Origin of the sequence: Streptomyces sp. A0642 (assembly GCF_004795105.1) — a bacterium.
GTDB lineage: Bacteria > Actinomycetota > Actinomycetes > Streptomycetales > Streptomycetaceae > Streptomyces.
Window position 1 is genome coordinate 113,130 of sequence record NZ_SSBL01000002.1, and the last position, 55,432, is coordinate 168,561.

General features: G+C 72.0%; 57 protein-coding genes, 1 tRNA gene, 2 pseudogenes and 1 riboswitch (2 of these 61 only partly in view). Of the genes and pseudogenes, 31 read left to right on the forward strand and 29 right to left on the reverse strand.

What is annotated here, in order from left to right; translation table 11 throughout:
• A protein-coding gene (locus E6R60_RS04040) for a hypothetical protein (RefSeq protein ID WP_136325011.1) crosses the window boundary here: on the reverse strand, positions 1–807 show its 5' portion. Its footprint begins 33 nt before the window's first position; only the first 807 of its 840 coding nucleotides appear in the window; it begins with the start codon at positions 805–807; the stop codon falls past the left edge of the window.
• A 206-nt stretch (positions 808–1,013) separates the two neighbouring features.
• Positions 1,014–1,117: riboswitch (cobalamin riboswitch) on the forward strand.
• A 128-nt stretch (positions 1,118–1,245) separates the two neighbouring features.
• Here E6R60_RS04040 and E6R60_RS04045 point away from each other — a divergent pair.
• The 7 genes from E6R60_RS04045 to E6R60_RS04075 all read left to right on the forward strand — a co-directional run bounded on the left by E6R60_RS04045 (position 1,246) and on the right by E6R60_RS04075 (position 11,045).
• A complete protein-coding gene (locus tag E6R60_RS04045) occupies positions 1,246–2,505 on the forward strand; it encodes a prenyltransferase/squalene oxidase repeat-containing protein (protein ID WP_136325012.1) in 1,260 nt (419 codons plus the stop codon).
• A 47-nt stretch (positions 2,506–2,552) separates the two neighbouring features.
• The gene (locus tag E6R60_RS04050; RefSeq protein WP_136325534.1) at positions 2,553–3,242 is read left to right on the forward strand and encodes an SCO2322 family protein; all 690 of its coding nucleotides are present in this window, start codon (positions 2,553–2,555) and stop codon (positions 3,240–3,242) included.
• Positions 3,239–4,426 (forward strand): energy-coupling factor transporter transmembrane protein EcfT, encoded by a 1,188-nt coding sequence (locus E6R60_RS04055; RefSeq protein ID WP_136325013.1) that lies wholly within the window; start codon positions 3,239–3,241, stop codon positions 4,424–4,426. Before E6R60_RS04050 ends, E6R60_RS04055 begins: the two co-directional genes overlap by 4 nt.
• Positions 4,423–6,141, forward strand: a complete 1,719-nt coding sequence (locus E6R60_RS04060; RefSeq protein WP_136325014.1) for an ABC transporter ATP-binding protein — start codon at positions 4,423–4,425, stop codon at positions 6,139–6,141. Before E6R60_RS04055 ends, E6R60_RS04060 begins: the two co-directional genes overlap by 4 nt.
• The gene (locus tag E6R60_RS04065; RefSeq protein WP_136325015.1) at positions 6,138–6,965 is read left to right on the forward strand and encodes an ECF transporter S component; all 828 of its coding nucleotides are present in this window, start codon (positions 6,138–6,140) and stop codon (positions 6,963–6,965) included. The genes E6R60_RS04060 and E6R60_RS04065 overlap by 4 nt, the downstream gene beginning before the upstream one ends.
• Before the next feature lie 303 nt (positions 6,966–7,268).
• Positions 7,269–7,694, forward strand: a complete 426-nt coding sequence (locus E6R60_RS04070; protein WP_136325016.1) for a transglycosylase SLT domain-containing protein — start codon at positions 7,269–7,271, stop codon at positions 7,692–7,694.
• Positions 7,695–7,931: 237 nt separating this feature from the next.
• Positions 7,932–11,045, forward strand: coding sequence for an alpha-N-acetylglucosaminidase (locus tag E6R60_RS04075; protein ID WP_136325017.1), 3,114 nt, complete (start codon positions 7,932–7,934; stop codon positions 11,043–11,045).
• Between the two features lie 45 nt (positions 11,046–11,090).
• Here E6R60_RS04075 and E6R60_RS04080 read toward each other — a convergent pair whose 3' ends face one another.
• A complete protein-coding gene (locus E6R60_RS04080; protein WP_136325018.1) occupies positions 11,091–12,260 on the reverse strand; it encodes a steroid 3-ketoacyl-CoA thiolase in 1,170 nt (389 codons plus the stop codon).
• A 327-nt stretch (positions 12,261–12,587) separates the two neighbouring features.
• Between E6R60_RS04080 and E6R60_RS04085 the strand changes: the two genes are divergently transcribed.
• Positions 12,588–13,838 (forward strand): cytochrome P450, encoded by a 1,251-nt coding sequence (locus E6R60_RS04085; protein ID WP_136325019.1) that lies wholly within the window; start codon positions 12,588–12,590, stop codon positions 13,836–13,838.
• A 49-nt stretch (positions 13,839–13,887) separates the two neighbouring features.
• On the forward strand, positions 13,888–14,868 hold the full coding sequence (locus E6R60_RS04090) for an AEC family transporter (protein WP_136325020.1): 981 nt from the start codon (positions 13,888–13,890) through the stop codon (positions 14,866–14,868).
• 128 nt (positions 14,869–14,996) lie between these two features.
• On the opposite strand, the gene E6R60_RS04095 is transcribed toward E6R60_RS04090, so the two are convergent.
• The gene (locus E6R60_RS04095; protein WP_240802383.1) at positions 14,997–17,006 is read right to left on the reverse strand and encodes a bifunctional glycosyltransferase 87/phosphatase PAP2 family protein; all 2,010 of its coding nucleotides are present in this window, start codon (positions 17,004–17,006) and stop codon (positions 14,997–14,999) included.
• 281 nt (positions 17,007–17,287) lie between these two features.
• On the opposite strand from E6R60_RS04095, the gene E6R60_RS04100 reads away from it, so the two are divergent.
• Positions 17,288–18,433, forward strand: a complete 1,146-nt coding sequence (locus E6R60_RS04100; RefSeq protein ID WP_240802384.1) for a DUF2330 domain-containing protein — start codon at positions 17,288–17,290, stop codon at positions 18,431–18,433.
• A 133-nt stretch (positions 18,434–18,566) separates the two neighbouring features.
• Positions 18,567–19,043: a GNAT family N-acetyltransferase gene (locus E6R60_RS04105; protein WP_136325021.1), complete on the forward strand. Its 477-nt coding sequence runs from the start codon at positions 18,567–18,569 to the stop codon at positions 19,041–19,043.
• Positions 19,044–19,077: 34 nt separating this feature from the next.
• Here the strand turns inward: E6R60_RS04105 and E6R60_RS04110 are convergent, their stop codons facing one another.
• On the reverse strand, positions 19,078–21,150 hold the full coding sequence (locus E6R60_RS04110; protein WP_136325022.1) for an MDR family MFS transporter: 2,073 nt from the start codon (positions 21,148–21,150) through the stop codon (positions 19,078–19,080).
• 135 nt (positions 21,151–21,285) lie between these two features.
• Here E6R60_RS04110 and E6R60_RS04115 point away from each other — a divergent pair, with 135 nt between their 5' ends.
• Together E6R60_RS04115 and E6R60_RS04120 are read left to right on the forward strand one after the other, a co-directional pair.
• Positions 21,286–22,443, forward strand: a complete 1,158-nt coding sequence (locus E6R60_RS04115) for a peptidoglycan-binding domain-containing protein (RefSeq protein WP_136325023.1) — start codon at positions 21,286–21,288, stop codon at positions 22,441–22,443.
• A gap of 297 nt (positions 22,444–22,740) precedes the next feature.
• Positions 22,741–23,403, forward strand: a complete 663-nt coding sequence (locus E6R60_RS04120) for an HAD-IA family hydrolase (RefSeq protein ID WP_136325024.1) — start codon at positions 22,741–22,743, stop codon at positions 23,401–23,403.
• Positions 23,404–23,558: 155 nt separating this feature from the next.
• Here E6R60_RS04120 and E6R60_RS04125 read toward each other — a convergent pair whose 3' ends face one another.
• The gene (locus E6R60_RS04125; protein WP_136325025.1) at positions 23,559–24,344 is read right to left on the reverse strand and encodes an ABC transporter permease; all 786 of its coding nucleotides are present in this window, start codon (positions 24,342–24,344) and stop codon (positions 23,559–23,561) included.
• Between the two features lie 305 nt (positions 24,345–24,649).
• Here E6R60_RS04125 and E6R60_RS04130 point away from each other — a divergent pair, with 305 nt between their 5' ends.
• The 5 genes from E6R60_RS04130 to E6R60_RS04150 all read left to right on the forward strand — a co-directional run bounded on the left by E6R60_RS04130 (position 24,650) and on the right by E6R60_RS04150 (position 29,072).
• A complete protein-coding gene (locus E6R60_RS04130; RefSeq protein WP_136325026.1) occupies positions 24,650–25,294 on the forward strand; it encodes an HNH endonuclease family protein in 645 nt (214 codons plus the stop codon).
• 135 nt (positions 25,295–25,429) lie between these two features.
• Positions 25,430–25,660 (forward strand): hypothetical protein, encoded by a 231-nt coding sequence (locus tag E6R60_RS04135; protein WP_240802385.1) that lies wholly within the window; start codon positions 25,430–25,432, stop codon positions 25,658–25,660.
• A 168-nt stretch (positions 25,661–25,828) separates the two neighbouring features.
• The gene (locus E6R60_RS04140) at positions 25,829–27,577 is read left to right on the forward strand and encodes an alkaline phosphatase D family protein (protein WP_136325027.1); all 1,749 of its coding nucleotides are present in this window, start codon (positions 25,829–25,831) and stop codon (positions 27,575–27,577) included.
• Between the two features lie 83 nt (positions 27,578–27,660).
• Positions 27,661–28,119, forward strand: a complete 459-nt coding sequence (locus tag E6R60_RS04145) for a DoxX family protein (protein WP_136325028.1) — start codon at positions 27,661–27,663, stop codon at positions 28,117–28,119.
• A 284-nt stretch (positions 28,120–28,403) separates the two neighbouring features.
• Positions 28,404–29,072 (forward strand): VTT domain-containing protein, encoded by a 669-nt coding sequence (locus tag E6R60_RS04150; protein WP_136325029.1) that lies wholly within the window; start codon positions 28,404–28,406, stop codon positions 29,070–29,072.
• Here E6R60_RS04150 and E6R60_RS04155 read toward each other — a convergent pair.
• From E6R60_RS04155 to E6R60_RS04180, 6 genes and pseudogenes are all read right to left on the reverse strand, one after another.
• Positions 29,059–29,283 (reverse strand): DUF2277 domain-containing protein, encoded by a 225-nt coding sequence (locus E6R60_RS04155; RefSeq protein ID WP_136325030.1) that lies wholly within the window; start codon positions 29,281–29,283, stop codon positions 29,059–29,061. The two genes, E6R60_RS04150 and E6R60_RS04155, sit on opposite strands and share 14 nt — an antisense overlap.
• A 93-nt stretch (positions 29,284–29,376) precedes the next feature.
• Complete coding sequence (locus tag E6R60_RS04160) at positions 29,377–30,741, reverse strand: DUF1254 domain-containing protein (RefSeq protein ID WP_240802386.1); 1,365 nt, start codon at positions 30,739–30,741, stop codon at positions 29,377–29,379.
• Between the two features lie 141 nt (positions 30,742–30,882).
• Complete coding sequence (locus tag E6R60_RS04165; protein ID WP_136325031.1) at positions 30,883–31,323, reverse strand: hypothetical protein; 441 nt, start codon at positions 31,321–31,323, stop codon at positions 30,883–30,885.
• A 152-nt stretch (positions 31,324–31,475) separates the two neighbouring features.
• The gene (locus tag E6R60_RS04170) at positions 31,476–31,664 is read right to left on the reverse strand and encodes a hypothetical protein (protein WP_136325032.1); all 189 of its coding nucleotides are present in this window, start codon (positions 31,662–31,664) and stop codon (positions 31,476–31,478) included.
• A gap of 157 nt (positions 31,665–31,821) precedes the next feature.
• A pseudogene (locus tag E6R60_RS37170) lies at positions 31,822–32,061 on the reverse strand (leucine zipper domain-containing protein); the annotation flags it as partial.
• Positions 32,062–32,066: 5 nt separating this feature from the next.
• Positions 32,067–32,882 (reverse strand): NAD(P)H-binding protein, encoded by an 816-nt coding sequence (locus E6R60_RS04180; protein ID WP_136325033.1) that lies wholly within the window; start codon positions 32,880–32,882, stop codon positions 32,067–32,069.
• An 85-nt stretch (positions 32,883–32,967) separates the two neighbouring features.
• On the opposite strand from E6R60_RS04180, the gene E6R60_RS04185 reads away from it, so the two are divergent.
• Both E6R60_RS04185 and E6R60_RS04190 read left to right on the forward strand, forming a co-directional pair.
• Complete coding sequence (locus E6R60_RS04185) at positions 32,968–33,390, forward strand: helix-turn-helix domain-containing protein (RefSeq protein WP_136325034.1); 423 nt, start codon at positions 32,968–32,970, stop codon at positions 33,388–33,390.
• A 333-nt stretch (positions 33,391–33,723) separates the two neighbouring features.
• Positions 33,724–35,058: an MFS transporter gene (locus E6R60_RS04190; RefSeq protein ID WP_136325035.1), complete on the forward strand. Its 1,335-nt coding sequence runs from the start codon at positions 33,724–33,726 to the stop codon at positions 35,056–35,058.
• 38 nt (positions 35,059–35,096) lie between these two features.
• Here the strand turns inward: E6R60_RS04190 and E6R60_RS04195 are convergent, their stop codons facing one another.
• The 4 genes from E6R60_RS04195 to E6R60_RS04210 all read right to left on the reverse strand — a co-directional run bounded on the left by E6R60_RS04195 (position 35,097) and on the right by E6R60_RS04210 (position 38,739).
• A complete protein-coding gene (locus E6R60_RS04195; RefSeq protein WP_136325538.1) occupies positions 35,097–36,281 on the reverse strand; it encodes an MFS transporter in 1,185 nt (394 codons plus the stop codon).
• Positions 36,282–36,443: 162 nt separating this feature from the next.
• Complete coding sequence (locus tag E6R60_RS04200; protein ID WP_136325036.1) at positions 36,444–37,130, reverse strand: phenylalanine--tRNA ligase beta subunit-related protein; 687 nt, start codon at positions 37,128–37,130, stop codon at positions 36,444–36,446.
• Positions 37,131–37,173: 43 nt separating this feature from the next.
• Positions 37,174–37,821, reverse strand: a complete 648-nt coding sequence (locus tag E6R60_RS04205; RefSeq protein ID WP_136325037.1) for an FMN-binding negative transcriptional regulator — start codon at positions 37,819–37,821, stop codon at positions 37,174–37,176.
• 81 nt (positions 37,822–37,902) lie between these two features.
• The gene (locus E6R60_RS04210; protein ID WP_136325038.1) at positions 37,903–38,739 is read right to left on the reverse strand and encodes an EamA family transporter; all 837 of its coding nucleotides are present in this window, start codon (positions 38,737–38,739) and stop codon (positions 37,903–37,905) included.
• Between the two features lie 118 nt (positions 38,740–38,857).
• On the opposite strand from E6R60_RS04210, the gene E6R60_RS04215 reads away from it, so the two are divergent.
• Positions 38,858–39,442: an XRE family transcriptional regulator gene (locus E6R60_RS04215; RefSeq protein ID WP_136325039.1), complete on the forward strand. Its 585-nt coding sequence runs from the start codon at positions 38,858–38,860 to the stop codon at positions 39,440–39,442.
• Positions 39,443–39,472: 30 nt separating this feature from the next.
• Here E6R60_RS04215 and E6R60_RS04220 read toward each other — a convergent pair whose 3' ends face one another.
• Complete coding sequence (locus tag E6R60_RS04220; protein WP_136325040.1) at positions 39,473–39,844, reverse strand: signal peptidase I; 372 nt, start codon at positions 39,842–39,844, stop codon at positions 39,473–39,475.
• Positions 39,845–40,186: 342 nt separating this feature from the next.
• Between E6R60_RS04220 and E6R60_RS04225 the strand changes: the two genes are divergently transcribed.
• A complete protein-coding gene (locus E6R60_RS04225; protein ID WP_136325041.1) occupies positions 40,187–40,813 on the forward strand; it encodes a hypothetical protein in 627 nt (208 codons plus the stop codon).
• Between the two features lie 53 nt (positions 40,814–40,866).
• Here the strand turns inward: E6R60_RS04225 and E6R60_RS04230 are convergent, their stop codons facing one another.
• Positions 40,867–41,823 carry a DMT family transporter gene (locus E6R60_RS04230; RefSeq protein ID WP_136325042.1) on the reverse strand — a complete coding sequence of 319 codons (957 nt, stop codon included), beginning with the start codon at positions 41,821–41,823 and terminating at the stop codon, positions 40,867–40,869.
• A 66-nt stretch (positions 41,824–41,889) separates the two neighbouring features.
• On the opposite strand from E6R60_RS04230, the gene E6R60_RS04235 reads away from it, so the two are divergent.
• Positions 41,890–42,726: an AraC family transcriptional regulator gene (locus E6R60_RS04235; protein WP_168713534.1), complete on the forward strand. Its 837-nt coding sequence runs from the start codon at positions 41,890–41,892 to the stop codon at positions 42,724–42,726.
• A 113-nt stretch (positions 42,727–42,839) separates the two neighbouring features.
• On the opposite strand, the gene E6R60_RS04240 is transcribed toward E6R60_RS04235, so the two are convergent.
• The 3 genes from E6R60_RS04240 to E6R60_RS04250 form a co-directional block, all read right to left on the reverse strand.
• Positions 42,840–43,454, reverse strand: coding sequence for a hypothetical protein (locus E6R60_RS04240; protein ID WP_136325043.1), 615 nt, complete (start codon positions 43,452–43,454; stop codon positions 42,840–42,842).
• A gap of 267 nt (positions 43,455–43,721) precedes the next feature.
• The gene (locus E6R60_RS04245; RefSeq protein ID WP_136325044.1) at positions 43,722–44,201 is read right to left on the reverse strand and encodes a hypothetical protein; all 480 of its coding nucleotides are present in this window, start codon (positions 44,199–44,201) and stop codon (positions 43,722–43,724) included.
• Positions 44,202–44,281: 80 nt separating this feature from the next.
• Complete coding sequence (locus tag E6R60_RS04250) at positions 44,282–44,506, reverse strand: hypothetical protein (RefSeq protein WP_168713535.1); 225 nt, start codon at positions 44,504–44,506, stop codon at positions 44,282–44,284.
• A 315-nt stretch (positions 44,507–44,821) separates the two neighbouring features.
• On the opposite strand from E6R60_RS04250, the gene E6R60_RS04255 reads away from it, so the two are divergent.
• The 3 genes from E6R60_RS04255 to E6R60_RS04265 are packed head-to-tail and all read left to right on the forward strand — an operon-like array spanning position 44,822 to position 46,457.
• Complete coding sequence (locus E6R60_RS04255; RefSeq protein ID WP_136325046.1) at positions 44,822–45,082, forward strand: hypothetical protein; 261 nt, start codon at positions 44,822–44,824, stop codon at positions 45,080–45,082.
• The gene (locus tag E6R60_RS04260; protein ID WP_136325047.1) at positions 45,054–45,581 is read left to right on the forward strand and encodes a DUF6879 family protein; all 528 of its coding nucleotides are present in this window, start codon (positions 45,054–45,056) and stop codon (positions 45,579–45,581) included. Before E6R60_RS04255 ends, E6R60_RS04260 begins: the two co-directional genes overlap by 29 nt.
• A 24-nt stretch (positions 45,582–45,605) precedes the next feature.
• Positions 45,606–46,457 carry a helix-turn-helix transcriptional regulator gene (locus tag E6R60_RS04265; RefSeq protein ID WP_136325048.1) on the forward strand — a complete coding sequence of 284 codons (852 nt, stop codon included), beginning with the start codon at positions 45,606–45,608 and terminating at the stop codon, positions 46,455–46,457.
• A gap of 248 nt (positions 46,458–46,705) precedes the next feature.
• Here E6R60_RS04265 and E6R60_RS04270 read toward each other — a convergent pair whose 3' ends face one another.
• The 3 genes from E6R60_RS04270 to E6R60_RS04280 form a co-directional block, all read right to left on the reverse strand.
• Positions 46,706–47,110, reverse strand: coding sequence for a DUF6578 domain-containing protein (locus tag E6R60_RS04270; protein WP_136325049.1), 405 nt, complete (start codon positions 47,108–47,110; stop codon positions 46,706–46,708).
• 263 nt (positions 47,111–47,373) lie between these two features.
• The gene (locus E6R60_RS04275; protein ID WP_136325050.1) at positions 47,374–47,643 is read right to left on the reverse strand and encodes a hypothetical protein; all 270 of its coding nucleotides are present in this window, start codon (positions 47,641–47,643) and stop codon (positions 47,374–47,376) included.
• Between the two features lie 75 nt (positions 47,644–47,718).
• Positions 47,719–47,985 (reverse strand): DUF6578 domain-containing protein, encoded by a 267-nt coding sequence (locus E6R60_RS04280; protein ID WP_240802387.1) that lies wholly within the window; start codon positions 47,983–47,985, stop codon positions 47,719–47,721.
• 126 nt (positions 47,986–48,111) lie between these two features.
• Here E6R60_RS04280 and E6R60_RS04285 point away from each other — a divergent pair, with 126 nt between their 5' ends.
• Entirely contained in the window at positions 48,112–48,645 is a 534-nt protein-coding gene (locus E6R60_RS04285) for an SMI1/KNR4 family protein (protein ID WP_136325051.1), read from the forward strand.
• Positions 48,646–48,745: 100 nt separating this feature from the next.
• Here the strand turns inward: E6R60_RS04285 and E6R60_RS04290 are convergent, their stop codons facing one another.
• The 4 genes and pseudogenes from E6R60_RS04290 to E6R60_RS04305 form a co-directional block, all read right to left on the reverse strand.
• The gene (locus E6R60_RS04290; protein WP_240802388.1) at positions 48,746–49,117 is read right to left on the reverse strand and encodes a DUF6193 family natural product biosynthesis protein; all 372 of its coding nucleotides are present in this window, start codon (positions 49,115–49,117) and stop codon (positions 48,746–48,748) included.
• 95 nt (positions 49,118–49,212) lie between these two features.
• On the reverse strand, positions 49,213–49,452 hold the full coding sequence (locus E6R60_RS04295; RefSeq protein WP_136325052.1) for a hypothetical protein: 240 nt from the start codon (positions 49,450–49,452) through the stop codon (positions 49,213–49,215).
• A 179-nt stretch (positions 49,453–49,631) separates the two neighbouring features.
• Positions 49,632–49,862: pseudogene (locus tag E6R60_RS04300) on the reverse strand (UTRA domain-containing protein); the annotation flags it as partial.
• 198 nt (positions 49,863–50,060) lie between these two features.
• Positions 50,061–50,135 (reverse strand) — tRNA-Val (locus tag E6R60_RS04305).
• Positions 50,136–50,329: 194 nt separating this feature from the next.
• Here E6R60_RS04305 and E6R60_RS04310 point away from each other — a divergent pair.
• The 4 genes from E6R60_RS04310 to E6R60_RS04325 all read left to right on the forward strand — a co-directional run bounded on the left by E6R60_RS04310 (position 50,330) and on the right by E6R60_RS04325 (position 54,071).
• Positions 50,330–51,118: a DUF4097 family beta strand repeat-containing protein gene (locus tag E6R60_RS04310; RefSeq protein WP_136325053.1), complete on the forward strand. Its 789-nt coding sequence runs from the start codon at positions 50,330–50,332 to the stop codon at positions 51,116–51,118.
• Positions 51,119–51,189: 71 nt separating this feature from the next.
• A complete protein-coding gene (locus E6R60_RS04315) occupies positions 51,190–52,731 on the forward strand; it encodes a hypothetical protein (protein WP_240802389.1) in 1,542 nt (513 codons plus the stop codon).
• A gap of 245 nt (positions 52,732–52,976) precedes the next feature.
• Positions 52,977–53,630 carry a DUF4383 domain-containing protein gene (locus E6R60_RS04320; protein WP_136325054.1) on the forward strand — a complete coding sequence of 218 codons (654 nt, stop codon included), beginning with the start codon at positions 52,977–52,979 and terminating at the stop codon, positions 53,628–53,630.
• Positions 53,631–53,849: 219 nt separating this feature from the next.
• Positions 53,850–54,071 (forward strand): zinc ribbon domain-containing protein, encoded by a 222-nt coding sequence (locus E6R60_RS04325; RefSeq protein WP_136325055.1) that lies wholly within the window; start codon positions 53,850–53,852, stop codon positions 54,069–54,071.
• Between the two features lie 31 nt (positions 54,072–54,102).
• Here the strand turns inward: E6R60_RS04325 and E6R60_RS04330 are convergent, their stop codons facing one another.
• Positions 54,103–54,762 carry a class I SAM-dependent methyltransferase gene (locus tag E6R60_RS04330; RefSeq protein ID WP_136325056.1) on the reverse strand — a complete coding sequence of 220 codons (660 nt, stop codon included), beginning with the start codon at positions 54,760–54,762 and terminating at the stop codon, positions 54,103–54,105.
• An 88-nt stretch (positions 54,763–54,850) separates the two neighbouring features.
• On the reverse strand, positions 54,851–55,432 hold the 3' portion of the coding sequence (locus E6R60_RS04335; protein ID WP_240802417.1) for an HAD family hydrolase. It continues 186 nt past the right edge of the window; only the last 582 of its 768 coding nucleotides appear in the window; its start codon lies beyond the right edge, outside the window; it ends in the stop codon at positions 54,851–54,853.

Sequence of the window (55,432 nt, forward strand, 5' to 3'; positions counted from 1 at the left end):
GCTGACCGACGCCTCGTCCGATCCGTCGTCGATGTGCTCGATGAGCGCCATGGAGACGGCGCCCCGGTCCGTGACGGAGCAGAGCGCCGCGCCTTCGACGAAACCGCGCTTGCGGCGTTCGTAACTGTCGAGAAGACCGAGCGCCCCGAAGCCGGTCGCCGAAGCCGCCTTGCACGAATCGAAGGACTTCGGCATATCGGCCTGGAGGAGCCCCACGCGGGTGTTGGGCAGGGCGCGCACCCGGTAGTTGTCGCTGTCCCAGCACCTGAGGGGCCAGTAGAGGAGCTCGGCCCCGCGGGGGTCCTTCGCCGCGCCGTTGTCCTCGCCCCTGCCCGCGGGTTCCACGCGGCTGCTGCCGTCGTCGAGATCCACGAGCTGCTGTTCGTTCTGGTTGCAGGGGGCGGGTGCGAGCCCCCACATCGCCCTGACCGCCTCCGCGTACCCGGCCGGCGCCGTGAGATCGGCGTCGGAGGAGGACGAGACGCCCGGGGACGGGGAGGCCGAGGCGTCCGGAGTCGCACGCGGCGACGCGCTTTCCGCCGACGCGTGGTCCGGGCTCTTCGGTCCGGTCGGCCCGGTCCGCGCGCTGCTGGACGCCGGGGCGGGGGCCGGAGCGGGGGCCGCGGCAGGACCGGGGTCGTTGCTGACGATCAGGGTCGCCAGGATGCCGGCCAGCGGGATGGCGATCCCGCCGACCCACCATGACCACCGGGGAGGGCCCAGGTGCGGCGGGGGCGGAGAGGGCGGCGGCGGGGTGCCGGGCGGTCGGGAAGGAGGCGGGGGGAATCCCCCTGGACCTGTGGTCATGTCCGCCCGCCCCTTCAACCCGACTGATGTGCAAGCCGGTTGCAGTTTAACGATCACCCCTCGAAAGAGCCATGCGCGTTTTCGGGGACCCCGGGCGCATCCCGGGCCGTCCGCAGGGTCCTCTGCCGTCGTGGGACGGGCCGCCCCGTCCCGAGGCCCTCCGGAACCCGCCCGGTAGAGTGAGCGCGTCGTCATCATGCCCGTTCAGGGGAAAGCCGGTGCGAATCCGGCGCTGACCCGCAGCCGTAACCGCCTCGGCGTGCGGGAGCCGCCTTCCGGCTCCCCTCGTCCGGTGGAAGCCGGAATGCCCTGCTCGTGGCGTGACCGGCTCGCGCCGTCGGGACCCCCCGTCGGCCGGCACCGTCGAGGTATACGGAGCCGGAGCCTGGTGCCTGTGTGTGCCTGTGCCCGGTTCCCCCAGGAGAGGCACCGCCCGCCATGACCGTACGCCGCAGCGCAGCTGCGCTCGCCGCCACCGCCACCGTGCTCTGTGCGGCCGCAGCTCCGGCCGCGGTTGCCGCGCCGTCCCCCTCCCCCTCGCCGTCCACGGCCCTGCCCTCGGGGCTGTACGGCACGAAGGACCCGACGTACGACGGGGTGTGGCGGCAGTCGCTGGCCTTCGTCTCGCAGCGGGCCGTGGGCGTCTCGCCCGCCGCCAAGGCCGTCGACTGGCTGATCGGCCAGCAGTGCGACAGCGGGGCGTTCCCCGCGTACCGGCCGGACCCCTCCGTGCCCTGCGACGCCAAGACCATGATCGACACCAACGCGACGGCCGCCGCCGTGCAGGCGCTGCACGAGGTCCGGGGACACGAGGATCTCGTGCACAACGGGGTCGCCTGGCTGAAGTCGGTACAGAACAAGGACGGCGGCTGGGGTTACACCGCCGGCAGCCCGAGTGACGCGAACTCGACCTCGATCGTGATCGGCGCCCTCGCCCGGGCCGGCGAGAAGCTCGGGGACGTGACGAACGACGCCGGCAAGACGCCGTACGACGCCCTGCTCACCTTCGCCATCCCGTGCGGCGGCAAGGACGGCGGCGCGTTCGCCTACCAGCCCGACAAGGCCGGCAAGCTCGTCGCGAACGGTGACGCCACCGCGGCCGCCGTCCTCGGTTCGCTCGGCAAGGGACTCGTCGTCGGCGACAACGCCGCCGTGAAGGACCCCGCCTGCACCGAGGGCAGCGCCCTCAAGCCCGAACAGGCCGCCCAGAACGGCGCCTCCTACCTCGCCGGGGCCCTCGCGAAGACCGGCCACCTCGACTCGCCGCCGATGCCCGGCGCCGAGGACAGTGCCCCGCAGCCCGACTTCGGCAACACCGCCGACGCCGTGGTCGCCCTGTCCGCGGCCGGTCACAAGGACAAGGCCGCCGCCTCCGTGAAGTGGCTGGAGGAGAACTCCGCGGCCTGGGCGAAGGAGAACGGCCCCGCTGCCTACGCCCAGCTCGTCATGGCCGCCCACTCCACCGACGCCGACGTCCACGACTTCGGCGGCGCCGACCTCGTCGCCCAGCTGAACGCGACCGGGCCCGCGCCCTCCACCGACAAGAAGCCGACCGCGAGCGCCACCGAGGAAGAGCAGAAGGACAGCGGCGACGGGGACGGGATCGGCGGTGTCTGGTGGTTCGTCGGGATCGGCCTCGCGGTCGGCGCCGGCGCCGGATTCCTGATCAGCGGCCGCCGCAAGAACCAGCAGCTGTGAGTACGCGCCAGGGCGTGGCCGCCCGGCCCGTGGCCACCCGGCAGCCCCTGAGGCGCGCCGGGCGGGCCACCGTGCTGCTGGTGGTCCTGGGCGCCGTCCTGGCCGTGCTCGGTACCGGCACGGCCCAGGCGGCGGGCTACCGCTACTGGTCGTTCTGGGAGGGCTCCGGCAGCGGGTGGGCGTATGCCACCCAGGGGCCGTCCCTGGTCCGCCCCGACGACGGTTCGGTGCAGGGCTTCCGGTTCTCCGTGAGCGCGGACTCGCAGGACGCGGCCAAGCCGCGCCGCTCCCCCGGCTTCGCGGAGATCTGCGCGCACACGCCTGCCGCCTCCGGCGCCAAGCGGATCGCGCTCGTCATCGATCCCGGTACGGCCGCAGACGCCCCGGACGGGGAGACCCCGCCCGCACCGCGGACCGCGTGCGCGCGGGTCCCGGAGGACGCGAGCAGTGCGGACGCCCTCGCCTCGGTGGCCAAGCCGCTGCGGTACGGCAGTGACGCGCTGCTCTGCGCGATCTCCGGCTACCCGGCCTCCGGCTGCGGTGAACAGGTGACGGGGGACGGGGACGCGGGCGGCGGCAGGACCGCCGACGCCTCGGCCCCCAGCTCGGCGGGCGTCACCGCCGGCGGCCACGGTCCGGACGGGGGCGGGCCGTCCGCCGGGGTCCTCGTCGGGGTCGCCGCCGTCCTCCTCCTCGGCATCGCCGCCGTCGCGCAGGCCCGCCGCCGCCGCGGATGACCGGCACGACGCCCGGCCGCACGGACGCGTCGGCGGACCTGATCCGGGCCTGGCGCGCCCCGGCCGCCTCCCGGAGCAACGCACTGCCCGCCGGGGCCTGGTGGCTGTGGGCGCTCGGGCTCGCCACCGCCGCGTCCCGGACCACCAACCCGCTGCTGCTCGGCCTGCTGGTCGGCGTGGCCGGCTACGTCGTGGCCGCGCGCCGCACGGACGCCCCATGGGCCCGGTCCTACGGGGCGTTCATCAAGATCGGGCTGTTCGTCATCGGCGTGCGGCTGGTCTTCTCCGTCTTCCTCGGCTCCCCGATCCCCGGCACGCACGTCGTCTTCACGCTTCCGGAGGCGCCGCTCCCGGAGTGGGCGCAGGGTGTCCGGATCGGGGGCCGGGTGACCGCGGAACAGCTGGTGTTCGCGCTGTACGACGGGGCGAAGCTGGCCGCGCTGCTGATCTGTGTCGGCGCGGCGAACTCCCTCGCCAATCCGGCCCGGCTGCTGAAGTCCCTGCCCGGTGCGCTGTACGAGGCCGGGGTGGCCGTCGTCGTCGCGATGACGTTCGCCCCGAACATGGTCGCCGACGTGATGCGGCTGCGCACGGCCCGGCGGCTGCGCGGCCGGCCGACCGGCGGGGTGCGGGCCGTCCTCCAGATCGGGCTTCCGGTCCTGGAGGGCGCGCTGGAGCGGTCGGTCGCGGTGGCGGCCTCGATGGACGCCCGCGGCTACGGCCGCACCGCACAGGTGCCGGCCGTCGTCCGGCACACGACGAACGTCCTCACGCTCGGCGGGCTGCTGGGCGTCTGCGCCGGCACGTACGGGCTGCTCGCCGCACAGGGTGCGGTGTACGGGGTGCCGCTGCTGATCGCCGGCCTCGTCGCGGCGATGGCCGGGCTGCGGCTCGGCGGGGCGCGGTCGGTGCGGACCCGGTACCGGCCCGACCACTGGGGCGCCCGGGCCTGGCTGGTCGCGGGGTCCGGTGCGGCGGTCGCCGTGGCGATGATCTGGGCGGGCGGTGCGGATCCGGCGGCGCTGCACCCCGGGGTCGTACCGCTGACCGCGCCCGTGCTGCCGTTGTGGCCGGCCGCCGCCGTACTGACCGGTCTGCTGCCGGCGGTGGTCGCGCCCGTGCCGCCTCCCCCCGCAGGCTCGCCCGTCCCGCCTTCCCCCACGGGCTTCGAGGAGCAGGTGTGATCCGGTTCGACGATGTTTCGGTGCAGTACGAGGGCGTGGACCGCCCCACCCTGTCGGGCGTCGACCTGACCGTCCCCGAGGGTGAGCTGGTGCTGCTCGTCGGCCCGTCCGGGGTCGGCAAGTCGACTTTGCTGGGTGCGGTCTCGGGACTCGTGCCGCACTTCACCGGCGGCCGGCTGACCGGGCGCGTCACCGTCGGCGGGCGGGACACCCGCACGCACAAGCCCCGGGAGCTCGCCGATCTGGTCGGCACCGTGGGCCAGGACCCGCTCTCCCACTTCGTGACGGACACCGTCGAGGACGAGCTGGCGTACGGCATGGAGTCCCTGGGCCTCGCCCCCGACGTGATGCGCCGGCGGGTCGAGGAGACCCTGGACCTGCTGGGTCTGGCCGGGCTGCGCGACCGGCCGATCGCCACCCTGTCCGGAGGCCAGCAGCAGCGGGTCGCGATCGGTTCGGTCCTGACCCCGCACCCCCGGGTCCTGGTGCTGGACGAGCCGACGTCCGCGCTGGACCCCGCGGCGGCCGAGGAGGTCCTCGCGGTGCTCCAGCGGCTCGTCCACGACCTGGGGACGACGGTGCTGATGGCGGAGCACCGGCTGGAGCGCGTGGTGCAGTACGCGGACCAGGTCGTCCTGCTGCCGTCGCCGGGCGCCGCCCCCGTGATGGGCGCGCCGGCCGAGGTGATGGCCGTCTCTCCGGTGCATCCGCCGGTGGTGTCGCTGGGCCGGCTGGCCGGCTGGGAGCCGCTGCCGCTGTCGGTCCGTGATGCCCGGCGCCGGGCGTCGGGGATGCGTGAGCGGCTGGCGGGCGTGGAGCCCGGGCCGGTCGGCGGTGGCGGCGGAGGCCGGACAACGCTCCCTCCCCCGTCGCCCCGCCCCGCACCGCGGCCGTCCGCCCTCGCCCGGCTGTTCGGCCGCGCCCCGCGGGAACGGCACGAAGAGCCCGTCACCGACGCCACCACCCGCGTCGAACGCCTCGCGGTGCGGCGCGGAAGGGTCGAGGCGCTGCGCCGGGTGACACTCACCGTCGCCCCCGGCGAGACGGTCGCCCTGATGGGGCGCAACGGCGCGGGCAAGTCCACCCTGCTCTCCGCCCTGGTCGGCATGGTCGAGCCCACCTCCGGCACCGTGCTCGTCGGCGGGCGCACCCCGCACCGCACCCCGCCGCCCGAGATGGTGCGCCGCGTGGGTCTCGTACCGCAGGAGCCGCGTGATCTGCTGTACGCGGACACCGTGGCCGCCGAGTGCGCGGCGGCCGACGCCGACGCGGGCGCCGCGCCGGGCAGCTGCCGGGCGCTGGTCTCCGAGCTGCTGCCCGGGGTCGCGGACGCCACGCACCCCCGTGATCTGTCCGAGGGGCAGCGGCTCGCCCTGGCGCTCGCGCTCGTGCTCACCGCCCGGCCCCCGCTGCTGCTCCTGGACGAACCGACCCGCGGGCTGGACTACGCGGCGAAGGCCCGGCTCGTGGGGGTGCTGCGCGCGCTGGCGGCCGACGGCCATGCGATCGTGCTGGCCACGCATGACGTGGAGCTGGCCGCCGAGCTGGCCTACCGGGTGGTGATCCTCGCCGACGGGGAGGTCGTCGCGGACGGGCCGACCCCGCAGGTCGTGGTGTCCTCACCCGCGTTCGCCCCGCAGATCGCCAAGGTCCTCGCCCCGCAGGAGTGGCTCACCGTGTCGCAGGTGCGCGAGGCGCTGGGAGGTGCCGGGTGACCGGGACGCGGGAGCGGCGGGCGCGTCCGGTGCGGCTCGGTCCGCGGGCCGTCGCCGCGCTGGTGCTGATCAGCGCGATCGGGGTGGCCGCCTTCGGCTGGCCGTTGCTGGCCGGGCCGGGCTCCGGGCTCGCGCACGCGCAGGACGCGCCGTGGCTGTTCGCCGCGCTGCTGCCGCTGCTGGTCGGGGTGGTGGTCGCGATGATCGCGGACGCCGGGCTCGACGCGAAGGCCGTCGCGATGCTGGGGGTGCTGGCCGCGGTCGGAGCCGCGCTGCGCCCGCTGGGGGCGGGCACGGCCGGTCTGGAGCCGATGTTCTTCCTGATGGTGCTGAGCGGCCGGGTGCTCGGGCCCGGCTTCGGCTTCGTGCTGGGCTCGGTGACGATGTTCGCCTCCGCGCTCCTGACCGGCGGGGTGGGCCCGTGGATGCCGTTCCAGATGCTGGCGATGGGCTGGTTCGCGATGGGCGCCGGGCTGCTGCCGGGCCCGGACCGGCTGCGCGGGCGCGCCGAGCTGCTGATGCTCGCCGGGTACGGGGCGGTGGCCTCGTTCGCCTACGGGACGGTCATGAACCTCTACGGGTGGACGATCGTGCCCGGGCTCGGCTCGGGCGTCTCGTTCCGGCCCGGGGACGCGCTCGCCGACAACCTGGTGCGGTTCCTCGCGTACTGCACGGCCACCTCGCTCGGCTGGGACCTGGGCCGGGCCGTGCTCACCGTCGTCCTGACGCTGACCGTCGGGGCCGCGCTGCTGAAGGCGCTGCGCCGGGCCACCCGGCGTGCGGCCTTCGAGGCCCAGGTCACATTCGGGGCTCCCGGCGAGTGAGGGCACCCACAGGACCTTGGTCCTGTACGAAGCGGGTTAGGAGGCGCGTACGGCCTCCGCGGGACCCCGTTTCATCCCCCGCGACCTGCTATGAAGCGGTTTGAGGGGGTTCGGGACCTTCGGCCTCTCGTGCGAGGCGGGGTCGTACCGGGGGTCGTTGCGGTGGTTGAACGGCGCGGCTAACACTGGAGACGTCGCCGAGCACCGCAGCGTCCACGGAACGGACCGCGGTCAACGCGCAACGGTCCACGCAGGATTCGGACCGGAGCACGCGACTCCCCCGTACCCGACGTTAGGTTCCCTGTGACGTTCGCCCGTAACATCCTCGCCCGTCGTAAGTCCGCCGTCGCCGGTGCAGCACTGCTGCTGGGCGCCTCCGGAGTGGCTCTGGGCGTCTCCCCGGCCATGGCGGCCACCTCCGCCGCGCCGACGTCCGCCGCCGCGAGCGCGCAGGACACGGCGAAGCAGATGATCGGTGACGACGCGCAGTTCCAGTGCTTCAGCAACATCGTCAGCCACGAGAGCGGCTGGAACCCGAGCGCGACCAACGCCTCCTCCGGCGCCTACGGCCTGGTCCAGGCGCTGCCCGGTTCGAAGATGGCGTCCGCCGGCTCCGACTGGCAGACCAACCCCTCCACCCAGATCAAGTGGGGCATGGACTACATGAACTCCCGCTACGGCAGCCCCTGTGGCGCCTGGTCGTTCTGGCAGGCCCACAACTGGTACTGAGTCCACCCGGACCAGGGCGAAACACGCCCTGGAACCGCCGGCCACGAAGACCCCCGACCGCACTGCGGCCGGGGGTCTTCGCCGTTCCTCCCGATGAGCGTCCGCTGGGCCATCCGGCGGCCTGTCCGAAAGATGTTGGGGGGCCGTTGTCGCGCCTGCGTCCCCCCATTAACGTGCGCCCCGCAGAATCCGGTTCACATCTGACGCACCATCCATGGCGACGACCAAGGAGTGCTCGTGACACAGCTGTCGAGACGTACGCTACTGACCACGGCCGGAGCGGTGGGCGTGACCGCCGCCCTCGGCACGCAGATCCCGGCGGTGGCCGGGCCGGCCGGCGGGGCCGGGGCGACAGCGGCCGCGCAGGCGGCGCTCGGACGGCTGCTGGGCGGGCACGCCGGCCAGTTCCGGCTGACTCTCCTCGATCCGGCGGACGGCGGCGAGCGCTTCCGGGTCGGCGGATCGCGCGGGCGCATCGAGGTGGCGGGGACCAGCCCGGCGGTGATCCTGACCGGTGTGCACTGGTACCTGAAGTACGTGTGCGACGCGGTGATCTCCTGGGGCGGCAGCCAGCTCGACCTGCCGCCCCTGCTGCCCGCGCCCGCCCGGCCGCTGGAGCGCGCGGCGACGGTCCCGCACCGGTTCACCTTCAACGACACGTACGACGGCTACACCGCCCCCTACGCGGACTGGGCGCGGTGGGAGCGGACCATCGACGTGCTGGCCCTGCACGGCTGCAACCAGGTGTTCCTGACCGTCGGTCAGGAGGCCGTGTACCACCGGATGCTCCAGGACTTCGGCTACAGCGACGCGGAGGCCAGGGCCTGGATCCCGGCGCCGACCCATCAGCCGTGGTGGCTGCTGCAGAACATGAGCGGGTACGGGGGCCCGGTCACCCCGGAACTCATCGCCCGGCGGGCCGCGCTGGGCCGGCGGGCAGCCGACCGGATGCGGGAACTCGGCATGGCCCCGGTCCTGCCCGGATACTTCGGCACGGTCCCCGGTGAATTCGCGGACCGCAACCCCGGGGCCGTGGTCGTCCCGCAGGGCCTGTGGTCCGGATTCCGGCGCCCGGACTGGCTGGACCCGCGCACCGAGACCTTCGCCCGGGCCGCCGCGTCCTTCTACCGGCACCAGCGGGTGCTGTTCGACGACGCGCCCGCGTACAAGATGGACATCCTGCACGAGGGCGGCAGCGCGGGCGGGGTGGACATTCCCGAGGCGGCGCGCGGGATCGAACGCGCGCTGCAGACCGCCCGCCCCGGCGCCACCTGGGTGATCATGGGCTGGACCGGCAATCCCCGGCGGGAGCTGCTGGACGCGCTCGACAAGACGCGGGTCCTGATCGTGGACGGCCGCTCGGAGCTGGACGAGGCGACGGACCGCGAGACGGAGTGGGGGAACACCCCGTACGCGTTCGGCGCGATCCCGAACTTCGGCGGCCGGACCACGCTGGGCGCGATGGCTCCGGCGTGGACGCGGAAGTTCCCGGCCTGGCGCGACAAGGCGGGCAGCACGCTGACCGGGACCGCCTATCTGCCGGAGTCAACGGACCGCGACCCGGCCGCCTTCGAGCTGTTCACCGAGCTGGCCTGGCGCGAGGAGACCGTCGACCGGGCCGCCTGGTTCGCGCGGTACGCGCAGTTCCGGTACGGCGGCCGGGACCGGCAGGCCACGGCGGCGTTCGCCGCGCTGCGTGACACCGCGTACGACGTGCAGAGCAGCGACGGCCGCCCGCACGACTCGCTGTTCGCGGCCCGGCCCGACCTCGCGGCGGTCAACGCCACCTACTGGGGCACCACCCAGCTCTCGTTCGACTCGGCGGGCTTCGACCTGGCCTTCGCCGGGCTGCTGGCGGTGCGCGAGCCGTTGCGCCGCTCGGAGGCGTACCGCTTCGATCTGACCGACTTCGCCCGCCAGGCGCTCGCCAACCGCTCCCGGCAGTTACTGCCGCAGCTGCGCGCGGCGTACGAGCGCAAGGACCGGGGCACGTTCGACGCGCTGTCGGCCCTCTGGCTGAAACTGATGCGGCTGAGCGAGGAGATGACCGGCGGGCACCGCGCGTTCATGCTCGGACCGTGGCTGGACGAGGCCCGCCGGTCCGCCTCCTCGCCCGCCGAGGCCGCACAGCTCGAGCACAGCGCCCGTGCGTTGGTCACCACGTGGGCGGACCGGCCGGCGGCCGACGCGGGGAGACTGGCCAACTACGCCAACCGTGACTGGCAGGGGCTGACCGGCGACTTCCATCTGCCGCAGTGGCAGAGCTATCTGGACGAGATGGCGGACGCGCTCGCCCATGACCGGGCGCCCCGGACCTTCGACTGGTATGCCGTCGAGGAGCCGTGGACGCGGGAGCGCAAGGCGTACCCGCTGCGGGAGCTGAGCGCGAGCGCCGTGCACCGTACCGCGCGCCGGGTGTACGAGACGCTGTCGACCGCCCCCTACCAGGGCACGGTCACGGTCGAGGCCGACCGCGCCGCCCTCCCGCCCGGCGGCTCGGCGGTCATCGAGGCCGGCTTCCGCAACGTCAACGGGCTGCGCGCGACCGGCCCGGTCCGCTTCCTTCTGGGCCTGCCCGGTCTGGAGAGCGAGGCGCAGGGGCCGGTCGAGCTCGCCGGTGTGGCGGCGGGCGGCAGCGCCGGGGTGAGCTGGCGGGTCACCGCCCCGCAGGCCGGACCCGGGGACCCGCTGGAGCCGCATCCCTTCGAGCTGCGGACCGAGTACGGGCCCCGCGGGGAGCGGCCGGTCACGGCGGTGGTGCGGGGGCGGATCTACGTGGCGGGGCCGCTCGACGCGGGCTGGCTGACGCACAACGCGAACGACGCGTCGTTCGGACAGGCCGGCGGGCGCTTCGCCATCGACGGGGCGGGCAGCGATCTGTGGGGGTCGACGGCCCAGTTCGGCACGGCGTACCGGGCGGCGGCCTTCGCGGACGGCGGCAGCGCCACCGTGAGCGTGGACGCGCAGGAGAACACGGGCAATTGGGCGCGGGCCGGCATCGTCGTCCGCAACGCGATGGGGACGGCCGGGTCCAGGGGGTTCCTGAATCTGGCCCTGACCCCGGCCAACGGGGTCGTGCTCTCGTACGACGCCAACGGTGACGGCACCCTGGAGAAGCGCCTCTCGCTGCCCGGCGTCACCGGGCCGGTGCTGCTGCGGCTGACACGGGCCGTGGGTGCGTACGCGGCGGCCTGCTCGACGGACGGCGGGACCACCTGGCGGACGGTGGGCACGGCGACGGCGCCGGGCGCGGCGGCCGCCCAGGACGTCGGGTTCTTCATGACGGCGGCGAACGGCGGGTCCGGCCGGCGCGGCCGGGCGGACTTCAGCGGCTGGTCGCTGACGGGCTGACCGGACGGCGGGGGCCGTGGTCGCGGCCCCCGTCCCGGCGGGCCCCTACAACCGCTGGATGATCGTGCCGGTGGCGAGCGCACCACCCGCGCACATGGTGATCAGCGCGAACTCCTTGTCGCTGCGCTCCAGTTCGTGCAGGGCCGTGGTGATCAGCCGGGCCCCGGTGGCGCCGACGGGGTGACCGAGGGCGATCGCGCCGCCGTTGACGTTGACCTTCGAGAGGTCCTGGTCGAAGACCTGCGCCCAGCTCAGGACGACGGACGCGAAGGCCTCGTTGATCTCGACGAGGTCGATGTCCCTGAGCGACATCCCGGCCTTGCCGAGCACCGCACGGGTCGCGTCGATGGGGCCGTCGAGATGGAAGTGGGGATCGGAGCCGACCAGTGCCTGGGCGACGATCCGGGCCCGCGGCTTGAGCTTGAGGGCCCGCGCCATCCGCTTGGACGCCCACATGATCGCGCAGGCGCCGTCGGATATCTGCGAGGAGTTCCCCGCGGTGTGGATGGCGGTGGGCATCACGGGCTTGAGCCCGGCGAGCCCTTCCATCGTGGTGTCGCGCAGCCCCTCGTCGTGGTCGACGAGCCGCCACATGCCCTGGCCGGCGGCCTGTTCGGCCTCGGTGGTGGGCACCTGGACCGCGTACGTCTCGCGTTTGTAGCGCTCCTCGGCCCAGGCGACGGCCGCCCTCTCCTGCGAGAGGAGACCGAGCGCGTCGGCGTTCTCACGGGTGAGACCGCGTTTGCGCGCGATGCGTTCGGCGGCCTCGAACTGGTTGGGCAGGTCGACGTTCCACTCGTCGGGCCACGGCTTGCCCGGCCCGTGCTTGGAGCCGCTGCCCAGCGGTACGCGCGACATCGCCTCGACCCCGCAGCTGATGCCGACGTCGATGACCCCGGCCGCGATCATGTTGGCGACCATGTGGGAGGCCTGCTGCGAGGAGCCGCACTGGCAGTCCACGGTCGTCGCGGCGGTCTCGTACGGAAGCCCCACGGTCAGCCAGGCGTTGCGGGCGGGGTTCATGGACTGCTCGCCGGCATGGGTGACGGTGCCGCCGACGATCTGTTCGACGCAGTCGGCGTGGATGCCGGTCCGGCCGAGGAGTTCACGGTAGGTCTCACCCAGCAGATAGGCGGGGTGCAGATTGGCGAGCGCGCCCTGGCGCTTGCCGATGGGAGTGCGTACGGCTTCGACGATGACGGGTTCCGCGGCCATGAGCTCGTCCTCTCCTCGCACTTCCGCAGAGGCGTCCCGGCGCCCACGGAAGCAACTAGTACGCGTTCTAGTTCTGCAGCAGTCTTATGAGGCTTACCCCCGGTACGCAAGGGTCTTGCACGCACCTTGCCCTGCCTTCACGACCCCCACCCGCCGGAATTCGGCCGGGTTCGCGAAGACTTCACGCAACAGATCCGGCCATGCCCCTTGTCAGTTGTAGAACTCGTTACTAACTTGCGGGCAACTTCTGATGGGTCGTCAGACAATGTGCGGACAACGTCCCGACGGCTCTCGGACCGACCTGGAGTTCTCGACCTGGAGCTGCCGATGTCCTGCCCCCATCTGCCCGAAGGGTTCGACTTCACCGATCCCGACCTGCTCCACGCCCGCGTCCCGCACCCGGAGTTCACCCTCATGCGGGAGACGGCGCCGGTCTGGTGGTGCACCCAGCCCAGCGGCATCTCCGGCTTCGACGACGCGGGCTACTGGGTCGTCACCCGGCACGCGGACGTCAAGTACGTCTCGACCCGTCCCGAGCTGTTCTCGTCGCACACCAACACCGCGGTGATCCGCTTCAACGAGTCGATCAGCCGCGACCAGATCGACGTCCAGAAGCTGATCATGCTGAACATGGACCCGCCCGAGCACACCCGGGTCCGCCAGATCGTCCAGCGCGGCTTCACCCCCCGCGCCATCCGGTCCCTGGAGGAGACGCTGCGCAACCGGGCGCGGTCCATCGTCGAGACGGCACTCGCCGCGGCCGGCGACGACGGCTCGTTCGACTTCGTCACCAACATCGCCGTGGAACTGCCGCTCCAGGCCATCGCCGAGCTCATCGGCGTACCGCAGGAGGACCGGGCGCGGATCTTCGACTGGTCGAACAAGATGGCCGCGTACGACGATCCGGAGTACGCGATCACCGAGGAGATCGGCGCCGAGGCGGCCATGGAGATCGTCTCCTACTCGATGAACCTCGCGGCGGCGCGCAAGGAGTGCCCGGCCAAGGACATCGTCTCCCAACTGGTCGCCGCCGAGGGCGAGGGCAACCTCTCCTCCGACGAGTTCGGCTTCTTCGTCATCCTGCTCGCCGTGGCCGGAAACGAGACCACGCGCAACGCGATCAGCCACGGCATGCACGCCTTCCTGACCCACCCCGAGCAGTGGGAGCTCTACAAGCGCGAGCGGCCGGAGACCACGGCCGAGGAGATCGTGCGCTGGGCGACGCCCGTGGTCTCCTTCCAGCGGACCGCCACCGAGGACGTCGAACTGGGCGGACAGCGGATCAAGAAGGGCGACCGGGTCGGGCTGTTCTACTCCTCCGCCAACAACGACCCCGAGGTCTTCGAGCATCCGGAGCGGTTCGACATCTCCCGCGATCCGAATCCCCACCTCGGCTTCGGCGGCGGCGGCCCGCACTTCTGCCTGGGCAAGTCCCTGGCCGTGATGGAGATCAACCTGATCTTCAACGCGATCGCGGACGTCCTGCCGGACCTGCGGCTGACCGGCGACCCGCGACGGCTGCGGTCGGCGTGGCTCAACGGCATCAAACAACTCCAGGTGGCAACGGCCGGCGCCTGAACACTCCCTCGCACCCCTGTCCGCGGAGCGTTCAGGGGTACGAGGGATCATGGCGGCCATGCATGCGCTGCTCTCCGGTTTCGCCCCCATCTGGATCCTGACCGGCATCGGTTACGCGGCCGGCCGCAGCGGACTCCTCGGGGAGCAGGCGGAGCCGGTGCTCGGCCGGTTCGTCTTCCATGTGGCCATGCCCGCCGCCCTGTTCACGATGGTGTCGGGGTCGCGGCCGGCGGCCTTCGCCCATCCGGCGATGGTGGCGTTCGCCGCGGGCACGGCGCTGGTGTCCGTGCTGGGGTACGCGGCGGGCCGGCGGTTCTTCGGCCGCAAGAGGGCCGAGGCGGCGGTCAGCGGCATGGCGTCCGGCTATGTGAACTCGGCCAACCTGGGCATCCCGGTGGCGGTGCACGTGCTCGGCGACGCCTCGTTCGTCGCGCAGGTCATCCTGTTCCAGGTGCTGCTGGTCTCGCCCGTGGTGCTGACCCTCCTGGACTCGGGAACCCAGCGCGGAGGGTCCGCCGCCGACGGCCTGCGCCGGATGCTCACCATGCCGGTGCGCAATCCGGTCATCATGGCGTCGCTGCTCGGCGTGGCCGTCTCGGCGGCCGGGTGGCGGCTGCCGACGGCCGTGACCCACGCGTGCGACGTGCTCGGGGCGGCGGCCGTGCCGACGGCGCTGGTCACGCTGGGCCTGTCCCTCTGCGGAGGCCCGGCCGGCCGGGGGCACCCGAGCGCGCCCGACGGGACCGGCCGGGTCACGGGGCGTACGGAGGTCGGCGTCGCGGTCGCCCTCAAGACGCTCGTCCAGCCCCTGGCCGCCTTCCTCGTCGCCGGTCCGCTCCTGCGGCTGCCCGGTCATCAGGTACTGGCCGTGGTGCTATGCTCCGCGCTGCCCACGGCCCAGAACGCCTACCTCTACGCCCGTGAGTACGGCCTGGACACCGGCCTCGCCCGCAACAGCGTGGTGGCCTCCACGGTGGTGTCGATGGGCACGCTCTCCTTCGCCGCCTGGGCGCTGGGGCCCTCCCACTGACCCGTTGGAGTGGCGGGGGCGGGCCGGCGGGCGGATGCTGGGTGGGCGACGATCCACATGCCGAAGGGGTGCCGGGCGGTCTCTGCCGTCCGGTACCCCTTCGGCCATCGGCGGGCCGGCGCCGGCGATCAGGCGCTTTCGGTGACCCGCCCGACGGGTGTCGAACGTGCCGTCGTCCTGATCCCGTCCCGCGGCTCCCCGTCCCCCGGCTCGCGCAGCCCGCGCGGGCCGCAGAGCGTGTACGTGAGACCGAAGCCGAGGGCCACCACCGCCGCCCCGCCCACCGCGTCGAGCACCCAGTGGTTGCCGGTCGCGACGATCGCCGAGACCGTGAACAGCGGGTGGAGCAGTCCCAGGGCCTTCATCCAGATCTTCGGAGCGAGCATCACGATCACCACACCGCACCACAGGGACCAGCCGAAGTGCAGCGAGGGCATCGCGGCGTACTGGTTGGTGACCCCGGTCAGCGTGCCGTAATCGGGCTTGGCGAAGTCCTGGACGCCGTGCACCGTGTCGATGAAGCCGAGCCCCGGCATCAGCCGCGGCGGAGCCAGCGGGTAGAGCCAGAACCCAACCAGGGCGAGCAGCGTGGCGAAGCCGATGGAGCTGCGGACCCAGCGGTAGTCCGCGGGGCGGCGTACGTACAGCACGCCCAGGATGGCCAGCGGCACGATGAAGTGGAACGTCGAGTAGTAGTAGTCGAAGAAGTCCCGCAGCCAGCCGACCCTCACCACCGAGTGGTTGGCCCAGTGCTCGATGTCGATGTGCAGCCACTGCTCGATCGAGTGGATCTGCCGGCCGTGGTGCTCCGCGGTGGCGCGGCCCGCCGTCGCGGCCAGCCTGACCTGCTGGTACGCCGAGTAGACGACCCTGATCAGCAGGAGTTCCAGCAGCAGGTTGGGCCGGCTGAGCACACGCCGCCAGAACGGCAGCAGCGGCACCCTGCTCCACCGGGCGGCGACCGGGGACGCGTGGTCGGTGGGGACCGGCTCCTGCCAGTACGGCGAGGTGCGCGGCAGGAAGGGGGCGACGCACGCGGCCGCGAGCGCGGCGATCAGCAGCACGTTGTCGCGGACCGGGAACATCGCCTCGATGTTCGGCAGCAGCATCTTGCCCGGCAGCGTGACGACGAGGATCACGACGGCCGGCCACACCAGCCGGTCGGAGGCCCGCTTGCCGACCCGGCCGACGACGGCGAGCAGTATCCACAGCAGCTGGTGCTGCCAGGCGGTGGGCGCCACGGCGACGCAGACGCAGCCGGTCACGGCCACGGCGAGGAGCAGCTGGCCGTCGCGCGCGTACCGGGCGGCGCGGCGCAGCCCGGTGAAGCAGACGGCCGCGGCCAGCACCACGAAGAGGGCGATCTCCAGCGGACCCGCGAGGCCCAGGCGGAGCAGGGCGCCGTGCAGCGACTGGTTGGCGAGGCTGTCCGCCTGGTCGCCGAGCCCGGCGCCCGCGACGTGGTGCACCCAGTACGTCCACGAGTCGTGCGGCATCGCGGCCCAGGCCAGTGCCGTGCAGCCCGCGAAGGCCGCGCCGCCGGTCAGCGCCGCCCCGCGTCTTCCGGTCAGCCAGAGCAGGACGGCGAAGAGCAGCACGGTCGGCTGGAGGGCGGCCGCGATCCCGATGAGGACGCCCGAGGCCCGTTCGCCGCGGACCACGAAACAGCCGACGAGGACCAGGAGGACCGGCAGGATGCTGGTCTGCCCCAGGTGGAGGGCGTTGCGCACCGGCAGCGAGAGCATCAGCAGGCTGATGGCGACGGGGGCGGCGAGCAGGGCCGTGCGGCGGCTGACGGGGGCGGGCAGGGCGCGGGCCGCGATGAGGCCGAGGGCGGCGACGAGGAGCAGGGAGCCGAAGGTCCAGGCGACGCCGAGGCTCTGTTCGGCCGTGCGGGTCAGCGGCTTGAGCACCAGACCGGCGAACGGGGTGCCGGTGAACCGGTCGGTGTCGTACAGCGAGCCCGTCACATGGAGCACACCGTTCTCACCGATCCACGTCTCCAGGTCGGTGAGCCGTTCGCCTGGCGGCTGCCGCAGCACCACCGCCATCTGCCGCACGGCCAGTACGGCCACCACGAGCCAGAGCACGGCACGGGCAGCCCCGGTCCTCGCTCCCGTCGCCGCGTCTGTGCGCACACTGTGCTCCGCGTTCGCCACGTTGCGCCGACCCTCCCAACGTTTGGTGCCGATTCTCTGCCCGGCATGCTCTGAAACCTTCGCATTGCCCTATGAGGTAGACACAATCACCCCCTCTTCACCTGACTGTCACCCGCCTTTTGTCCGAAAGAATGCCCGGCCGGGCCGTGCGGGCGGGCCACAGCGGCCGGAACCGGCGGGGCCGCCCGCACGTCTGAGCCCCTGACCGGTGACCACGGGGAGGAACACGGACCATGCGGTGCGCGGGGAGAAGGACAGCGGTGCGGAATCGGCCGGGCGGGTGGGCGCTCCGCGCGCTGTCCCTGGTCGTGCTGGTGTTCGCGGCCCAGCTGGGGTCGCTGATCGCGCCGGCGTACGCGTGCGGTTGCGGAGCGATGGTCGTGGACCGCGACGACCGGGTGTCGGTCGACCGCGAGACGTCCGTCGTCGGCTGGGACGGCGGCACGGAACAGATCGTCATGCGGCTCACGGTGCGCGGTGACGCCCCGGCGGCCGCCTGGATCATGCCCGTGCCGCACCGGGCCACGGTCGAGCTCGGGGACGCTGCCCTCTTCTCCGAACTCCGCACCCTCACGGCTCCGGTGACCGCCACCCGGCACTACTTCTGGCCACGCGCGAAGGACTGGCCCTTCGGCGGCTCGGGCGACGGGTCCGGGGCCGGCGCCGGCGCTCCGGCGGGCGCCGCCCCGGTCGAGGTCGTGGGACGCGAACGGCTCGGCCCGTTCGACGTGGCCCGCCTGGCGGCGACCGACCCCGCGGCGCTGGAGGGCTGGCTGAAGGAGAACGGCTTCGAGCTGCCGGACCGGCTCGCGACGGCGCTGCGCCCCTACGTCGAGCAGAAGTGGGAGTACGTGGCCGTGCGCCTGGCCCCCCGGGAGTCCGGGAGCCCGCTGAGCGGCACGCTCGACCCGCTGCGGCTGCGGTTCGCCAGCGACCGGCTCGTGTACCCGATGCGGCTGTCGCGGCTCGCCGCGACGCCGCAGTCGCTGGGCCTGTACGTCCTCGCGGCGCACCGCATGGAACCGCGCGGCGCCATCGGCGGGCTGCCGCCGGAGGTGACGTACGCGGGGCGGGTCGACCCCGGGCGGGAGCGGAGCGCGTACCCGGCGCTGGGTGCGCTGACGAGCGGGAAGCCGGTGTTCGTCACGGCGATCGACCAGTCGTTCCCGCGGCCGGGACTGATCGACGGCGACCACGAGCTGCGGGCGGCCGCTGCGGACACCCCGTACCGGATCACGCACTACCGGGACGAGCTGCTGACCGTGGGCGGCTTCCCGGCCTGGATGCTGACACTGCTCGGTGGCGCGGGGGTGGTGGTGGCGGCCCTGTCTCTGGTGCTGCGCGCCCGGCGGCGGCGTCCGGTGACACCGCCGCCGCCGGTCACCGTGCCCTCGCCGCTGAAGTGAGAGCGGAGGCCGGGCGGCCGGAACGTGAACACGCGTGCGCCGGGTGAAGAAGCCGGACCGCGGTCCTGGGTCCGTCCCCCTCCGCGAATCAAATCGCTTTTCCCCACGGTCGCGCGCCCGCCAGAATGCCCCGATGACCTGGACCGTGACCCCCGAACGCTTCGACTCCCCCGACGCCGCCGCGCTGCGCCGGGACTACTACGACGAGGTGGCCAGCCCGTACTGGGGCCGCGCGGCGACGGCGGAGGAGATCGACGAGGGGCTCACCGACGACGGTTCCGAGCAGCTCGCCCCGCCGGCCGGCGAGTTCGTCGTCGGCCGTTTCGAGGGCCGTGCGGCGGCCTGCGCCGGGCTGATCCTCCTGGACGCGGGCGTCGCGGAGCTGACCCGGGTCTACGTACGCCCCGAGGCGCGCGGTACGGGCGGCGGGGGGCTGCTGCTCGCGGCCGTCGAGAGCCTGGCGTCCGCCCTCGGTGTGCGGCAGATCCGGCTCGACACCCGTCACGACCTCGTCGAGGCGCGCGGACTGTACGCCAAGCACGGCTACCGGGAGGTCCCGGCCTTCCACCGGCGCCCGTACGCGGAGCACTGGTTCGCCAAGGAGCTGTGACCGGTGGCGTCCCCGCGCCCGGCGGGCACACGGCTCAGGTCGGGGGGTGGTGCGGCGGGGGGTGGCCGGCCGCGTGGTCCCGCTTGGGCTCCGGGCTGTGGGGGCGCTCCCTGCTCGACCCGCTCGTCTCCGTCGTCAGTTCCGACACCAGCGCGACCAGGTCGGTCGGCCGGTCCGGACCCCACCAGTCGCCCAGCAGCTCGGCCAGGGACTCCTCACGGGCCCGGGACAGCTTCACCACGGCCTCGGCACCCGGTTCGGTGAGCACCATCTGCACGCCCACCCGGCGGGCCAGGCCGCGCTCCTCCAACTGCCGGGCGGCGTCGCTGACCACCCGCAGCGGTACGGGGGCGACCTCGGCGAGCCGGGCGGGTTCGACCGTGCCGTGCCGTTTGATGCGCAGCAGCATCCAGCTCGCGGCCGGCAGCAGGTCGTAGCCGGCCTTCTCGGTGATCTTCACGTAGACCTCGCGACGGCCCTCCCGGGTGGCGAGGACCGAGAGCGCGCGTGCGCACTCGTCGTACGAGGACCGCTCGACCGGGTTCGACGCCAGGGTCTCGCTGGTGTCGGGGGCGGTCACCGAACCGCGCAGCTTGTCCTCCTTGAGGAGCCAGGCGAAGACGAAGGCGATCAGGACGACGGGTGCGGCGTACAGGAACACATCGGTGATGGACGTGGAGTACGCGTGGAGCACGGGCTGCTGGAGCGCCGGCGGCAGCTGCCCGATCGCGCGCGGGTCGGCGGCCAGCCCCTCGGCGCTGACGCCGGGCGGCAGCGGCTGGCCGGCGAGCGCGGAGCCGAGCTTGTCGGTGAGCCGGCTGGTGAAGATGGTGCCGAAGATGGCGACGCCGAACGAGGCGCCGATGGAGCGGAAGAAGGTCGCGCCCGACGTGGCCACGCCGAGGTCCTGGTACGAGACGGCGTTCTGCACGACCAGGACCAGCACCTGCATCACCAGGCCGAGTCCCGCGCCGAAGACGAAGAAGTAGATGCTCATCTCCCACGTGGGGCTGGACTCCGTCAGCCGGTGCAGGAGCAGCAGCCCGACCGCGGTGAGGCCGGTGCCGAGGACCGGGAAGACCTTCCAGCGGCCCGTACGGCTGACGATCTGGCCGGACGCGGTCGAGGTGATCAGCAGACCGAACACCATGGGGAGCATGTGGACGCCGGACATCGTCGGCGTGATGTGGTGGACCACCTGGAGGAACGTCGGCAGGTAGGTCATCGCGCCGAACATCGCGAAGCCGACGACGAAGCTGATCACCGCGACGAGGCTGAAGGTCCTGATCCTGAACAGCTTCAGCGGCAGGACGGGTTCGGCCGCGCGCCGCTCCACGTACACGAAGGCGATCAGCAGGACCACGCTGAGGACGGCCAGGCCGATGATCCGCGCCGATCCCCAGGCCCAGGTGGTGCCGCCGAGCGAGGCGACGAGGACCAGGCAGGTGGCGACGGAGGCGATGAGGAAGGTGCCGAGGTAGTCGATGGTGTGCTTCGTCCGGCGGACCGGGATGTGCAGCACGGCGGCGATCACGCCGAGGGCGACGACGCCGATGGGGAGGTTGATGTAGAAGACCCAGCGCCAGCTGAGGTGCTCGGTGAAGAAGCCGCCGAGGAGCGGCCCGAGGACGCTCGTGGCACCGAACACCGCCCCGAACAGCCCCTGGTACTTGCCGCGTTCGCGGGGCGAGACGATGTCGCCGACGATCGCCATAGACAGGACCATCAACCCGCCGCCGCCCAGCCCCTGGAGGGCCCGGAAGCCGATCAGCTGCGGCATGTTCTGGGCGATCCCGCACAGGGCGGAGCCGATCAGGAAGATGACGATGGCGATCTGGAAGAGCTTCTTGCGCCCGTACTGGTCGCCGAGCTTGCCCCACAGCGGGGTCGCGGCGGTCGACGCCAGCAGATAGGCCGTGACCACCCAGGACAGGTGTTCCAGACCGCCGAGATCGCTGACGATCGTCGGCAGCGCGGTGGAGACGATGGTCTGGTCGAGTGCGGCCAGGAGCATGCCGAGGAGCAGTGCGCCGATCGCCACCAGAACCGACCGCGTGGAGCGTTCGCCGCCGGGTGCGGGGGCCGTAGGGCTCAACTGCTGGGCCATAAGACATCTCCTCGGGTCCGCTACTCCCCCATCCTGTCTGTTATGGCCCGTTATGGCCTGCCGAGGGACTTCATGATTGGGCTTCCCGGCGACGGGCTGCATAATCGCAGGCAGTTCAAGGGGAGGGGACCCACCATGACCGGACATATATGCCCGGAGTGCGGTACGGACAAGAGACCCGGCGCCGGCCCGGGCTGCGCCTGCGCCGCGCAGCCGGCCGAAGGCGGTGCGGGAGGGCGGCAGGACGCCGCGCCGTACGGGGCGGACGGGCACCGGCAGGCCGGCGACGACGCGGCCACCGCGCAGCAGGGCGCCGCCGCGCCGCATCACCTCAGTGACGCGGAGCGGACCGCCGAGCAGCAGCGCATCACGGAGCAGCACCACGCCGAACGGTCGGCGGACATGGCGGCGGCGGAGGACTTCGACCCCCTGCGCATCCGGCCGTACGTGACCCTGGGCGGCGAGGACGCGGCGACCGGCCCCTCCGGCCCGCCGCAGGGACACGCACCCGGGCAGCCGGGGGACGCCGCCGCGACGATGCCCCTGTTCCTGGACCCCGCGGGGCCGGCCTCCCCGCAGCGGCCGGGCGCTCCGGACCACGCGGCGGACCCCTCCGACGCCACGCTCCTCACGCACGGCCCGGACCCCGTGCAGCCACGCCGCCGCCGGCCCTTCGCGGCGCTCGTCGCGGGCGTGGCCGTCGTCACGGTGGTCGGCACGGCGGCCTTCGTCGGCGGCCTGTTCAACGGGGACAGGAGCCAGGAGGCGGACCTGGATCAGGCGCTGCCGTCCACGGTGACGAGCCTCCCCGAGGAGAGCACCGCGCCCTCGGGCTCAGCGTCGGCGTCCGCCTCCTCGTCACCGTCGCGTTCGGCGTCCGGATCGCCGTCCGCCTCGGCCTCGGCGTCCCGCTCCGCATCGCCGTCCCCGTCCGCCTCGGCGTCCCGGTCCGCGTCGGCTTCGGCGTCCTCGTCCCCGTCGGCCGCCGCCTCGTCCCCGGCGGCCACGGCGGGGAGCAGCGCGCCCGCGGAGGTGGCGCCACCCGCCCAGCCGGAGGACGGAGCGACGCTGCGGCGCGGGGACGAGGGTCCGGAGGTCGCCGAGCTGCAGCGCAGACTCCAGGAAGCGTGGGTGCTGAACGGGCCGCTCGGTGACACGTACACGGAGCGGGTCGAGGACGCCGTGCACGAGTACCAGATATGGAGGGGCATCCAGGGCGACCCGGAAGGGGTCTACGGCCCGAACACCCGACGGGTACTGGAAGCAGCCACGACGGGGCAGGGGCGCCACTGACGAGGGCGGCGGGCTCCCCGGGCGGATCGGCTGGCCCCGGAGCCCGGGCCGGGCGGATCGGCCGCCCCGAAGCCCGGGCCGGGCGGATCAGATCCCCCGGAGCCTCGGAGCCGGGGGGACCGGCTTCCTCGGAGCTTCGGGGCCGGGATTGGCTTTCCCGGCCCCGTTTTTGTATCGTGGAGGAACAAAGTGGCCTCCGCGCGCATACCCTGACCGGCGAGCGGGGGCCGCTTGTTCTCTTTCCCGCGCCGCACGTCTCCGCGCGACGCTCGCTTCCCCCCGCTCTGGAGCCCGCCCATGCCGGCCACCGTCCTCACCGCCCACGCCCTCCTCCTCGACATGGACGGCACCCTGGTGAACTCAGACGCCGTCGTGGAGCGCTGCTGGCGGCGGTGGGCGCTGCGGCAGGGCCTGGACCCGGAGGCGGCACTCCAGGTGGTCCACGGCCGGCAGGGGTACGCCACCATGGCGTTGCTCCTCCCGGACCGGCCGATGGAGGAGAACTACGCGGACAACCGGCTGATGCTCGCCGAGGAGACCGCCGACACCGACGGCGTCGTCCCGATCGGTGGCGCCCCCGCCTTCATGGACGCGATCGCCCCGCTCCCGCACGCCCTGGTCACCTCGGCCGACCTGGCTCTGGCCCGGGCCCGGATGACCGCGGCCGGGCTGCGGATGCCGGAGCTCCGCGTCACCGCCGAGAGCGTCGGCGCCAGCAAGCCGGACCCCGAGGGCTTCCTCAAGGGCGCGGCCGGCCTAGGCTTCGCCCCGGCGGACTGCATCGTCTTCGAGGACTCCGAGGCGGGCATCGCGGCCGGCCGGGCGGCGGGCATGCGGGTCGTGGGCGTCGGCCCGCGCGCGGCGGCGCTCTCCCCCGACGCCCATGTCGACGACCTCGCGCAGATCCGGGTGGAAGCGGCCGCGGACGGCACGATCGCGCTGCACATCAGCCCGCGGTAGCCACCGCCCTCGCCCGTACGAGACAACGCGACGCGACGCGCCCCGCCCTCACCCGTACGCACGACGACGCGACGCCCCCACCCTCGCGCCGCACACGCACGCACGCACAACAACCCCGACAGGCGCGCCCCCGGCCCCCACCGCCCGCCCACTCCTCAGCGGGCCCCGCCCCGGCGGGCTCGGCGCGCCGCGGCCCTCTCCTCGGCCGGGTTCCGGTGCAGCCGCCCCCGGGCCACCAGTTCCAGCACGGTCGCGACGGCCGCGGCCTGTACGGCCATCAGGGCTACCAGCACGAACAGCTGTACGGCACCCGCCTGCACCGGTGAGGCGCCGCCGAGCAGCATGCCCACGAACGCCCCGGGCAGCGTGACGAGCCCCACCGTGCGCGTCTGGTCGAGCCCCGGCAGCAGCGCGTCCGACGCCGCGGGCCTGGCGATCTCCAGCCGTGCGTCCCGGTCCGGAAACCCGAGGGCCATCGCCGCCTCGACCTCCCCCCGCCGGGTGGACAGTTCGTCGAGCGCCCGCCGGCCGCCGAGCACGGTCGCGGTGAGCGCCCCTCCGATGAGAATGCCCGCCACGGGGATCAGCGCGATGCCCCGGACCGGCACGAGACCGGTGAGCAGCAGCACGACCACGACCGGCGCCACTCCCGCCCCGATCGGCGCGGCCACCCACCACCACGTGCGGTTTCCCGTGATCCGGCGGCCCGCGGTCCACACGGCCACCGCGAACATCAGCCCGATGAACGCGAACATCGGCGCAACGGCGTGGACCACCCAGCCGATGAGCGCGGAGACCGCGGCGAGCTGGACCGCGGCCCGCAGCCCGGCCACCACGATCTCGCGCGACCGGCCGAGGGACGCGAACGAGGCGACGGCGGCGGCCGCCGCGAGCAGCAGCGCCAGGACGACGCCGAGCGTGATGTTGACCGGAAGCAGCACGCCGCCACCCTAGGGCCGCCCGCACCGGTCCCCCCGCCGTGAACCGGAGTCCCGCGCCCGGTCGGAGCGGCCCGCCCGGCCCCGGCCCCCCTCCAGGAAACTGCCGCCCCCTCAGTTCCGTACGCCCGCGCACGCACTCCGGTACGCCCCCGCGCCACGAACCACTTCGTCAGAACCCTTGATGTGACGTGCCCATGTCGCCACGCTGTTACCTGGCGCCCACCCCACGGAAACCTGGCGCCGCCACGCTGGCCGGGCCGCTCCGCGCGGGCCGTCCAACCACCCCCCACATCAAGGGAGTTCGCATGTCAGGTATCTACGCGCGTCGCATAGCCGTGCTCGCCGCATCCGCCGCCCTCGCCGCAACCACCGGACTGCTCACGGCCCCCAGCGCCCAGGCAGCCATGCCGACTCCGGTCTCGGCCGCCACCGCCCGTACGTATCTGAGCGAGCTGACCGTGAAGGCGGAGGGCTCGTCCACCGGATACAGCAGGGACAAGTTCCCGCACTGGATCACCCAGTCGGGCGCCTGCAACACCCGCGAGGTCGTCCTCAAGCGTGACGGCACGAACGTCACCCAGGACTCCAGCTGCGCCGCGGTGAGCGGAAGTTGGTACTCGGAGTACGACGGCGCCACCTGGACCGCCGCGTCCGACGTGGACATCGACCACATGGTCCCGCTCGCCGAGGCCTGGCGCTCGGGCGCGTCCGCCTGGACCACCGCCCAACGGCAGTCGTACGCCAACGACCTGACGCGTCCCCAGCTCATCGCCGTCACGGACAACGTCAACCAGGCCAAGGGCGACCAGGACCCCGCGACCTGGCTCCCCTCGCGCACCACCTACAAGTGCACGTACGTACGCGCCTGGGTGCACGTGAAGCACTACTACAGCCTGAGCATCGACTCGGCCGAGAAGTCCGCCCTGCAGTCCGTGCTCAACGGCTGCTGACCCCGGGCGGCCGGGCCCCGCAACACCCCGGCCCGGCCGTCCCCCTTCTCGAGCGCGGCGGCGGAGTTCGTCCGGATCCGCCACGCCCTCGCCCCCCTGTCCGTCCTGACCGGCCGCCACCGCGTGTTCCGGTCCGTGGTCTCCTGGCACCTCACGGTGCCGCTGCTCGTCGCCACCGTCGTCACCGGCGCGGTGACCGCCTGGCACTCGGTGTTCTTCATCGCCCTGGTGCGGGAAGGCTCCGTGTCCTGGACCGTCCTGGCCGCCGGTGTGTCGGCGTGTGCCGCGGTCTCGCCGACCGTCGGCCTCCTGGGCGCACGGGCGGCGGCGCGCGAGGCGGAGGGATGGAGGCCCGCCGCCGACTGAGGCGGTGCCTGCCCGCAACCGCCTCCGCTCCCCGTCGTTCCGCGCGGTACGGGACCGGCCGCCCACCCCCGGGCCCGGAACCCCCCGCAGGCATGCGCGTACGGAACCGCCCTCGGTACCGTCCGTACGGAACCGGCTCGTACGGAACGACAACGCGAGGAGCACCACATGACCGAGCTGCGCCTGGGACCCGTGCTGCGGTACGTCGACTGGGAGACCGCCTCCACCGCGACGGTCTGGGTCGAGACGGACCGGCCGTGCACGGTCGAGGTCCGGTGCGCGGACGGGGCGTCGGGCTCGTCCCGCACCTTCGCGGTCGCCGGGCATCACTACGCCCTGGTGGTGGTGACCGGCCTGACGCCCGGCTCGACCACGGCGTACGAGGTAGTGCTCGACGACCGCACGGTGTGGCCGCCTCTCGGAGACCACCCTTTCCCGCCCAGCACGATCACCACTCCGCCCATACCCGGGGCGGCGGACGAGGACGGGGACGGACCCGCGACGGTCCGGGTCGCGTTCGGCTCCTGCCGCTGGGCTGCGCCGCCCGCCGACGGGCATCTGTCGCACCGGAGCGACCCCGTCGGCCCGGATGCCCTGGACGCCCTCGCCGCACGCCTGGCCGCCGATCCGAGCGCCGCACGCCCCGACGTGCTGCTGCTCCTGGGCGACCAGGTGTACGCCGACGAGACGTCGGAGGCGACCCGGCGCCGCCTGGCGGCCCGGCGCGATCTGGGCGAGCCCCCGGGGGCGGAGGTGGCGGACTACGACGAGTACACCTGCCTGTACGACGAGTCCTGGCGCGACCCCGAGGTGCGGTGGCTGCTCTCGACGGTTCCCAGTTGCATGATCTTCGACGATCACGACGTGATCGACGACTGGAACACCAGCGCCGCCTGGCTGGCCGGCATCCGCGCCACGAGCTGGTGGAACGAGCGGATCGTCAGCGGCCTGATGTCGTACTGGGTCTACCAGCACCTGGGCAACCTCTCCCCCGCCGAACTCGCCGCTGACCCGCTCCTCGCGGCCGTCCACGCCACCCCGGACGGCACGGAGGCGGTCCGCGGTTTCGCCGCCGGGGCGGCCGCCGACCCCACGCGCGCCCGCTGGAGCTACCAACGCATTTTCGGCCGAGTACGGCTGCTCATGGTGGACAGCCGCGCGGCCCGGGTACTGGACGAACAACAGCGGTCGATGCTCCATACACAGGAGGAGAAGTGGCTGCGCGACGCGGCGCTCGCCGCCCCCGGTTCCTGCGACCACCTTCTGATCGGCACGTCGCTGCCGTGGCTCCTGCCGCCCATGGTCCATGACGCGGAGCAGTGGAGCTCCGCCCTGTGCCGGGGTGAGCGCGGCGGGCCGGACGGCCGCTGGGCGAGGGTCGGCGAGTACCTGCGGCAGCGCTCCGACCTGGAGCATTGGGCCGCCTTCCCGGAGTCGTTCGAGCGCCTGACGGAGCTGATCCGTGAAGTGGCCGAGGGGCCCGGGGCTCCGGCGACGGTATGCGTGCTGTCGGGCGATGTGCACCATGCGTACGTCGCCGAGCCCATCGGGCCCACCACCACCCCGGGCGGCACACCCGTCGCTCGCGTCCTGCAGCTGACCTGCTCTCCCGTGCACAACTCCATTCCCACGCCGCTCAGGGCCGGCTTCCGTTTCGCCTGGAGCCGGGCGGGGCGGCTGCTCGGCCGGCTGCTGGCGCGGCACGGGCGCACCGGGCCGCCGTCGTTGCGGTGGCACAGGACGGGCGGACCGTGGTTCGGCAACCAGCTGATGACGCTGACCTTGAGTGGCCGGAAAGCCGCGCTGTCAATGGTGCAGGCCAGGCCGGGGAAGACCGGAGCCGTGCTGGAGCGGGTCTTCGCTCGCCCGCTGACCGATGAAGCCCCGCCCAGTTTCAGCCAGTCGACAAAACGTTGAACTTGCAAGTATTGGTGAGGTCTCCCTAATCTTTGGCGCTCAGTCGGTTTCCGTCCCCCTCAGACCGAAGGAGCACTCCCCCCATGTCCACACGCTTGAATCAGGCACAGCCCTATGCCCTGGCGCTCTTCCGCGCCGTCGTGGGCCTGCTCTTCGCCTGCCACGGTGCCGCCTCGCTCTTCGGCGTACTCGGCGGAGCCATGGGCGGCGGCACCATACCCGCCGGCACCTGGCCCGGCTGGTACGCGGCGGTCATCCAGCTCGTCGGCGGCAGCCTCGTGGTGCTGGGCCTCGGCACCCGTTTCGCGGCCCTCATCTCGTCCGGCTCGATGGCGTACGCGTACTTCAAGGTCCACCAGCCGGAGGCGCTCTTCCCCCTGGAGAACGGCGGCGAGCCCTCGGCCGTCTACTGCTGGGCCTTCCTGCTGATCGTCTTCACCGGCCCCGGCGCCCTGGCCCTGGACCGGCTGTTCACCTCCCGCACCGCCGCGAAGGGTGACCAGGACCGCGCACCGGAGCCCAGCACCCCGGTCGCCGCCTGACCGCTCCCCGCACCCCACCGCACGGACCCGCACCGACCGGGTCCGCCGCGAGACCTCGTGCCCGCCGGGACCGCTCCCCGGCGGGCACGAGGCACGTCCGGCACGGGGAGCGGCCGACACGACCCCGGGGGACACCTGGGGCGCTCGAGGCACGTGAGATGCCCAACATCATTCCCGTATTCGGATCTCCGGATCAACGGCAGGCGTACGCTGTACAGCTGGCCCTGCCGCTCCTGCCGCTCCCCTGCGACGTCGCGGCGTTGTTACTGATCGGGGAGTAGAAGGTGCTCGAGAGTGTGGGTGCGCTGACCGGCAGCCCATGGATCTACGTCGTGGTCGCCCTCTCCGTGCTGCTGGACGTCTTCCTTCCCGTGCTGCCGAGCGGGGTCCTCGTGATCACCGCCGCCACGGCCGCCGCCGCGGGCACCACGTCCGTGGCCGCCGACGCCGCGGGCGCGGCCCGCCACGTGACCGAGGTGCCCTCGGTCCTGGCCCTGATCCTCTGCGCGGCCACCGCCTCCGTCCTCGGCGACCTCGTCGCGTACCGGCTGGCCTGGCGCGGCGGTGAGCGCCTGGACCGCGCCATCGCCCGCTCACGCCGGCTCACCTCGGCGCAGGAACGTCTCGGCGCGGCCCTCAGCCGTGGCGGCGGAGTCCTCGTCGTCATCGCACGCTTCGCACCGGCGGGCCGCTCGGTCGTCTCACTGGGCGCGGGCGCCTCGCACCGCGACGTGAAGGAATTCCTGCCGTGGTCCGCCGTGGCGGGCGTCGCCTGGGCGGGATACAGCGTCGGGCTCGGCTACTTCGGCGCGCACTGGCTCGGCGCGAGCTGGCTGGGTACGGCCCTCTCGGTGCTGGCCCTGTTCGTCGCCGGCGCGTTCGCCGCGTTCCTGATGAAGCGCCCGGCCGCCGCGGCCGCGGCGGCCTCCGCACCGGTCCCTACGGCGTCCTGACACCACCCCGCACTTCCAGTCCGTCCAGCAGCCGGGCCGTCGCTTCGGCGATCTCGTCGACGGCCCGGTCGAAGACCTCCTTGTTGTGCGCGGCCGGGGCGCGGAAGCCGGACACCTTGCGGACGAACTGCAGGGCGGCGGCGCGGACGTCCTCCTCGGTGGCCTCCTCGGGGAGGGCCGGGGGGCGGAGGGTCTTGATGCTTCGGCACATGTCTCCAGTGTGGACCGCCCCACTGACAACGTCCCGGTCCCGCCGGCGCCCACCGCGGTGACATCACCGGCCGGCCTGCCCGCCGGACCGGTGTCACCCCTGGCCGGCCGCCCCGACCCGGCGGATGACGGGGAGCTCGTACTGCCCGTCGAGGACCGGCGTCTTCGGCATGTAGAGCCTGAAAGCGGGCCGGAAGTTCCCCTCGGGCGCGGGCAGCCAGTTGGCGGCGGCGGCCGGGTCGGCGGGCCGCTCCCTGCTGATGTGGATCGTCAGCGAGCCGTCGTCTGCGTGCACGATCCCCGGCGTACGGTCCCCGATCGAGTACCTGCCCGCGGGATTGCCGACCAGGTAGGAGTCCGGGACGTCGTACATGGTCAGGGACCAGAACGCGTCGACCGGCGGCAGCTCCTCGAAGCGGAGCTCGTAGCGGTGGGCACCGCTGAGCGGCTCGCCGTCGGAGTCGCGGAAGGCCTGCGCGTACACCGCCTCGTAGCCGTGGTTCCCCCACAGTCCGACCCGCGCCGCCACCGCCCTGGCGAGGTAGGCGTCCTTCCGGTCCGCGATCTTCCATTCCGGCGAGTCGATCGTCCCCACGCCGAACCAGTCGAGGTTGTAGTCGAAGAGGTGCGGGTTCATCATCCACTTCCCCCCTCCCCCGGCGCCCGGCACACCGGCCGCCTCCACTCGTTCCCTGCCCCGCGCGAGTCCTTCCTTCAGGGCGCCTACGAGGGCGGGGACGGCCGCGGCATAGGGCGAAGGCCCCTCCTCCAGGAGCCCCAGCGGCTGGAACCGGTCCTGGTGGGCGCGGTCGGCGGCGGACGGCGGGAAGTCGGCCATCCATACCCGCAGCCGCTCGAAGAAGCCGAGCTCCGCGGGCACTCCGGCGTCGGGCGCGGGCAGACCGCTGCCGTGCTCGCTCCCCTTGAGGGGAGTGAGCGTGAACCGCTCCTGCAACGGACGGACCCGCCGCTCCAGATCCTCCGGGCCGTCGCAGGCGTTGCGGCCGACGAGGGTGACCACGGAGGTGGGGGCGTCGATCACACCGCGCACGTCGGCCGGGGAGGTGCCCGCCCACCCGGGCGGCACGATGAGCCAGTCGCCCGCCTCCGTGCCCGTGGCCCGGCTGCCGACGTAGGCGAAGTTGTTGGTCCAGGCGTCGACGAACTGCACGACGTAGTACGCCCCGCCGGTGTCCGGGACGTGCAGCCGCAGGGGCCCGCTGGAGAGGTCGAGCTGCGCGAGGGAGTAGGCGGTGTCGTTGTTGACGGAGGCGAAGCGCGTACCGGCGTCGCCGAGCCGGGTGGAGTGGGAGAACCGGTTGAAGGGGGCGGCCGCGACCGGGCCGAAACCCTCGTGCACGCACGTGTCGACCATCGACAGGTCGAGGACGAGCGGACAGCCGTAGACGTACGCCTCGGCGGCCAGCTCCACCAGCTCGTTCGTTCCTTCTTCGGACACGGAGAGACTCCCCTTCAGCGGTCGTGCGCGGTGAGCGCGGTCCGGACCGGCCGCCCTCGGGGCCGGATCCGGCCCCGGCGGCGGTTCCGGACCGGCGGACAGCGGCTGCCACCACCGGGCCGGGACCGTCGCCGGTGTCCGTCAGATGACCGCCTTGGAGGAACCCGTGCACAGGGCCCAGATCACGAAGGTGTCGATGGCGAGGGAGACGACGGCCCAGATCGGCTGGTACGGCAGCCACATGAAGGTGGCGATCATGTTGAGGGCCGCAAGTCCGACACCGACCCCGCGCGCCCAGGACGCCCCCTTGAGAATGCCCCAGCCGACGACGGCGAGGATGACGCCGAGGACGAGGTGGATCCATCCCCAGGCGGTCACGTTGAACTTGAAGGCGTAGTCGTCGATCCGTGCGTAGACGTCGTTCGACGCGATTCCGGCAATGCCCTTGATCGCCCCCAGCACCCCGTCGACCATCAGCAGGACACCGGCGAACGTGATCCCGCCGGCCGCCCAGGGGTTGATGCCCCCGGGGTGGGACGGAGGCGGGGAAGGACTGCCCGGTGGGGGCGCGGTCTGTGCCATGAGGACTCCTTGGCCGGTGGAACTGCGCGTCAGACCGACCCTGCTCGGCGCACTCCGGGGCGGCTACTCGACGCGGCCGAACGGGTGAAGCGGGAGGGACCGGTGAGGCGGCACGCCCCCGCTCCACTGCTGCCCGGCCCCCCGCCCCGTTCCTACCGCTTCAACGCCCTGTACCGCTTCATGAGGGCGGTGATCGCCTCCAGGTTCGCGTCGCCGTTCAGCTCGCGCAGCAGGTCGTCGGGGCAGAGCTCATAGTGGTCCCCCCACCATTTACGCCCCCGGTTGTCCCAGATGCGGTATCCGCCCGGCACGCCCCTGGCCACGTAACGCCTCTTGCTCACCCTGCGCCCTCGCTGTCGCGGTACTACGCGTCACTCCCTCCCGGGTCGATGACGCATTCCCGCAACTATCGCCCGTTGCCCGGGCCACCCGCGAACCAATTGCGGAGCACTCATTCGCTGCCCCTCGATGCGGGTGATGCCGTGGGCTTCGCGTGTGACGTAGGTCCTCGATCCGTGCCACGGCGTCCGCAGAGACTGCTGTCGGCGGCGGTGAGGGGCCGAGGAACGATCCAAGAGGCCGAGTTCCCCATCCTGGCGGTGGCGGTTGACCCACTTCGACGCGCACGCACGGGAGATGCCCGTCTCAGCGGCCACGAGTGCGAGGGGACGGGGTAAGGCAACGCTCGACCAGCCGCCGACGGCTTTCGAGGGACAGCGGCGCGTTGCGACGAACCATCCGCGTCAGCGTTCGCCGGGACGCAGAGCGGCCGCGGTGTCCGCCGCAACGGCCAACGCGTCGGTGAGCGGTCGGTCGAGCAGGCCGACGAGGTCGGGGCTGGAGTTGCCGAGGAACCCATGGCGGACGCTGGTGGCGATCGAGGCGAGCATCGGCGGCTGGAACGGCAGCAGGGCGTCGTCCGAGAGGAGCCGGGCGCGGTACTCGCTGAGCCCCATCGCTCGGTGGGCGACGTCGAGACGTTCGGCGACGTCCCCGGCGGTGATCGGGTCGCCGACCAGGTCGTAGGTCTTGTCGACGTGCGCGGTCGGGTGGCCGGCGACGATGGCTGCGGCCGTGGCCAGGTCCGCCCGAGCCACCGCGGAGAGAGCGCCATCGCCAAAAGCTGACTCCAGGCCATCGGGTGTCCACGTCAGCAACGCTCCGAAGAGCTCGGCGTAGAGCCCGTTGCGCAAGATCGTCCACCCGCGACCGCAGGCCTTGACCAAATCCTCAGTGGCGCGGTGGGCGAGCGCGAATCCGAGGTGGTCCCCGGCGCCGGTCAGGCTGGTGTAGATCACGTGCGTGACGCCGCCGCGGACCGCAGCGTCAAGAAGGGCCCGGTGACGAGCGATGACCTGGTCGTCCTCGGCATACCCGGCCGAGACCAGGACCAGCGTCGAGACACCGGTGAGGTCCAGGCTGGTGGGGGCGTCGAAGTCCAGGTGGCGCTGCCCTTCGGCGGGTGTTCGGCTGCCGCCCAGGGCGGGCACCTTCCGGTCGGCCAACTCCTGGAGCGTGAGGGAGGCGAGCTGTCCGTTCGCACCGGTCACCATGATCATTGCGGTTCGGTCTCCTGCCGTGGTTCTCTTCAGTAACTACGGCGATCCTGAACCGGCCACGGTCGGCCCACAAGGAGGCAGTCTCATGTCAGTGACGCACACCGGTGTAACCGCCGGCCCCGCCGAGCTGGAACCCTGCGGGCAGCCGGACCACCCCGACTGCGGGATCCGCGATGTTCTCGACCGGGTGGGCGACAAGTGGTCGGTCCTCGTGATCGTCGAGCTCGCGAACGGCGCGCGGCGCTTCCGGCAGCTTCAGCGCGCCATCGACGGAATCTCCCAGCGGATGCTGACGCTGACCGTGCGCCGGCTGGAACGCGACGGGCTGGTGATCCGGACCGTCTACCCCACCGTGCCTGCCCAGGTCGACTACCGGCTCACCGAGACCGGCGCAAGCCTCACCCACCTCGTCAAGGCACTGGCCGACTGGTCACTCGAGCACCGGGACACCATCGCCCATGCCCGCCAGGCCTACGACGCTCAGCATCCCGACAACGAGATCCGATGACCATCGGCGTCAACAACGTCATGACCCGCGACAGCTATCCTCGGACCACACGTGATCCTTGAGGCAGGAGTGGAGATGCCCGGTCGCCCGGGCGCGCGCTGACGTCGTAGGTCGTGATCGACCCGTCATCGCGTGCCGCCCCCGTTCCGCGGTGCAGCGAGCCTTCTCGCCCGACCGCCGGCGCACTTCCCTGTGCCCCGGCGCGGCGAGTGTTTCCTTCTGCTCCGCAGCTCAAGGGGTCCTCGTGCCATTCATGCCACCCGCCCATACCTCCCGCCGCTCCCCGGCTCCCCCTGAACACACCCCTCAAGGCCCGCGCGTGCGGGGCCCGCGATGAAGGCGGCCGACCACGACCGGGCCGGGGCCGCGCCGAGCGTGTGGCGGGATGCGGACTTCCGCAGGCTGTGGGCGGGCCAGACCGCGTCCCAGTTCGGGGCGCAGGCCACGCAGGTGGTTCTGCCGCTCATCGCCGTGGTGTCGCTCCACGCGGGTCCGGGCCAACTCGGCGCCCTGCGTGCGGTGGAGCAGGCGCCGATCCTGCTGCTCTCGCTCTTCGCGGGCGCGTGGGTGGACCGCCGGCGCGCCCGTACGGTGATGGTGCTGGCGGACTGCGGCCGGGCGCTCGCACTGGGAGCGATCCCCGCCGCGTATCTGCTCGGCGTGCTCGGGCTGCCCGTCCTGCTCGTCGTCGCGCTGCTCGTCGGCGTACTGAGCGTGTTCTTCGACGTGGCGTACCAGGCCTCGCTCGTACGACTGGTGGAACGCGACCGGCTGTTGCAGGGCAACAGCGCGCTGGAGGGCAGCAGGTCGGCGGCGCAGACCGGCGGCCCGGCGCTCGGGGGCATGCTGGTGTCGCTGTTCCCAGGTCCGGTCGCCGTCGCCACCGGCGCGTTGTTCTTCGCGGTGTCGTCCGTGTCGATCCGGCGGATCCGCCGGCGTGAGCGGCTCCCCGCGCGGGGGGACGGCCCTGCCGGCGTCCTACGGCAGATCCACGAGGGCCTGCGTTTCGTGGCCGGCCATGCCTCCCTGCGGGCGGTGGGAGTGGCGTCGGCGCTCTTCCAGTTCTGGTTCGCCGCGCTGATGACCGTGTACCTGCTGTACCTCCCGCGCGGTCTGCACCTGTCGGGCACGGCCATCGGCGTGGCGCTGGCCGCGGTCGGCCCGGGGGCGGTGGTGGGGTCGCTGCTGGCGGCGAGGCTTCCGGGGCGGTTCGGCTACGGCAACGTGCTGGTGTCCTCCGCGGTCGTCGCGGACGGCGTGATGCTGTGCGTACCGGCGCTGCACGGATCCGCGGCCCTCGCGCTCCCCGTACTCATCGGCGTCAACTTCCTCTTCGGCGTCTTCGGCCAGTTGGTCAACGTCACGATGATGGCGGTGCGTCAGGCCCTCACGCCCGTACGGATACAGGGCCGGGTCGTGGCGACGATCAACTTCGCCGGTATGGGCCTGACTCCGGTCGGCTCCCTGCTGGGCGGCTTCCTGGCGGACCACTGGGGCCTGCGTACGAGCCTGTGGGTGACCGCGGCAGCCCTCGCCCTGTCCCCGCTGTTCATGGCGTTCTCGCCGCTGGCCCGTCTGGGGAGACGCCTTCCGTACGGAGACCTGACGGGCCGGCCGCGCGCGGGCGGCCGGCGCGCGCGCAACGCCCGTACGGCTTCGCGGCCGTGACACGCACGGGGGTCAAGCACCGCACACCAAGGCCGGGTTCAGCCCACCCGGCGGATCCGGTAGACATCACGCACACCCATGTTGGCGACGGTGGCGAGACAGATGACGGCCGCGCACACCAGCAGGATCTGCCGGCTGCTCCAATGTGCCGAAGCGAGCGCGACCAGGAGGTAAGCGGCCGGGATGGCGAGGCGCTCGCCGACGGCGTTGAACGCGCTGAGCCGGCCCAACTCCTCGTCGGGCACGTGCTGCTGCATGATCGTGGACCAGCAGACGATCGCCACGTCCAGTCCGACTCCGGCGACGACGGCGGCTCCGAGCACCCAGGGCAGCGCCAGTCCGCGTCCCAGAGCGGCCAACGGCAGCATCATGCCCGCGCCGGTCACCACACAGACCAGCATCAGCCGTCGCGGTCTCCAGACGAGGCACACGAGCGTCCCGGCCAGCAGTCCGGCGGCGAAGGCGCCCTGCACGAGCCCCCAGGAGCGGGCGCCGGAGTAGTCGTGGTCGGCCACGAGGGGCCCGAGCAACTGGAATCCGGCCAGCCAGGCCGCGACCACGGCGGTCCCGGCGGCGGTGTAGCTCCACAGCCAGCTCCGGGAACGGAATCCGGCCCATCCGGCACGGAGATCGGCCAGGGGGCCCGCACCGGAGGGCACGGCCCCGGCCAGGCGGAGCCCGAGCAGGAGGAGGGCGGCGACGCCGAAGGTGGCCGCGTCCCAGCCGAGCGCCCAGGCGGGGCCGGTGACCGAGACGACGAACCCGCCGACGACCGGGCCGATGACCTTGACCGCGTTGCCGGGCACCCGGACGAGCGCGTTCGCCCGCTGAAGGTGTTCCTTCGGGACAAGCCGGCTCGCGATCCCCTGGGCCGCGGGCGCGGTGAAGGCGGCCGACACTCCGGACAGGCAGGCACAGATGCTGATCGCGAAGGTCGTCGCCGTACCGGTCGCAGCCAGTACGGCGACGGCCGCCTGGGCGGCGGCGGCGCCGAGGTTGCCCAGGAAGAGAATGCGGCTGCGGGACATCCGGTCCGCCAGCACGCCGCCCGCGAGCAGGAGGACGAGGGTCGGCACGGTGTTCGCGGTCAGTACGATCCCGAGCGAACCCGCTCCCCCGCCCTGCCCGATCACGGCGAACGCCAGCGCCACCGGCGCCATCGCCGAGCCGGTGGCCGAGACCAGATGAGCCAGCAGGAACCGCCGGAACGCGGGGACGCGCAGGGGAGACGAGGTGGTGGGGAGCGCCTCGCGTTCACACCGGCCGACGGTCACCGCTCAGCGCCCCGGAAGGTGTGACGCCTGCGCCGCTGATGCATCCGGACAGGCTAAGGGCTCCCGCCACGGCATCGCACGCGAGGGGCGCCGGCGGGCCACCCGGGGTGCTCAGGACGGAAGGCAGTGCACGGCCGTCTGCCCGGCGTGCGGGGCCAGCAGTTCCCGGAGCTCGCGGGCGGCGGCCTTCAGAAGGTGGCCGTCGCGGGTGGCGTGGAGGGTTTCGAGGACGAAGGCGACGCGGGTGGAGTCCTCGGTGACCCGGGTGCGGTGGGCGTCGCGGTGGTTCCAGTGCCGGGTGAGGACGCCGGCGGCGTCGGAGTAGATGATCTCGCCGGGCTTGGGGGTCTCGACGGTGTCGGGTTCGCCGAGGGGGGTGAACTCCTCGGTGCCGTCCGCGTACCGGATGTCGACGTCGCCGGTGACCTGGTCGAGGTCGAACGCACCGGCCGGCAGCCCGTGAAGGACGGAGACGGCGTTGTACGAGTCGACGGCCGGGTTGATGCGCGGCAGCGTGCCCTTCTTGGCGAACCGCCGGCCGAGCGCGTCCACGCTGGGGCGGATGCGCCGCGGGTTGGTGCCGAAGGAGCGGTAGGCGGTGTGCCAGGCCTCGATGCGGGGATCGGTCTCGTCGGCGGGCTGCCAGGTGCCGTCGGCGAGCCGCCGCTCCAGGTCCGCCAGCGCGGCTGCGGTGCCGGGCCAGTCCTCGTGGCCGCGGAGTCCGGTGGCGGTGACGACGGCGATGCGGGTGTCGGGGAACGCGTCGGCGACGGCGGGGGCGAGGCGGATGTCGGTCATGGGGCGGGGCTCCGTTCCTTCGTACGTACAACGGCGGCCGCGGTCAGGCCTTCCACGGGCCGATGCGGTCCAGGCGGCGGCGCTGCTGGTCCGCGGTGGGGGCGTCGAGGCCCTCTCCGCGCCGGCCGAGGCTGTCGGCCACGGCCGTACGGTGCTCGACGGGTTTGTGGTCGTCGTACTTGAACTTGGCCAGCACCTCCGTGACCTCCAGCCGCAGCCCGCGGATGCCGGGAAGCATCCGGCCGTACGGGGGCCGGCCGGGCACGACCGGTGCGTGGTCGCCGTCGGGCTGGAAGTGGGCGAGCTGGCGGCGCAGCAGTTCGGCCTTGGCCTCGGGGTCGTCGACGACGGTGGCGCGGCAGGTGAACTGCACGGCCGCGTAGTAGCTGGTCGGAACGCCCTCGACGGACGGGGTGCCGGGCTTGGCGCGCCAGGGACCCGGGATGAAGGCGTAGTCGCCGATGACGGTGAAGGTGACGTGCGGGTCGTGCTCGATCGACTCCCACACCGGGTTGGGCCGGGCGAGATGGATCAGCAGGTCGCCGCCGTCGGTCGTGAAGTGGGTCGGGACGACGGCGGGCGGGCGGCCCGGCAGACCGTTGACGCTGAGCTGCCCGAAGTCGTGGCCGTCGGCGATCCAGGCCCGCCATTCGGCTTCGTCCAGGGCGGCATCCCAGGGCTGGATGAACATGCTGCTCCTTGTACGGGACCGAGGTACGAGACCGGTGCACGGCGCTGATGCCGCGGGACCGATGCGGGCGGGCGAGGAGGATCAGGCGAGGGCGAGGAGGCTGACGGCGGCGGCTGCGGTACCGAGTCCGACGAGCTGGCCGCGGTGGATGCGTTCGGCCAGGACGCCGCGGGCGAGCAGGACGGTGCCGGCGGGGTAGAGAGCGGTGATGACGGCGACGACGGCGAGGTCTCCGCTGCGGGCGGCGAGCAGGAACAGCAGGTTGGCCACCGAGTCCAGTACGCCGGCGGTGGCGGACATCGCGTAGGCGGGGCGTTCGGTCCCCAGCCTGCGGAACATCAGCGCGGCCGCGCCCAGGGTGACGGCCGAGGACACCGCCCGGCCGATGATCAGCGGGGCGACGCCGCTGTCGGACGGCGCCTGGTGCAGGAAGACCAGCTGGAGGGCGATGGCGGCGCCCGCACCGAGGGCCAGCAGCAGTGCCGTACGCGAGGGCCGCACCGCTCCCGAGCCGTGCCCGGCACTGACCAGCACCACCGCGGCCAGGGCGAGCGGGAGGCCCACCAGTCCGGCGACGCCCAGGCGCTCCCCCTGCACGAGGCCGACGCCCACGGGCAGCATGGCGGACACCAGGGCGGTCACGGGTGACAGCACGTTCATCGGGCCGATGGCCAGGGTCCTGTAGAGGAGGGCGAACGCGGCGGCCGACGCGACCCCCGACGCGGCGCCCCAGCCCAGGGCTCCGGTGCTGAACGAGGCGCCGAGGAACGGCCACAGCAGGAGCTCGACGACGAGGGAGGCCGGGGCCGCGATCATCACGGTGCGCAGCACATGAGCCTTGCGGGCGCCGAGGCCGCCGAGGAAGTCGGCGCACCCGTAGGCGAGTGAGCTGCCCAGGGCCAGCAGCAGAGCGATCACGGCACATCCCTTACCATTCAGTGGAACGACTTAACCGTACAACGAACCGACCGCACTATGTCAACCAAACGACCGCACGGTGCATTCCAGTGGTCTTCGCAGGAGGGATGGTGACCGGATGACCGAGACGGACACGGCACTGCGGACGCTCGCGCAGAACGTCAGGGCGGCCCGCACCCGCGCGGGGCTGTCGCTGGACGAACTGGGCCGCCGCGCGCAAGTCAGCAAGGGCGCACTGGTGGGACTGGAGAGGGCGCAGGGCAACCCCAACTTCGCCACCCTGGTCCGCCTGGCCGACACGCTCGGCCTCTCGGTGTCCGCGCTGATGGAGGGAGCGGCGGAAGGCCGCGTCCGCGTGGTGACGGCCGACGCGGTGACCCCTCTGTGGACCGGGGCGCGGGGCAGCGAGGCCCGGCTCATGCTGACGACCTCGGGCGCCGCCCCGGTGGAGGTCTGGCGCTGGCGGCTGGAGCCGGACGAGGAGTACCCGAGCCATCCGCACCAGGCCGGGGTCGTGGAGACCGTCAGCGTCACGTCCGGCCGCATGACGCTCGTCGTCGACGGCACCGAGCACCCCGTCGAGGCGGGCCAGACGGCCACGTTCGACGCCGACACCCCTCATGCCTACCGCGGCGCCGGCCACGAGGCGTGCGACCTGATCATGACGGTCCACCTGCCGCCCGGCCCGGGTCCGGCCGCCTGACGCCGGGGCCGCCCACGCGGCCCCCCGCTCTCAGCCCTGCGCCTCCACGGCGTAACCGGGGACGGACGGCCATCGAACGGTGAGGACCACCGACTCCTCCTCCGCGACCCAGGAGTGGTCGACCCCGCGCCCCCACACCACGTAGTCGCCCTGCTCTTCCAGGAGGACGCTGCGGCCGGGGAGTTCGACGCGGAAGCGGCCGCTGATCAGAACCAGGAGAGCGGTGCGGTGCTCGCCCTTCACCCACTCCAGGCGCTCGTCGCCAGGAGGGTGAACACCCCACTTGATCTCCACGTCCTCGCTGTGGCGGGGGTCGCCCTCCTCCTTGAAGTGCCCGAGGAGCCATCCCCGGTCCAGTGCCGCATCCTTGCCCGCCTTGCCCACATACACGCTGTCGTTCACGAGGCCGGAGATTAGCAGCCGGCCCGAGACCCGAACGGGCCCGGGCACCGGCCGGCCCGCCCGTTCCCGAGCCACCCACCCGCCCCCAGCCATTCCTCCACCGCATGGCTCCCCTGCATATCCAGTCGCTGGTGGAACACGGCCGCCTCGCCCTAGCATCGACGAGGCGGCGCCGCACGGGCCGCCCGATCACCGCGGGGGGCGGATTTCCCCCACCGGACAAGGGGGAGTGCCGTGTTACGAACGACGCAGCAGCTCGGACGGCCGAGGCGCGTATGGGGGCGCGAGCACGCCCCCTCCTCCCCCGGCCCCGCTGCTCGCCGCCCCGGCCACCGGGGCCCGGTGACGAACCGCCCGGAGCGGACGCGCGTACCGCTGCTTCTCACGGTCGTCGCGGCCGTGCTGCTCACCGCCTGCTCGGGAGCCGACTCCGACGCGGCCAAAGGCAGCACCACAGCGCCCGCGCCACCGACCCCGTCAGCGACCTCGTCCCCGCCTCCGTCCCCGTCCCCCTCTCCGAGCCCGACGCCCACACCGACGACCGCCGCCGAGATCGCCGAGGCCGTCAAGGGGTGGTACGCGTACGGCGGCGAGACGGCGATGGTCAGCCTGATCAAGGAAACGGTGAAGGCCCAGTCGGGCCGGCCCCGTACCGATCTGCAGGTGGTGATCGTGGACTTCGAAGGCCTCATGGCCGCCCTCGACACAGCCCGGCTGTTCCGTTCCCTCCCCGACCCCAAGACCCGGACCGCCTGGACGGCCGCCATCGATCACCTGGAGGAGGGCGCACGCACGGTCCTCGATTCGGCGCCGGAGACCAGCCTGATCCAGTCACCGGACGAGACCGCACAGGCGGCGCGGGGATGGCACACGTTCGACGAGGGGACCAAGAACCTCAAGGCGGCCCAGGCCCGGCTCGACCACGCCTTCGGCCTGAAGCCGTCCCCGGACCCGTGGGCTGCGGAGTGACTTCGGGCGCTGCCCGCAGGTCCGCCGAGAGTCGCTGCCAACGGCCCTCCGGGTCACGTCGCCTCGTCCTCCCGCAGATCCGCCGGCGCGGCAATCCTGCGGCCACCCGAGAACCAGCCGTGCAGCGCGGCCAGAACGGCGCCGGTCACCAGCACCACGGCCCCCACCGCCTGCAGGGCCTCGAAGGACTCCCCGAGGAACAGGGTGCTGCACAGGGTGTTGACGACCGGAACGGTGAACATCATCAAAGAGGCGGACGCAGGCCCCACCGCCCCCACCCCCCGGTAGTACAGGAGATTGGCGACGGCTGCCGCGCCCAGAGCCAGATAGGCCACGTTCAGCCAGACACCGGCAGGCAACGAAGTCCACTGGACTCCCGGCAGGTCCGGTGCGGCCAGCACGCCCAGCAGGACGGCACCCATGCAGGTGGCGTAGGCAGTGGCACGCAACGGGTCGATACCGGCCAGAACCCGGGGGCCGACAAGGGTGTATGCGGCCCAGCACCCCGCACTGAGCAGGAACAGCCCGTCTCCGGCGAGCCGCGACAGGCTCCCCTGCGTGCTGCCGCCCGCCCCGAGAAAGAAGACCACGGCTCCGGTCAGGCCCAGCAGGAGACCCGCCACCCGTAGGCCTGACGCGCGTTCCCGCCCGGTGAGCAACAGGACAATGCTGGTGAGGACGGGGCTCATCACAGGAATGAGGATGCCCGCGTCCAGCGCCGGAGCGAGGGACAGGCCCCAGAAGAAGCAGGCGTTGTACGCGAAGACCCCCAGTAGACCCGCTACTGCGGCGCGGCCTCGGGTGCGCGGTGTCGTCTTGGCCGTCCGGTCACCGACAAGCACCACCGCCGCCAGGAGCGCGACGGCTGCGCCGCCGAACCGCAGCAGGGCGGCCACCGAAGGCGGGAGGTGTTCGACCACCGACTTGGAACTGGAGAACGCTCCTCCCCACAGCAACATGGTGATCGACAGCGAGAGGTACGGGCCGTTCAATGGACTCTGGGCTGGCATGCGCCGAGTCTGGTCGGCGTCCCCTCGCCTCGTCTTGAACGCTGGTGCACCGCGCATAATGCGTCCATGGCCACGACCGACGGCTGGGTGCGCTACTGGCGGGACGCCGACCGCCCGGTGGAAGCCATGCACGCCCACTTCCTCGACCACGTCTACCCGCCCCACAGCCACGACACCTACTCCTTCGGCATCACCGACGCGGGAGCCCAGCAGTTCCGTTGCCGAGGCGCCGCCCACACCAGCGGCGCCGGGATGGTCATGGCGTTCAACCCCGAGGACGTGCACGACGGCCGCGCTGCCGCCGAGCTCGGATACCGGTACCGCATCGTGCATCTCGGCCCTTCCGTCATCCGCGACGTGATCGCCGACGCCACCGACGGCAGGTCCGGCGCGCTCCCTCTGTTCCCGCTCCCCGTCCTGAGTGACCACGCGCTCGCCGCCGCCCTCGGCCGCCTGCACGCCGCACTGGTCGGTACCACGGACCCACTGGTCCGAGACGAACGCCTGACCGCGGCCGTCACCGCCATGACCAGCCGGGGTGCGTCCACCACGACACCTGCGGTGCTCCCGCAGACACCGACCGATCGCGCACGCCGCCAAGCAGCCCAACGAGCCAGGGCATTCCTGCACGACGCCTACCTGGAACCGATTCCGGCGGAGCATCTGGCGGAGGCCGCCGGCTGCAGCCGGTTCACCCTCTACCGTTCCTTCCGCGCCGAGTTCGGCCTGGCACCCAGCGACTACCAGCGCCAGCTCCGCCTGCGCAGGGCGCGCTCACTGCTCAAGGCCGGCACCACCGCAGCCGATGCCGCCGCGGCCACCGGCTTCGCAGACCAGGCCCACCTCAGCCGCTGGTTCCAGCGGGTCTACGGCCTCACCCCCGGCGCCTTCCGCCGCGCCTGATCAGGCCGTAGCCCCACTGAAGGGCTGGCGCCTCCTGCGGAAGCTCCGCTGCAGCGCGAACCGCATCGCCCGACCACGGGGCGGGCGGGGACCGGTGAGGGGGCCGCCCTGAGTCAGGCAGCCACGGCGCGGTGATCGGCCCACGCTCGGGCGGCCTCGGTCAGGGCGTTCCGGTGAGGCATTGGGCTGATTCGCTCCCTGCTCTCCCACACCGCAAGAAGGGTCCGGGCAAACGTGCTCACCGCTCGGTCCGACGCGGCCGCGTAGGCGGGGACGAGGCGGGCAACGGCCTCGGCCTGGTCAGCGGTATGCCCGGCGTGGATGAGCCGCGGCACGGTGAACGCGGTATCCGCCCAGGCGGGAGCCGGGCAGGCGAGGGCCCAGTCGACGAGGTGCAGCCCGGCAGGGGTGCAGATCATATTGAGCGCCGACATGTCCGTGTGCGCGAGGGTGTGCCCGACCAGGTCCTCCGCCCGGCCGCTGGGTACATGATCACCCCATCGGGCAAGGAGGGGCTTCTTTTTCACCACCGCCGGCCAAGGGATTCTGGACGTGCCGAGCAGGGTGTCGACCAGGTCGGGAAGGTCCGGTGAGCCTGGTGAGAGGTCGGGGTGCGGGCCGTGCAGGAAGGCGTACCCGTACAGCAGCCATCCGCCGGCCTCGACCTCCCACAGCAGGGCCGGTGCAAGCACTGCGTTTTCCGTCACCGCGGCCTCGGCCCGGTACATCCAGGCGGTGGGAGCGTCCGCGTGTGTTCCCTTGACGAAGACCGGACCGCGAGGTGTGCGCAGAGTGCAGGCGAGCGGGGACATGATCCCCTCGGTTGCCGTGTCGGCGCCCTCCACAAGACCCGTGCGGGCGGCGACTGCCCGCCGCGTCGCGAGGGGCAGCTCTTCCCAGGCTGTGCGGTGCAAGGTGTTGGTCCTCCCGAACAGGTGCGGCCCCCGGCCAGGCCACAGCGTGGCACAGGGCGGGGGCCGTCGTGGGGCGGACGCTCAGATGGCCTGAGGGGTGTTGCGCTTGGGGCTGTTATGGCAGTTCGCGTGGCATTGCGAGCAGTCAGCGATGTCGAGCTCGGGCCAGAACTCCAGGTCGACGCCGTACCCCGACGTGATGATCGCCTCGACGGTACGGGAGCGCAACGCCTTCCCGCCGCCGTGTTCTTCCTTGTCGAGGAATCCGGGTTGGTGGTCGACGAACTTGCCGAGGCGGTTGGTGCAGAACTCCCGGTACGCCTTCGTGTGGAGAAGGAAGGCGTGCCAGAAGTCGTCCACCACCGGGGACGGACTCACGGGGGCGGGGCTGCTGACCCCGGCTGCGAGAAACGCGAGCATCTGGCCGACGCCGCGTTGGGCGAACTCGGCCGTCATCTCGGGGAACTTGTCGAGCATGTTCGCCACGATGATCCCGCGCATCTCCTGGTCGAGGAGTGCTGCCGCGTCGGTTACGGGCGGTGTCTGCGGTGTGGTGGTCATGGCAATTCCTCCTGCGCGTTGGTGGTGCGACGGACTTGCGGGCCCGTTACTGGGCGACGGGGTACACCGGCGGACGGGAGTCAGGGGGTGGTGCTCGCGCAGCAGGGTCCGGCCCATGCCTCGGTGTCGAGGTTGTGGGCGCCGAGCTGATCGCGGATGATTCCGGCGCTGACCGCGCCGGAGGTGAGCGGACACCGGCACCAGATGCAGGCGCGGCCCGCCGACTGGTCCCAGGTGAGTTCGCCCGGCGCCGGGAGCGGGCGGGGCGGGGCGCTCACCTCGGCGGGGGCGCGCATCGCGGGCACTGGCAGTCAGGGAAGGCGGACGTGTCGTCCACGGTCTCCGCAGGTACGACCTCGGCCTCTGGGCGTAGGACGCGAGTCAGGCCCTGCCGGTCGACCTCGTACACCTTGATGGTCATCGTCACGGGTATGCCCCCCGCCGTCGGTCGGTGAATATCGCTGACCGTAGAGAGCCGATGTGCACGTCAGCCACTCGTGTGCAGAAGTGTGCGCGCACACCGCCCGCGTGGGTGGTTGGCGACTTCGCACCCTTGACCGCCCGATCGTGCTGCACGAAGGTGTTGCACACAGCTGCACACCCTGTGGGCGGAGGCCGGCATGTCGTTACTGTTCATCGGGATCGACCCCAACACCGGAGACCACGAGAGTCCCACCGTGTGGGTCGACCAGGACAAGCAGGAGCTCGTGTTCCAGGGATGGAAGCCGGGCCCCGAAATCGAAGCGGAGGCAGCAGCCTTCACCGTGCCCGGCCACGCCGTCGGCATCCCGGAGAACGAGGCCGTGATCCGTATCCCCGCCAGGATGGTGCACATGATCAGGGAGGCGTGCGATGCCGTCGAACGTGCTGACATTCCCTGACCTGCTCGCCCGCTGCACCAGCACCGCTGTTCACCTTGAGATGCGCGACGCCTACGCCGTCGACTACGAGGCAGGCCCGTTCGCCGACTGGCGCGCCGGCTTCCGCCACGACCCCGACGACCGCGCGTCCTGGTGGAGGCCGTGGCTCGACCTCATCACCGAGACCGTGAGCCGCGGCGTCACCGTGCGCCGGGCACGAATCGTGTCCGAGCCGGTCAGCGAGTACATCCAGTACGAGCACTCCGGCACCTTCACGAACATCGCTGCCGGGGAACAGGTCCGCTGGCTGCCCCGCCGCCAGGCCTCGGACCTCGCCCTGCCCGGCAACGACTACTGGGTGTTCGACGGGCAGCTCGTCCAGTGGAACCACTTCGCCGGCGACGGCTCGTCGCAGGGGCCGGAGCTCACCGACAGCCCGCGCGCGGTGAAGCTGTGCGCGGACGCCTTCGAGGCTGTGTGGGAGCGGGCAATACCGCACGACCAGTACAAGATCCGCTAGCAGGACGCACGGACAGGCCGGCCCATGACCATCTCCCCATCCTCATCCGGCCAGGCCGCCCGCGAAGTCGTCGCCCGCCGGCTGCGGGACCTGCGTAAGGGGGCAGGGCTCACGGTCGTGGAGCTGGCCGGCGGGTGCGGGTGGCATCACGCGAAGACCTCGCGCATCGAGAACGCCCGCACCGCCCCGTCCGCCACCGACATCCGGCTGTGGTGTCGCGCCCTCGGCGCGGACGACCAGGCCGAAGACCTCATCGCGCAGTCCTTGCACGCCGAGTCGATGTACACCGAGTGGCGGCACCATGTCCGCAACGGGCTCAAGCAGCTGCAGGACAGTGCGGTCACGTTCTTCCACCAGACCCAGATGTTCCGCGTCTACTCATCGTCGCTCGTCCCCGGTCTCCTGCAGACCGAAGGGTACGCGGCGGCCGTGCTCGGCATGAGCGCCCGCTTCCGTGAGCTTCCCGTCGACGACAGCGCGGACGCGGCCCGGGCCCGCGTCGAGCGATCCCGCATCATTCATGAGCGCGGCCGCCGCTTCGTGCTCCTCATCGAGGAGGCCGTGCTGCGGTACCGGATCGGCAGCCCGGACGCGATGGCCGCCCAGCTCGGCTACCTGCTCACGGCGGGCGCCCTCCCGGCTGTGTCACTCGGCGTCATCCCGACGACCGCAGTCCGCGGGCAGTGGCCGCGCGAAACGTTCCACGTCTACGACGACGCGCTAGTTTCCGTGGAACTGGTGTCCGCGCAGGTCCGGATCACCCAACCCAGCGAGATCACCCTGTACGTGCGGGCGTTCGAGCAGATGCGCCAGACCGCCGTGTACGGGGCCGACGCGCGAGCTCTGATCGTCAAAGCCATCGACGCGCTCGGTTGACCTGGAACGCGCAAAGATGGTAGTCCGTGGCCGGGGGCACCCACCGCCCCTGCGAGGCGCCTTGAAGCCGAAGGACGCGTTTTCCACTCACTGGTCCCGCAATTGAGCACCGCACCTGAAGGACTGCCGTCACCTACGACCGTCAACGCCCCCGCAGCGGCTCGCTGGGGGGCGTTCTGGCTGGTGGGCGCGGACGGTTTCGAACCGCCGACATCTGCTTTGTAAGCTTGGCGCCCGCAGCTGACCCCTCATCGCAGCTCACCGCCTCTGTGCGCTACGACGGCTGTCACCAGGTAGCCCGCGAACCTGACGCCCGGCCTGGCCTTCGCCCACCTGTCCGCCTGCTCGACCGGCGCCAGGACGGTCGTCCCCGGAACCGGGTAGTTCACCTTGTCCGTGGCACCGGGGGGCACCCCGTAACGGCAGTGCACCTCGACGATCGACACCACTTCCGCTGAGGTGAGCGCGTGCCCCTCGTCCTGGCCGTGGTGCTCCTCGCAAAAGTCGATCTCATCCGCACGTTGGCTACCGACGATGTCGGCGTAGTCCGCCGGATCGACCTCCAGCAGCGTCCACGAGACAACGTCCCCGGACGTGAAACTCCCTCCGCAGCACTGCATCTGCCACCCATCGACCCAAATCGTCAACGTCATGGCGCCATTGTCCGCCGAGCGACCCACGCTCAAGAGGGCCTGGAGCGGAACTACCGGCGGCGGCAATATCGTCAGCGAGAGATGTCAGGCCGGTCCGGGGCTTGCCGCCCTTCGACGGCCGGCTCTTCGCTTTCCAGAGCCGCGATGGCGCGCCGACGCCACCTGACGGTCAGCACCGTGGCGACCACACCTGCGAGTAGGGCCATGACGACGCTTCCCCCCACCACGCCGGCAATCGCGTACCCAAGTGTCTCCAAAGTCCTTCACGCTCCCGCTTCGTCGTCCTCGTCGCTGCCCACGGTCTCCAACAAACGCCGCCTCGCCCGCTCCAGGCGGTCGGCGTAGTCAGGCATGAACACCTCGGACAGAGTCGTCTCCAACGTTCCGGACATCGCGTAGATCCCCGGCCAGACCGCTCGGTCCGGCACGATGGCGTCCAGCTTGTCGGACTGCATCATGACTTGATACAGCCAGTCAGACAGGACGAAGGCTTGGTCACGCGTGAGCTTGATGATCACTGGTTCTTCGTCCACATGGTGACCGTACAGCCGAGGCCAAAAGAGCAGCTGGGGACTTACGCCGCCGGGGCTCGGGCCGGGTGTCGTAGTTCACCTTGTCCGTGGCACCCGGGGCACCCCGTAACGGCAGTGCACCTCGACGATCGACACCACTTCCGCTGAGGTGAGTGCGCGCCCCTCGCCCTGGCCGTGGCGCTCCTCGCAAAAGTCGATCTCATCCGCACGTTCGCTACCGACGACGTCGGCGTAGTCCTCCGGATCGGCCTCCAACAGCGTCCGCGAGACAACACCCCCAGGCGCGAAGGCATCTCCGCAGCACTGCATCTGCCAGTCATCGACCAAGATCGTCAACGCCATGACGCCGTTGTCCACCGCAGGCGGCTGCTCACAACTGCTATCACCAGCCTCCTACGAACGCCACCGTGCACAGTCAGTGATGCCGGGCGCATCGTGGGCCTCCCAGGCGGTCACTAATCTGTTCGCATGATCCCGAATGAAGACCGCCGGTTTCCCGCTGCGCTCGCTGCTGCCATGGCGGTCCGCCTCGACTGCATAGGCGAGGATGGCGTGGACTTCGAGCCCTACGAGTCCTTCCTGGCTGCCGACGACACAACGGATTGGCTCCGTGCATGGACGGGCAACAGCGACCTGACCGGCGACGACTTCCGCGTCTTCGGCCAGGACGGCACCGGCGGGTACGCAGCCTTCTGGTTTATCCGTCCAGGCGGGGACCTCCCAGAGCAACCCGTTGTCTTTATGGGCTCCGAAGGAGAGACCGGGGTAGTCGCCCGCGACTTGGGCGCCTTCCTATGGCTGCTGGCCGACGGCTTCGGCCCGTGGGAAGCGGCCGCGTTCTACGAACCCGAGCCCGACTGGGCTCCGCGGGTCAACGAGGATCTAGCGGCTATCGCGGAGCAGTACGCTCCGGCCTGCCGCGCGTCGGCAGCGACGATCGTCGCTCAGGCCACACAAGAGTTCCCCGACTTCGACAACACCATCATGGGACTGTGCCGTTGAGCCCAGCCATCAGGCCGGACAGCGCAACTGCCGTGACCCGTCTCGTTGAAGTTTGATCAGTCTCAGCGAAGTTTGACCGGCTCTGTAGCAGCGCAGCGGCTCAGCTGACAGGGTGGTCCGGCTGAGGCCAGGGACCCTCGAAGGCCGGCCCGCAGTCGTCGGGCAGATGGCCCACCACCAACGCGGCCGCCTGCCGCGGCGTAAGCAACTCGCCCAGCATGCCACCCACGCGCAACGGCCCGTAGACGATGCACGATTGCACGTCGCCCACGATGTACGGCAGGTCGTTGCTCCACGGGAACTGTGTGTTCCGATGAAAGCTGAGCGCCCTGTGGCCCGGGAACGGGTACAGGGCCCGCAGCCGAGGTTCGGCGTAGGCGGCCGCTATGACTGCAGCCGCCCCCGGGGTGCCCTTCCAGTATTCCGCGCCAGGTCTTCTCAACAACGGTCTCTTCAGCCATTCCGTGATCATGGGTCCGGGCTAGGCCACAACAACCCGCTCCACCCTGGCGGTCAAGCTTCGATGAGACCTACCGAACTTCGCTGAGACGGGTCACGCCGGCATCTTCACGTGCTGTGGGTCTGAGCCCGCTCCAAGCCCTCCATTACGGCGTTATGAAAGGCGAGCTCGCCGGACCGGCAAGGCGCGGCGAAGAACATGCTTTGCGCTTCGGCGAGCCCACATTCCACGACCTGCATGGTGACCCTGACGGCGTCCGCTCCGTCACAGCCGCGCTCCTTCAAGAATGCCTGCAAGGCTGCGCCGTCGTAGGACTCCGCCCAGACGGGTTCCGCTGCCTCGGTCATGTTGGCTATCCGCGCCCTACGTGCTGCGTCGATCACGGAGCCTCGCAACGATCATCGGTGTTGCCCGGATCTGGTTCTGGTACGGGCGCGGGCAACGGAAGCTCCCGGTCAACCGTCGCCCGATCGCCCTTCTTTGCAGCACCGGGATTGCAGCCGGCCCGACAATACTTCGACCCGGGCTACACCTGCTGCCGATTAACGGGGACCTCGTAGACGATCTCACACAGGGCGGCGGGAACGACGATGTCCGCCGTCTCAACAGGCTGCCCCTGATCGCTGTAGGACGCCCGCCGGGTGTGTGTGACGAGTGCGGCCTTCTGAATCCCAAGGAGCGAGGCTTCCTCGGCGGTCGCCTGCCGCGGCTCGGGCCGCTCCACGGCGGGGCTGGTCGTGACGCCGATCTGGGCCATTGGAGATCCTCGGCCCAGTCAGATCGCGGTCACGATGAACATCTATGCCCACGTCGTCCAGGACACGCAGCACGAGGCCGCGAGTCACCTCGACCGCATGTTGAAGCGGCAGCGTCCCGACCGTGGATGACCACGCCTGTTGATGTCAAAAGTAGATGTCGAAGGCCCCCAACCATGATCGATTGGGGGCCTTCTTACTGGTGGGCGCGGACGGTTTCGAACCGCCGACATCTGCTTTGTAAGAGCAGCGCTCTACCCCTGAGCTACGCACCCGTGGATGAAGCAACAGGTTACATGCCTGACGGCACCCGTCGACAATCGGTTGCCCGGCCCGGGCAGCCCGACGACACGCGCCGTAGGGGGGATATCCCCACCCCGGAGACGGTAGCCGACCGGATCGTCCCGGCGGCGGGGGCTGCATACGGTGGGAGCACATCGGCAGCGCCAGCCAGGGGGACTCGATCGTCATGACCATCCGCACCCGCATCCGCACCCGTGCTCGTACCCAAGTCCTCGCGGCCACCGGGGGAACCGTTCTACTCGTGGGCGTGCTCAGTGGGTGTGGCGGCACCGACGTGGAGGACGCTCCCGTCGAGCACAAGTCGTTCGCGTACAGCGGGAAGGCGCTGACCATCGAGGCGGAGAACTCGACCGTGGAGGTCGTGCCCGCCGATGTGGAGCAGATCGAGGTCACGCGCAGGGTCGACGGGTGGGTCGTGCTCGGGAGTGGGCCGGACCCCGTGTGGAAGCTGGAGGGCGACACGCTGACGCTTCGAGTGAGGTGCGACGCGTTGATCAGCGACTGCGGCGCTCAGCACCAGGTGAAGGTGCCTCGTGGGCTCGGCCTGACCGTGGACGCGGACAACGGGAAGGTCACCGCGTCCGGGTTCGGCACGCCGCTCAAGCTGCACTCCGACAACGGCGGGGTCGTCGTGCGGGATGTCACCGGGCCGCTGGAGCTGGAGAGCGACAACGGCTCCGTGCGCGGCGAGCGGATCTCGGCGGCCTCCGTGGTGGCCCGCTCGGACAACGGCTCGGTGGAGCTCGGCTTCAGCCGTGTCCCCGATCTGGTGGACACCGTCAGTGACAACGGACGCGTCACCATCGACCTGCCGGCCGGCAAGAGCGCGTACGCCGTGTCCGCGTCGGCCGACAACGGGGACGTCTCCGTGGCCGTGCCCCGCAGCGACGACAGCCCGCATACGGTGAAGGCGCGCAGCGACAACGGGCAAGTCACCGTGCGAAGCGCGAACTAACAGACCCGTGTGTTCGTCCTTACCTGGTGGGAGAATGTACCGGGCAGGGCGAATCAGCACGGGAGAGGGATGTGACGGCGACACACGCGAAGCCGGAGGCGAGAGCGGGTGGGAGTTCCGCCGTCAAGGACGTCCCTGCCAGTGAGGGTGCAGCCAGCGATGGCCTTGCCAGTGAGGGTGCAGCCAGCGACGTCCCTGCCACTGATGCCGCTGCCCCTGACGTTCCTGGCACTCATGTCGCTGCCCGTGATGTCCCTGCCAGGAGCGAGGGAAACGGTCGCGGGTCCGGCGTTCGTGATGCCCTGCTCATGATGGTGCTGCCCGTTCCCCTGCTCGTCGCGGCTCTGCCCGCCGCCTTCGCCGGCGGTGGTACGCGGCGTTGGTTCGGCGGGCGCGGGGAAGGCCAGCGGGCCGAGGCTCAGGCCGCGAAGGACGCCGCCGCCGAGGCGTTCTACGAGCTCGACACCGCCCAGCGTGATCTGCAGATCTCCATAGAGACCATCACGGCCGTGGACAGTTCCCCGGCCGCCCGGAAGGCGGTCGACGACTTCGCCGCTCTCGGGCGGCGCATCGACGAGGCCAGCCACGCCTACATCACAGCTGTCGACGCACACGATCTCGACCGGCACGACCTCGAACCGGCGGTCGCCTCCCGTGCCCGGACCGAGTTGTCCGCCGCCAAGGACGAGCTCGTACGGGTCAAGGGCGAGCTGGACCGGTTCGCCGCGGGGCTCGGTCCGCTCCTCGGGACGGCCGAGACGCAGCTCGCCCGGCTCGCCCCCGCGGTGGAGCGCGCGCGACAGGCGCTCCTGGCAGCGAGCAATGCTCTCGACGCGGTGCGGGCGTCCGGACTGCGGGCGGATGATCTCGCCGCGCGGCTGGCCGCCCTCGCCCCCGAGCTGACCAGGCTCAATCAGGGGGCGGGCCGGCACGGTGTGCCCGAGACCCTCCAGCGCGCCGATCAGGTCCTGCGGGATGCCGAAGCCGTACGTGCCGAGGCGGCGCAGTTGCCCGAGCGGGCCTCCGAGATCGACAAGCGCCTGGTGACGCTGCGTACGCGGGCCCAGGCGCTGACAACCCGGTCGGCCTCGGTCGAGCCCGTGCTCAGCGAGTTGCGGCGGCGGTTCTCGGCGGCCTGCTGGCAGGACCTCCAGCCGGTTCCCGAGCAGGCGGCCGTCAATGTGCGCCAGGCCGAGGAAAAGCTCAAGGAGGCCGCGAAGGCGCGGGACGAGCAGCGGTGGGCGGATGCCACGTCGCGGCTGAGTACGGTACGAGCCCTGCTCAACGCCACGGACGAGGCGGTGTCCGCGGCCGGTGACCGGTTGCAGCGGCTGGATGCCGTGGCCAAGGACCCGCAGCAGGAGATCCAGCGCACCCGGTTCGCGATCCGGGACGCCCAGCGCCTCGCCATGGCCGGGCGCCAGACACCCGAGCCGCGCCACGCCCAGCCGCTCGACGACGCGGTGGCCCGCCTCGCCCAGGCCGTCACCGCCCTCGAGGGACGCCATCCCGACTACTGGCACTTCCTGACGGTGACCGAAGGCCTGCGCCGGACCGCCGCACGCGTCGTCTCCGAGATCCGTGAGGAGCGCGGCGCAGGCGCCGGAGCCTGACCCGGGCACACGAGCCGCGTACGCCTGGGTGTGCGTGCGCGCGGCGCAGGCGCCGGACCCTTACCCCGGGCACCCGAGCCGCCTACGCCTGTGCGTGCGGCGAAGACGGGACCGCCTCCTCCCACCCGGCCCTGCGACGACCACCGGACCGCCTCCGCCCACCGGACCGTCTCCGCCCGCCCGCGTGCCCTGACGTGCGGCGGTCCCGCCCCCGCGCGATCCTGGTAGCTACGAAGGAGGGTTTCATGGCCACCCATGTACTGCCTCCGGCCCGGCGCCGGTCCGCCCCGAAGGCCCCTCGCCGCGCAGCGATCCGGCTCGACGAGCACCTGCCGGTGGACCACCGCCTCAGCCGCTTCTACCGGATCGGCGCCGGGCTGATGGGTCTGGTGCTCGTCGCCTTCGGCATCCTCGGGCTGACGGACAACGTCGGCTACTTCGACACCGGCGGCGACACCGTCGCGGGCCTGAGCACCAACGGCGCGCTCAGCGTCCTGTCGATCTGCATCGGGGGGCTGCTGTTCGCCGGAATGGTCATCGGCGGCAACTTCGCCTCGACGCTCAACATGGTCCTGGGCATCGCCTTCATCCTCAGCGGCTTCGTCAACCTCGCCGTCCTGGACAGCGGGCTCAACATCCTCGCCTTCGAGATCCAGAACGTGCTGTTCAGCTTCGTGGTCGGTCTCCTACTGATGCTGTTCGGCATGTACGGACGCGTCAGCGGCGGGCTGCCCCATGACAATCCCTACTGGCGGGCTCGCCACCCCGAGGACGCCGCGCGTGAGCAGCGGCTCGCGCGGCGGCGGGCGGTCGAGGACATGCCCGTCGCCCGGTCCGGCCGCGGGGAGGGAGAGAACGCGTCTGCCGGCCGTGCCGCGAAACGGACCGGTCGTTCGTAGGGCCTCGTGTGGCCTGCTGCCCCTCCCCCGCCGGTCCGGCCGCCAAGGGCTGTCCCGCACTTCCTGGTGGATCAGCGCGCGGCGTCGGATGCGGTGCATCGCAAGGCGGAGGGGCGTCCGCGTACTGGATGTATTCGGGCGTTTCGACAACGCGGCGAGGTGCCGTAGCTGTCGTCGCGCGCCCGCCAGGAATTGCGAGACAGCCCTTACCCTGGGGGCATGCCTCGTTACGAGTACCGCTGCCGCTCCTGCGGAGACACCTTCGAGCTCAGCCGTCCGATGGCCGAGTCCTCGGCCCCCGCCTCCTGCCCCGCGGGGCACGAGGACACCGTGAAGCTTCTGTCGGCCGTCGCCGTGGGCGGTTCGGCCGGGGCCGGGCCCGCGCCCTCCGCCGGTGGCGGCGGGGGCGGCGGCTGCTGCGGTGGGGGCTGCTGCGGCTGACCGGTCACGGTGACCGCCGCCGGCGCGGCGGTCACCGCTTGCGCGACAGCGTCAGTCCGTCCGACACCGTGAGCAGCACGCTGTCCATCCGCGGGTCGGCGGACACGTGGTTGTTGAACTCCTGGATGGCCGCTGTCGCCCCGGTCGCCCGCGGGTCCGTCACGCCGCCGTGGAAGAGCACGTTGTCGGTGGTGATGAGGCCGCCCTGGCGCATCCGGGGCACCAGTTCCTCCCAGTACGCGATGTAGTTGCCCTTGTCCGCGTCCAGGTAGGCGAAGTCGATGTGCGGCTCGGCGGGCATGGCCCGCAGGGTGTCGAGAGCCGGGGCGATCCGCAGGTCGATCCGGTCGGCGACGCCGGCCTTCGCCCAGGCCTCACGGCCGTAGGCGGTCCACTCCTCCGAGATGTCGCAGGCGATCAGCCGTCCGTCGGTGGGCAGCGCCTGGGCCATCGCGAGGGCGGAGAACCCGGTGAAGGTCCCGACCTCGACGATGTGCCGGGCCCCGGTCAGCCGTACGAGGAAGGCGAGCAACGGGCCCTGTTCCTCGGCCGACTGCATGCCGGCGTGGTCGGGGAGCTTGGCGTACGTGGTCTCGACGAGCTCGCGCTGCACCGCGTCCAGCGGCGGGTTGTGGGCCAGCATGTACGCGTACAGCTCGTCCGTGATCCTGGTTTGGTTGCCCTTGGTCATCGCACCACTTCCCGCTCGGCCGAGTGCTCCGCCGACGGGCGGGGACGCGGTGACTTTAGTCGCCGGGCCCGGCCTGTTCGAGCCCCTGTCACGGCGCGTCGGCGGCCGGCGTGCGCGGCCCGGTGGCGTCGAGGAAGCGGCGCAGGATCTCCTCGCCCGCCGCCACGCCGCTCTCGGCGGTCACCTCCACGTGCGGGGAGTTCCAGCCCGCGTCGGCCAGTTCGCCGTGGCCGGGGCGCCAGCCGCGGTCGGCGGCGAGCAGCAGGTCGGCGTCGAGGAGGGAGTCGCCGGCGGCCAGGGTGAGCGTGGCGCCGGTGCGGCGGGCCACCTCACGCATCGCCGCGCTCTTCGTGAGCGGACGCGGCACGACGTAGATCTTGCGTCCCTGGAGCGAGACGGTCCAGCCTCGCGGCTCCGCCCACGCGGCGAGCTCCTTCGTCCAGTCCGCGGGGAGCAGGGCCCGGTCGACGACGAGGTAGGCGAAGAGGTCTTCGGCGACCCGCTCCTTGAGCAGCCAGGCGGGGTCGGCGGCGGCGACGAGATGCGTGCGGACCTCGTCGAGCGTGGCGCACTCCTCGGCCAGCCTGCCGGCCACGGCGCGCTGCCAGTCGCGGTCGGACACGCCGTCCACCAGGATGTGCCCGCCGTTGGCGCAGATCGCGAACTCGGC

Coding starts and splice junctions, on each gene's coding strand:
- E6R60_RS04180 (WP_136325033.1), bottom strand. CDS start 32,882: ATGATCATGGTGACCGGTGCGAACGGACAGCTCGCCTCCCTCACGCTC.
- E6R60_RS04280 (WP_240802387.1), bottom strand. CDS start 47,985: ATGGCGTTGACGATCTTGGTCGATGACTGGCAGATGCAGTGCTGCGGA.
- E6R60_RS04190 (WP_136325035.1), top strand. CDS start 33,724: ATGAAGGCGGCCGACCACGACCGGGCCGGGGCCGCGCCGAGCGTGTGG.
- E6R60_RS04110 (WP_136325022.1), bottom strand. CDS start 21,150: ATGGCCCAGCAGTTGAGCCCTACGGCCCCCGCACCCGGCGGCGAACGC.
- E6R60_RS04115 (WP_136325023.1), top strand. CDS start 21,286: ATGACCGGACATATATGCCCGGAGTGCGGTACGGACAAGAGACCCGGC.
- E6R60_RS04145 (WP_136325028.1), top strand. CDS start 27,661: ATGTCCACACGCTTGAATCAGGCACAGCCCTATGCCCTGGCGCTCTTC.
- E6R60_RS04205 (WP_136325037.1), bottom strand. CDS start 37,821: ATGTTCATCCAGCCCTGGGATGCCGCCCTGGACGAAGCCGAATGGCGG.
- E6R60_RS04320 (WP_136325054.1), top strand. CDS start 52,977: ATGGCCACCCATGTACTGCCTCCGGCCCGGCGCCGGTCCGCCCCGAAG.
- E6R60_RS04285 (WP_136325051.1), top strand. CDS start 48,112: ATGATCCCGAATGAAGACCGCCGGTTTCCCGCTGCGCTCGCTGCTGCC.
- E6R60_RS04055 (WP_136325013.1), top strand. CDS start 3,239: ATGACCGGCACGACGCCCGGCCGCACGGACGCGTCGGCGGACCTGATC.
- E6R60_RS04330 (WP_136325056.1), bottom strand. CDS start 54,762: ATGACCAAGGGCAACCAAACCAGGATCACGGACGAGCTGTACGCGTAC.
- E6R60_RS04260 (WP_136325047.1), top strand. CDS start 45,054: ATGCCGTCGAACGTGCTGACATTCCCTGACCTGCTCGCCCGCTGCACC.
- E6R60_RS04080 (WP_136325018.1), bottom strand. CDS start 12,260: ATGGCCGCGGAACCCGTCATCGTCGAAGCCGTACGCACTCCCATCGGC.
- E6R60_RS04130 (WP_136325026.1), top strand. CDS start 24,650: ATGTCAGGTATCTACGCGCGTCGCATAGCCGTGCTCGCCGCATCCGCC.
- E6R60_RS04140 (WP_136325027.1), top strand. CDS start 25,829: ATGACCGAGCTGCGCCTGGGACCCGTGCTGCGGTACGTCGACTGGGAG.
- E6R60_RS04245 (WP_136325044.1), bottom strand. CDS start 44,201: ATGACCACCACACCGCAGACACCGCCCGTAACCGACGCGGCAGCACTC.
- E6R60_RS04120 (WP_136325024.1), top strand. CDS start 22,741: ATGCCGGCCACCGTCCTCACCGCCCACGCCCTCCTCCTCGACATGGAC.
- E6R60_RS04325 (WP_136325055.1), top strand. CDS start 53,850: ATGCCTCGTTACGAGTACCGCTGCCGCTCCTGCGGAGACACCTTCGAG.
- E6R60_RS04230 (WP_136325042.1), bottom strand. CDS start 41,823: ATGCCAGCCCAGAGTCCATTGAACGGCCCGTACCTCTCGCTGTCGATC.
- E6R60_RS04045 (WP_136325012.1), top strand. CDS start 1,246: ATGACCGTACGCCGCAGCGCAGCTGCGCTCGCCGCCACCGCCACCGTG.
- E6R60_RS04240 (WP_136325043.1), bottom strand. CDS start 43,454: ATGTACCGGGCCGAGGCCGCGGTGACGGAAAACGCAGTGCTTGCACCG.
- E6R60_RS04265 (WP_136325048.1), top strand. CDS start 45,606: ATGACCATCTCCCCATCCTCATCCGGCCAGGCCGCCCGCGAAGTCGTC.
- E6R60_RS04270 (WP_136325049.1), bottom strand. CDS start 47,110: ATGACGTTGACGATTTGGGTCGATGGGTGGCAGATGCAGTGCTGCGGA.
- E6R60_RS04165 (WP_136325031.1), bottom strand. CDS start 31,323: ATGGCACAGACCGCGCCCCCACCGGGCAGTCCTTCCCCGCCTCCGTCC.
- E6R60_RS04185 (WP_136325034.1), top strand. CDS start 32,968: ATGTCAGTGACGCACACCGGTGTAACCGCCGGCCCCGCCGAGCTGGAA.
- E6R60_RS04290 (WP_240802388.1), bottom strand. CDS start 49,117: ATGATCACGGAATGGCTGAAGAGACCGTTGTTGAGAAGACCTGGCGCG.
- E6R60_RS04255 (WP_136325046.1), top strand. CDS start 44,822: ATGTCGTTACTGTTCATCGGGATCGACCCCAACACCGGAGACCACGAG.
- E6R60_RS04200 (WP_136325036.1), bottom strand. CDS start 37,130: ATGACCGACATCCGCCTCGCCCCCGCCGTCGCCGACGCGTTCCCCGAC.
- E6R60_RS04105 (WP_136325021.1), top strand. CDS start 18,567: ATGACCTGGACCGTGACCCCCGAACGCTTCGACTCCCCCGACGCCGCC.
- E6R60_RS04155 (WP_136325030.1), bottom strand. CDS start 29,283: ATGTGCCGAAGCATCAAGACCCTCCGCCCCCCGGCCCTCCCCGAGGAG.
- E6R60_RS04310 (WP_136325053.1), top strand. CDS start 50,330: ATGACCATCCGCACCCGCATCCGCACCCGTGCTCGTACCCAAGTCCTC.
- E6R60_RS04215 (WP_136325039.1), top strand. CDS start 38,858: ATGACCGAGACGGACACGGCACTGCGGACGCTCGCGCAGAACGTCAGG.
- E6R60_RS04090 (WP_136325020.1), top strand. CDS start 13,888: ATGGCGGCCATGCATGCGCTGCTCTCCGGTTTCGCCCCCATCTGGATC.
- E6R60_RS04235 (WP_168713534.1), top strand. CDS start 41,890: ATGGCCACGACCGACGGCTGGGTGCGCTACTGGCGGGACGCCGACCGC.
- E6R60_RS04295 (WP_136325052.1), bottom strand. CDS start 49,452: ATGACCGAGGCAGCGGAACCCGTCTGGGCGGAGTCCTACGACGGCGCA.
- E6R60_RS04085 (WP_136325019.1), top strand. CDS start 12,588: ATGTCCTGCCCCCATCTGCCCGAAGGGTTCGACTTCACCGATCCCGAC.